The following is a 42,697-nucleotide window of genomic DNA, read 5'->3' as shown; positions in this document are numbered from 1 at the left end:
CAAGCGGTTATTTTAAGAAGTTTTCAAAGTTTCCTGATCAACTTCAACCACTTGCGCTTCGTTCGACTTGGCGTCTCACGTCAGCGGGAGGCGAATTCTACAGCGTTACAACCTGCTGTCAACTGCCTTTTTCACCGCTGTCGATTCAAGCATCTGAACCGAAGTGAACCGAAGCATTCCTCGCTGCTTACTTCGTCCAACTCTTTGATTATCAAGGAGTTTTCCGTTTCGTCTGCGCCGGAAGTGGGGCGAATTATAGACAGATCCAGAGGGGCGTCAACACCTAATTTGAACTTTTACTGAAAAAGCTAAAACTCCAATGAAATCCTGTACTTCCTTCTGTTTATATAGAGACCAGCCAATCAGACCCGCCAGAGCATTAGCTCTTAAACAACACCCGCTTCGCGCAGCTTCATCACATCAGCGTCTAATAAGCCCAGTACGCCGGTGAGAACCTCCCACGTATGCTCTCCCAACAACGGCGGCGCACGCCGATATTCAACAGGCGTCGCTGATAAACGGATAGGGCTGGCGACTTGAGGAACCGTCCCGCCCAACGCATGCGGCAAGTGCACCTGCAAACCGCGGAACTGCACCTGCGGATCTGCGAATACCTGGGCGACATCATTAATAGGCCCACACGGTACGCCAGCCCCCTCCAACGCCATGACCCATTCGGCCGTGGTCTTGAAGACGGTGGCCTGCCGAATCAGCGGGATCAGTTCGGCACGATGCGCCACGCGCTGCTTATTAGTCGCAAATCGCGGATCGACGGCCCACTGCGGTTGCCCGGCCACTTCTGCGAATTTGCGGAACTGGCTGTCGTTCCCAACCGTGAGAATGAAATCGCCGTCGGCAGTGGGAAAATCCTGGTAGGGCACGATGTTCGGATGAGCATTACCCAGTCGCCTTGGGGAGACGCCTGTCGTCAGGTAATTCATCGCCTGATTCGCGAGGCAGGCGACCTGCACATCCAGCAATGCCATATCGATGTGCTGACCAACCCCTCCCTGATCCCGATGCGCCAGAGCAGCAAGAATCGCGGAGGTCGAATACAGCCCTGTCAGAATATCCGTCAGCGCCACGCCGACCTTGACCGGCCCCCCGCCATCTTCACCCTCGGCCCGGCCGGTAAGGCTCATTAGCCCACCGAGCCCTTGGATCATGAAGTCGTAACCTGCCCGCTTGGCGTAGGGCCCCGTCTGACCGAACCCGGTAATCGAGCAATAGATAAGCCTGGGATTTTCCAACTGCAGCGAATCGTAGTCCAGACCGTAAGCCTTCAATCCGCCAACCTTGAAGTTCTCGATGACGATATCGGACTTCGCCGCCAGCTCCCGAACCAGCCTCTGCCCTTCAGGCTGAGTGAAGTCTATGGTGACGGACTGTTTGTTACGGTTGGCAGACAGGTAGTAGGCAGCTTCGGACGTGTTTTCTCCGCGCGGATCCTTCAGAAAGGGCGGTCCCCAGGCGCGCGTGTCGTCGCCATTGCCCGGGCGCTCGACCTTGATCACCTCCGCACCCAGGTCAGCCAGAATCTGTCCTGCCCACGGGCCGGCGAGCACCCTAGACAAGTCCAGCACACGCAAATGCGATAACGCGCCCATTGCAGGCTCCTTAATAGAAGGCCTGGATGCCGGTCTGCGCGCGCCCCAGGATGAGCGCATGGACATCATGAGTACCTTCGTAGGTATTGACCACTTCCAGGTTGACCAGATGCCTGGCGATACCGAACTCATCAGAAATGCCGTTGCCGCCCAGCATGTCACGGGCCATACGCGCGATGTCCAGCGACTTGCCGCAGGAGTTGCGTTTCATGATGGAGGTGATTTCCACTGCTGCAGTGCCCTCGTCCTTCATCCGGCCAAGACGCAGGCAGCCTTGAAGCGCCAACGTGATCTCGGTCTGCATGTCTGCGAGCTTTTTCTGAATCAGCTGATTAGCTGCGAGCGGACGGCCGAACTGTTGGCGGTCCAGCGTGTATTGACGCGCGGTGTGCCAGCAAAACTCGGCAGCCCCCAAGGCGCCCCAGGAGATGCCGTAGCGGGCGGAGTTCAGGCACGTGAAAGGCCCTTTTAGACCACGGACGTCCGGGAAGATGTTCTCTTCCGGCACGAACACGTTGTCCATCACGATCTCGCCGGTGATCGAAGCGCGAAGGCCGACTTTGCCGTGAATCGCTGGAGCAGTCAGGCCTTGCCAGCCTTTTTCCAATACGAAGCCGCGGATGTCCCCAGCGTCATCTTTGCCCCAGACAACGAACACGTCGGCGATCGGGCTATTGGTGATCCACATTTTGCTACCGGTCAGTCGATAGCCGCCTTCGACGGTCCGCGCGCGGGTGATCATCGCGCCCGGATCCGAACCATGATTGGGTTCGGTGAGGCCGAAGCAACCGATCCATTCACCGGAGGCGAGTTTTGGCAGGTACTTCTGTTTTTGCGCTTCAGTGCCAAATTCGTTGATAGGCACCATGACCAGAGAGGACTGCACGCTCATCATCGAGCGGTAGCCGGAATCAACGCGCTCGACCTCGCGAGCGATCAAGCCGTAACACACGTAGTTCAGACCGCTACCGCCGTACTGCTCCGGGATCGTGGCTCCGAGAAGGCCTATCTCACCCATCTCGCGGAAGATCGCTGGATCTGTCTTTTCATGCCGGAAGGCCTCAAGCACACGCGGCGCCAGTTTGTCGCTGGCGAACTGCTCGGCGCTGTCGCGGACCATGCGCTCTTCTTCGGTGAGTTGCTGGTCCAGCAACAGGGGATCGATCCAACTGAAACTTGCCTTGCCGCTCATGATTCTCTCCTCACCCAATGCGCTTCCGGACCTGCCGGAAAAGTAGTGGAGCGAGCCTAGGCCTGAACCCTTCAAAGGAGCAAACGACGATTTCGCATCATCTTGTGCTAATTTCTCACTCCGAAGCACACCAATTAGCAGTCTGTCCGCCCTTCCGTGTGAGGCAAAGGTACATGCGCCGTAAAATCCCTAGCACCGCTGCGTTGGTAAGCTTCGAGGCAGCGGCGCGGCACGAAAGCTTCACCAAGGCGGCCGAAGAGCTTTCGCTGACCCAGAGCGCGATCTGCCGACAGATCGCCAGCCTGGAAGAGTTCTTGAATGTCGGCCTGTTCCGGCGCTCGCGACGGGGCGTAAAGCTCACAGAGGCAGGCCTTTCCTACAGCCGACGCATTGCGACGCAACTCGATGCCGTTGAACGCGACACCCTGTCAGTGATGGGTCATCAGGGCGTCAATGTGATCGAACTCGCGGTGGTACCCACATTCGGCACGCAGTGGCTGCTGCCGCGCCTGAAGGATTTTCAGAAGAAACACCCTGACGTCACTATTAACCTGACCAACCGCACGCGCCCCTTTTTGTTCGCGGACACCGAATTCGACGCGGCGATCTATTTTGGGGATGCTGACTGGTCCGGTACCGAATCCCACAGACTGATGGGCGAAAACCCGATGCCAGTCTGCAGCCCCGTGCTGCTTGGGGGACGCCACAGCATCAGCGCTCAAGAACTGGCTGAGATGCCGCTGCTGCAACAGACCACTCGGCCGTACGCCTGGAGGCAATGGTTCAACTCGCTGGACATGGGCGTGGCCCGCGACATGACAGGCCCCCGTTACGAGCTATTCTCAATGCTAGCGCAGGCCGCCATGCACGACATGGGTGTGGCGCTCATCCCGCCGTTTCTTATTCAGCATGAACTGGCCGAGAAGCGCCTGGTGATTGCCAACCCGCACCATCTCTCGAGCACCAAGGCGTACTACTTGATGATCCCGGAGCGCAAAACGGAATCGGCGTCCCTGAAAGCGTTTCGCGACTGGCTGATTCAACAGGCCGACACTTACTCGCTGCCTTAAACACTCATCTGCGTCTTGAAGATTTCATGTAGTACGCCCACTTCAAAACCTACAGATATCCTGATTTGTCGCATTTACGACACACTTCTTGGCTCAGACCCTAACGCTCCAATAGTCATACGAATAGAGCCCTCCAGCCTGTTTTTAGGTCATTTGATAACTTCGTCATCGGAAGCCCCCTGCGGGCTCAAAATTCATAAAAGATTATTAGCATCAGACACTTGTGCGATTTAGTGCGTCAAACGGTCACAGGGTGACTTGTAGTACATTTTTCGTTCAGTTACAGAAACCCTTGAAGGCCTCTGACATCCCCTGCAAAATGCCGCGCCCGGCTGCTTTAACGGGCGTAGTGATCGCAATTCCAGCCCCCGGGCCCTAGCGCGCTGGCCTCATTAAAGACAATAAGATCACGCAGGAGATTTGACGTGCACATTGGAGTCCCCCTCGAAACCCAGCTTGGTGAAACCCGGGTCGCCGCCACTCCCGAGACCATCAAAAAGCTCATCGCCCAAGGCCACACAGTAACTGTTCAGAACGGCGCGGGCATTGCGGCGAGCGTGACCGACAGTGCCTATGAGGCAGCAGGCGCCTTGGTGGGCAGCGCCGCCGATGCATTCGGTGCCGAACTCATTCTCAAGGTCTCCGCTCCCAGCGACGCTGAACTCCCGCTGATCAAAAGCGGCGCAGTAGTTGTCGGGATGCTCAATCCTTTCAATAACGACATGATCACCAGGCTGGCCGAGCGCGGGATCACCGCCTTTGCCCTCGAAGCGGCGCCACGCACCTCGCGCGCGCAAAGCCTCGACGTGCTGTCTTCCCAAGCCAACATTGCCGGCTATAAGGCTGTCCTGTTGGCAGCGCATCACTACCCACGCTTCATGCCCATGCTGATGACAGCGGCCGGTACGGTGAAAGCAGCCCGGGTGCTGATTCTCGGCGCGGGCGTTGCGGGGCTCCAGGCCATCGCCACTGCCAAACGTCTGGGTGCGGTCATTGAGGCTTCCGACGTACGTCCGGCCGTCAAGGAGCAGATCGAGTCGCTAGGGGCCAAGTTCGTCGACGTGCCGTACGAGACAGACGAAGAGCGCGAGGCTGCCGTGGGCGTCGGCGGTTACGCCCGCCCGATGCCGGCCAGTTGGATGCAGCGTCAGGCAGTGGCCGTGCATGAGCGCGCCAGGCAGGCGGACATCGTGATCACCACGGCGCTGATTCCCGGTCGCAAAGCGCCGGTGCTGTTGAGCGCTGAAACGGTCGCGCAGATGAAACCCGGCTCGGTGGTGATTGATCTGGCTGCAGCGCAGGGCGGCAACTGCCCGCTGACAGTGGCAGACCAAGTGGTAGTCGAGCACGGCGTAACCATCGTCGGCCACACGAATCTGCCTTCCATGGTCGCGGCGGATGCGTCTGCTCTTTATGCACGCAACCTGCTGGACTTCATGAAGCTGCTCTTCAACCAGGAAGGACAGTTCCAGATCAACCTCGAAGACGACATCGTTGCCGCGTGCCTTATGTGCCGCGATGGCCAAGTCATCCGCAAGAACGGCTGAGGATAAAAATAATGGAAGAGTTCATCTCACCCGGGATCTACAACCTGATCATTTTCGTGCTGGCCATTTATGTCGGCTACCACGTGGTCTGGAACGTGACGCCTGCGCTGCATACCCCGTTGATGGCGGTTACTAACGCTATCTCGGCCATCGTCATCGTCGGCGCCATGCTGGCCGCAGCGCTGACAGTAACGCCACTGGGCAAAACCATGGGCACACTGGCCGTCGCGCTGGCCGCCGTTAACGTCTTCGGCGGTTTTCTGGTCACCCGGCGGATGCTGGAGATGTTCAAAAAGAAAGCGCCCAAGGCAAAAGACGAGGTAGCCAAGTAATGAGCATGAACCTCGTCACATTGCTGTACCTGGTCTCGGCCATTTGCTTCATCCAGGCGCTGAAGGGCTTGTCTCACCCGACCACATCGCGTCGAGGCAACCTGTTCGGCATGCTCGGTATGGGGCTGGCTGTTCTCACCACGATCGGACTCGTGTTCAAACTGGCCGCGTTGTCCACCGACGGTGCCAGCGCAGGCATCGGCTACATCCTTATCGGTCTGCTGGTCGGTGGCACTGCCGGTTCGATCATGGCCAAGCGCGTCGAGATGACCAAGATGCCGGAGCTGGTTGCCTTCATGCACAGCATGATTGGTCTGGCAGCCGTGTTTATCGCTATCGCTGCCGTGGTCGAGCCACAGTCGCTGGGCATCGTTCACCACCTGGGCGATCCGATTCCTGCGGGCAACCGCCTGGAGCTGTTCCTTGGCGCGGCGATCGGGGCGATCACGTTTTCCGGTTCGGTCATCGCCTTTGGCAAGTTGTCGGGCAAGTACAAGTTCCGCTTGTTTCAGGGCGCGCCGGTGCAGTTTGCCGGTCAGCACAAACTCAATCTGATTCTGGGCTTGGCAACACTGCTGTTCGGCATCACGTTCATGCTGACGGGCAGCCTGTTCGCGTTCAGCATCATGCTGATCCTCGCGTTCGTGATCGGCGTGCTGCTGATCATTCCGATTGGTGGCGCAGACATGCCCGTCGTGGTGTCGATGCTCAACAGTTACTCAGGCTGGGCAGCAGCGGGTATTGGCTTCTCGCTGAACAACTCGATGCTGATCATCGCCGGCTCGCTGGTTGGCTCCTCCGGCGCGATTCTGTCGTACATCATGTGCAAGGCGATGAACCGCTCGTTCTTCAACGTGATCGGTGGCGGCTTTGGTGGCGCAGCAGATGCCGGTGCAGCGAGCGGCACCAAGGAAGCCCGCCCGGTCAAATCGGGATCGGCTGACGACGCGACCTTCCTGCTGACCAACGCTGATACCGTGATCATCGTGCCGGGCTACGGGCTGGCAGTCGCTCGAGCCCAACACGCGCTTAAAGAGTTGACCGAAAAGCTGACCCACGCGGGCGTCACGGTGAAGTACGCGATCCATCCGGTGGCCGGCCGGATGCCGGGGCACATGAACGTACTGCTGGCGGAGGCCGAGGTGCCTTACGATCAGGTGTTCGAGATGGAGGACATCAACTCCGAATTCGGTCAGGCGGATGTCGTCCTGGTGCTTGGCGCCAACGATGTGGTCAATCCGGCGGCCAAGAACGATCCAAAGTCGCCGATTGCCGGCATGCCGATCCTTGAGGCGTACAAGGCCAAGACCATCATCGTCAACAAGCGCTCCATGGCCAGCGGCTATGCAGGCCTGGATAACGAACTGTTCTATCTGGACAAAACCATGATGGTTTTTGGTGACGCCAAAAAGGTTATCGAGGACATGGTCAAAGCGATCGAATAACCGCTGCAAACCGCAATAAAACAACCCTCGGCGCAGGTAGTGGTCGAGGGTTTTTTACAGCCTGGGTAAAAGTGTTTCTCGCGCAGAGGTGCTAATTAGAGCCTTTATTGCGACCTTGGTAGCGGGACGAACAAGCTTCAACTCTCTAGACTTCGCTCACGCATCTTTGTCATGAGATCAAACAACATGCACCGTGAACGAATCCGTCTGCCGTCGCTGATGAGCAAGATAATGAGCGCGGCCGACGCCGCTTCCTTGATCAAGGACGGCATGACCGTCGGCATGAGCGGCTTCACCCGCGCCGGCGAAGCCAAGGCCGTGCCCCAGGCGCTGGCTGAACGCGCCAAGACAGTTCCGCTGAAGATCAGCCTGATGACGGGCGCCAGCCTGGGCAACGATTTGGACAAGCAACTCACCGAAGCCGGCGTGCTCTCCCGGCGCATGCCGTTTCAGGTCGACAGCACCCTGCGCAAGGCCATCAACGACGGCACCGTGATGTTCATCGACCAGCATCTGTCGGACACCGTCGAGCAGTTGCGCAATCGCCAAATCAAGGCCGTGGATATCGCCGTGATTGAATGTGTGGCGATCACCGAGGAAGGGCACCTGGTGCTCAGCACGTCCGTTGGCAACTCGGCGAGCTTCGCCATCCTTGCCGAACACGTGATCATCGAGATCAACCTCGCCCAGCCTCTGGAGCTCGAGGGACTGCATGACATCTATATACCCACTTACCGACCAACACGCCTGCCGATCCCGGTGCTGAAGACGGACACCCGAATCGGCAGCCAGGCCGTGAAGATCGATCCGGCCAAGATCGTGGGGATCGTGATCAGCAATCAACCGGACTCGCCGTCGACGGTATTGCCGGCAGACACCGACACTCAGGCTATCGCGGGCCACTTGGTCGAGTTTTTCAAGAACGAAGTGCGGGTGAACCGCCTGACCAATCAGCTGATGCCGCTGCAGGCCGGGGTAGGCACGATCGCCAATGCCGTCATGACAGGGCTGATCGATTCGCCCTTTCATGGCATGACCATGTATTCGGAAGTGCTGCAGGACTCAACGTTCGACCTGTTCGAGGCGGGCAAGCTGGATTTTGCTTCGGGCTGCTCCATGACGCTGTCGGAGCGTAAGCATGCTGCGGTCTATGAAAACCTCGAGCAGTACAGATCCAGACTGTTATTGCGTCCTCAGGAAATCTCGAACCATCCAGAGGTTGTCCGCCGCTTGGGCATTATTGGTATCAACACCGCCCTGGAGTTCGATCTGTACGGCAACGTCAACTCCACACACGTGGGTGGCACGCGGATGATGAACGGGATCGGGGGTTCGGGGGATTTCGCGCGTAACGCCCATCTCGCCATTTTCGTGACCAAGTCCATCGCCAAAGCCGGGGCGATCTCAAGTGTGGTGCCTATGGTCAGCCATGTAGACCACACCGAGCACGACGTGGACATTCTGGTGACAGAGATCGGACTGGCAGACCTGCGCGGCCTGGCGCCCCGCGAACGCGCCCGGGTCATCATCGACAACTGTGTGCACCCGGCCTATCGCGAGGCGCTGAATGACTACTTCCGCCGCGCCTGCGCAATTGGCGGTCACACTCCGCACGTTCTGCGCGACGCACTCAGTTGGCACCTGAACCTGGAAGAAACCGGCCGCATGTTGGCGATCTGAACACACAGTTTCAACGTGGCGGCGACCTTTCGTCGTCACAGTTCGCGAACTGAACGCAAATCCGGCAAAAACTGTACTGCTGTACGGGTGATTTGGCTGATGTAAAACCGCAAATCATCCGTGCGAGTATCCAAAAAGCACACTTCTGGTGCAGACCCGTACAGTTGCCCCACTTCCGAACAAAACAGTGGTCTTTAACAGTTAACTGGAGCAGCACAATACAAATGAACTGTGTCTAGAGAGAGAAGGGCAATGAGAGGAATATTGTCACCAATCAAGTCACTCTCTAATCCCGCCACAAGCGGAAGGAAGAAGCATCATGGAACGCACCGTCAGTTCCGAACTGTTCTACGAAGACACCGCAAAAACCGCACAAGCCTCGTTGCCGCTGCGCATGTTCGCCAACCTGATGCTCTGGCAGCGTCGCCTGTCCAGCCGTCATCAGCTGGCTCGTCTGGATGCACGCTTGCTGGCTGACGCCGGTATCAGCGAATCCCAGCGTTACGAAGAGCTGAGCAAGCCGTTCTGGCGCTAATCTAGCGTCTGCTGGTCGCAGGCTACGTGCCTCTCACCAGCATCCTGAATTGTTCAAACAAAACCCGTCAGCAGGTTACTGCTGACGGGTTTTGTCGCTTCAGGCCGGGAGAAATAGCAAGGCAACCCCAACCAGTACAGTTTCCACAACCTTTTCAACACACCCATACAGCCTAATAGTTACGGGCGATTTAGGCAGGTATTGGCTGTATCGCGGCAACTGGCATAAGGCCGGGATGGTTCGCGCGCCCGCTTATAAGCTAATCTTGCGCCACCTTGAGCACGCACTCGCGAGACAGCTATCGCTGAGCTTCCGATTTAAGCGTCAGTGGTTTTCGAATCCCGTTATTTTGGAGTGCCTACATGATGTCCCGCGTTCGTCTGTTAAGTGCCGCTTTCCTGATCGTTGCCGCCACTGGAGCCCAGGCTTCCAGTTTCGTGGTCACCACCGACACCATTGTCCGTGCGCTCGATGCTTCGTCCAATGCCACGTCAAAAATTTCCTCCTCCTTTCATGACGACAAGATCGTCCTGGCCGCCCGCGACGACGCTGCAAGCTTCGTTGCCAGCGAAGGCGAGATCCGTGGCGTGAAGCTTCAGGGCGCCTTGCAACACATCCGCGAGGTTGCACCGGGCCTGCGAGCGTCGGATCCGCAACTGGCGCAGGCGATTCTTGCCATCTGATTCAGTACAGCGACAGATTTATCCAGCCCACGCCCGGGCCTTTGCACTAGCTCTGGCCCGGGTGTTGCGCTAGCCTTGCAACCCATACCGCAGACCCCGAACAGCCCTGAATAGCCATGCATCCGTTGTCTCGCCCAGTGCTTGCCGTCATCGCCATCTTGAGTATTTCCACTCAGGTTCAGGCGTTCGATGTCACCACACAAAGCCTGGTCAAAACCGGATACGCCACCAGCCAGGTGACGACAGGGCCGTTCGATAGCAAGTTGATAATTGCCGCCCAGGATGATGCTGCAGTGTTTGTCGCCAGTGACGGCCAACTGCGAGGAGCACGACTGGAATCGGCGCTGGCGTACCTGCGTCAATCCCATCCAAAACTTCATGCAAGCGACCTTGAACTGGCGCAGGCAATCCTCGTCCAATAGTCACTTTTTTGTAACTTCCGTATTTTGGAGACGTTCCATGCGTACCCCGTTGATCGCTGCCGCCCTCGGCCTGCTCTTGCTGACTGACATGGCACAGGCGCAAACCCTGAAGGCCACCAGTAACATCGTCGTTCGCGCCCTCGGCCGCAGCATCGATTTCACCTCCGACACCACCTCATCCGTGCGCAACTGGAAACTCGTGCTTGAAGCCCGTGACGACGCCGCCAGCTACGTCGCCAGCAACGGTGATATCCATGGCGCACTGCTCGACGCAGCCTTCATGACATTGCGCGATCGTTTGCCTGAAGCGCGCAACGCCAGCGATCAGGACCTCGCCGAGGCCATCCTCGCACTGTGAAACACCTCGCTGTCTGGCTGCTGACGTCGGCGCTCTCGCTGATCTGCACGAGCGCCTTCGCCGACCTCAGCCTGTCGCTGCATACCGACGGGCTCAGTCCTGCTCAACAAAAGGCCAGCCAGACATTGCTCGACGAAGCCATGGCGCACCTGCCGCCACTGTTTGTCAGCAAGCTTGATAGAAAGGTCGAAGTGCATTGGACCGACGACATGCCGTCCAATGCCTACGGCCGTGCAGACGGCCCTTACCGTCTGGACCTGAATCAGCACCTGCTCGCAGGCCTGACCGACGGCAGCGCTGCAACGACCCGAACCAACCGTCCTCATGGCACCGTGCGCGAAGAAATGCTCGCCACGGTGCTGCATGAGCTGACCCACATTTATGATCACGCGCAGCTCTGGTCCGCTGAAGACCGCAAGCTGATTGTCGCGTGTACCCGGCAGGGCAAGAGCGTGGGCAAAGTCGGCCTGCGTGACAGTTGCCGGGGACAGACCGACCGACGCTTCACGTTGAGTGATGATCCGCGCCTTCTGGATCTGGCGGGATGGCCGCAATACGTCGGCCGCCGCGGTGACAGGGAAGAGCGCAATGGCCAGGTCGCGCGCAGCCCCGACATCTACGAAATCAGCAGCCCGCTGGAATTCGTTGCGGTGAACATGGAGTATTTCCTCCTCGATCCCGCCTACGCCTGTCGCCGTCCGGCGCTGTACGACTATTACAAGGCTCGTTTCGACTGGGCGCCCGCGACGAAGGATCAGTGTCCGACGTCCTATCCTTACCTCAACGCCGGAAACGACTTCGCCCGACAGCCGTTGGGCAAGCTCGACCCCGAGCGGGTGTACGAAGTCGATTACCTGCTGGCCGAGGCCAACCAGAATCTGGCGAGCCGTTGGGGCCATAGCATGTTGCGGCTGGTGATCTGCAAGCCCGGTCGCCCGCGTGGCCCCGACTGCCGACTCGACCTTGATCAGCATTTGGTGCTGTCGTATCGCGCTTTTGTCAACGACCTGCAACTTTCCAGCTGGAGCGGCCTGACCGGCAAGTATCCGTCGCGCCTGTTTGTCCTGCCGCTGGGTCAGGTGATCGATGAGTACACCAAGACCGAACTGCGCGGCCTGGCCTCGGTCCCGCTGAAACTGTCCCGTGAAGAGATCAACGGTCTGGTTCAGCACGCTGCGGAGATGCACTGGGCCTATGACGGGGATTACTGGTTCCTGTCCAATAACTGCGCGGTGGAAAACCTGAAGTTGCTGCGCAGTGGCACTAACGATCCGCGGCTTGTCGGGCTGGACAGCATCATGCCCAACGGACTTCTGGAAGTGCTGAAGGGCAGGGGGCTGGCGGACACCAGCGTGCTGGACGATCCCAAGAAAGCGCTGCGCATGGGCTACCGCTTCGACTCGTACCGCGACCGTTATCAGGCGATGTTCGATGTGCTGCGCAAGACCACCAGCGTCAAGCAAACCACAGTGGAAGACTGGCTGGCTCTGACACCGCAAGAGCGACGCCCTTACTTTGCGCAGGCCGATTTGCGCACCAGCGCTGCAATGTTGCTGTTGGAGCAGGCCGGGCTGCGTCGTCAATTATTGCTGGCGCAGGATGAGGTCAAGCAGCGATACCTCAGTGCCGTGGAGCAGAAGGACAACGGCGTGTCCAAAGCGACCGGCACGCTGCAGGACATTCTGGCCAACAGCGGATTTTTGAGTCGCCCCGCAGAATTGCTCGGCAGCGGCGGCTACGGTCTGCCGCAGGAAGGCGAGTGGGAGCGTCTGGAAAACGAGAGCAGCCAGCGGCAGAAACAGCTGCAACGGCTCAGCGGCGATCTAGACACAGAGGTGAGGGCGCTGCTTGATCCCGACCGCGCCGCCGAGATTGCAGCGACCGAAGACAACCTCAAGCAGGTCGGCGAGCACCTGCGGGCATTGCACAAGGCAGCGGGCGGGCTGGAGCTGCCTTGATCGTTGCGCAGCGGCACGGCCCGCAATGATTCAGGCAGTTTCCCCGGGCTCACCCGGCAAATGCTCGTCCAGGTGCAGCCAGGGCAGGCGGCTGTCGGTCCAGATGTGTCGATCGGCAGGCGTCAGCTCCGGATGATCAAGAGTCGCGATGGTCACGTCCATGGTCTCCGGACTGTTGCGGCTGAACAGTGCGATCTGCGCCCCACAGTTATTGCAGAAATACCTCACACACGTCGCACCTGAATCATAAGTAGTGGGACTGCCCGCCAGCCATTTGAAGGCTTCGACCGGCACGCTGGTCCACGTCATCACGATGCCGCCTGACGTGCGCCGACAAATCGAACAGTGGCAGTGGGCAACGTCATCCACGGGGCCATCGAGTTGGTAACGCAGATTGCCGCAATGGCATCCACCGGTATGCAATTCACTCATGAGCATTCTCCAGGTTATGTAGGGGTCTGACCGCATCCGAGGTCGATAACTCAAATTCCCGATCGTCAACTCGCGAAGTGCAGCGAAAGCTGGCTGAAAGCTTCCCCGTTTAGCATCACCTCACCGCCGGCGACAGACCGGTCGGCCAGGACGAACGCGCTTGACGTTCTCCGGCCCATCTACAACAACAATTAGGTGATTCCCGATGCTTGCATGTGCCCTGCAGTACCCCCTCCGTAATCCCCGACTCCACGCGCCGCTCGTTTTGAGCTGATCGATTCGTCTCGTCTGTTCCCCGCCGCGTAACGCTGGAGTATTGCTATGTTGACCTTCCTCGGCTTCGCCATGGTCGTCGCCTTCATGTACCTGATCATGAGCAAGCGCCTGTCAGCGCTGATTGCCTTGATCATCGTTCCTATCGTATTTGCCCTGTTCGGAGGCTTCGCCTCGGAAATCGGCCCAATGATGCTTGCGGGCATCACCAAGCTTGCGCCAACGGGCGTGATGCTGATGTTCGCCATCCTTTATTTCGCACTGATGATCGACTCCGGGCTGTTCGACCCGGCCGTGCGCAAGATCCTCAAGCTGGTGAAGGGCGACCCGGTAAAAGTGTCGGTCGGTACGGCGGTGCTGGCGCTGGTTGTCTCGCTGGACGGTGACGGCGCCACGACGTACATGATCTGCGTGGCCGCCATGTTGCCGCTGTACAGCCGTCTGGGCATGAGCCCGCGCATCATGGCCGGCTTGATCATTCTGGCCGGCGGCGTGATGAACATGACGCCATGGGGCGGCCCGACCGCGCGTGCGGCGAGCGCCCTGCATGTCGATCCATCCGACATCTTCGTGCCCATGATCCCGGCAATGCTGGCGGGCGTCGTGGCAATCCTGGTGATCGCCTACTTCTACGGCAAACGCGAGCGTGCGCGCCTGGGTGAACTGCACCTGCCCGGTGACGAAGTCGACCACAGCGACATCAGCGTTTCGCAGTTTCCCGAAGCCCGTCGTCCCAAGCTGATCTGGTTCAACGCTGCTCTGACGCTGGTATTGATGGTCGCGCTGATCATGGGCTTGCTGCCACTGCCGGTGCTGTTCATGATCGCATTCAGTATCGCCATGATCGTCAACTACCCGTGCCTGCAAGCGCAGAAAGACCGCGTAGCGGCCCACGCCGGCAGCGTGCTGGCGGTGGTCGGACTGATTTTTGCTGCGGGGATCTTTACCGGTATCCTGTCCGGCACCGGAATGGTCGACGCGATGTCGAAGAGCCTGCTGGCAGTGATCCCGGACGCGATGGGCCCTTACCTGGCCGTGATCACTGCCGTTGTCAGCATGCCGTTCACCTTCTTCATGTCCAATGATGCGTTCTACTACGGCGTGCTGCCGGTCCTCGCCGAAGCTGCTTCGCATTATGGCATCAGCCCGGTGGAAATGGCACGTGCCTCGATCGTCGGCCAGCCCGTCCACCTGTTGAGTCCGCTGGTGCCGTCGACGTATCTGCTGGTGGCGCTGGCGGGCATCGAGTTCGGTGATCACCAACGCTTTACCCTCAAATGGGCCGTGCTGGTGTGCGTGTGCATTCTGATCGCTGCGCTGCTGATGGGGATTTTCCCGTTCTCCAGCAGTCTATAACGCAACTCAACGCTCCCTCTGGCGCCGCCGCGCCAGCGGGAATACGAACGCTTAAAGGAATACGTAATGGAATGGCTGACCAACCCTGAGATCTGGGTTGCTTTCTTCACGCTGACTGCCCTGGAAATCGTGCTGGGCATCGACAACATCATCATGATCTCGATCCTGGTCAGCCGCATGCCCAAGGCGATGCAGCCGCGCACCCGTATCTTCGGTCTGGCGCTGGCGATGGTGACGCGGATTCTGCTGCTGCTGTCGATCACCTGGGTCATACGCCTCACCGACGACCTGTTCGTGGTATGGGGGCAGGGCATTTCCGGACGCGACCTGATCCTGTTCTTCGGTGGTCTGTTTCTGTTGTGGAAGAGCTCGCAGGAGATCTATCACGGCATGGAAGGCGAGGAAGAGTCGCTGGACGAGCCGAAAGGCAAGGGCGGCATGTTCCTGTACACCATCCTTCAGATTGCAATCATCGACATCGTATTCTCGCTGGATTCGGTCATCACCGCTGTCGGCATGGTTTCCCATGTACCGGTGATGGTCGCGGCGATCATCGTGGCGGTATTGATCATGATGCTGTGCGCGGGCGTCATCAGCGACTTCATCGAGAAGCACCCATCGCTGAAGATGCTGGCGCTGTCGTTCCTGATCGTCGTGGGTACCGTGCTGATTGCCGAGTCGTTCGATGTGCATGTGCCCAAGGGCTACGTCTACTTCGCCATGGCGTTCTCGCTGGCGGTTGAAGCGATCAACATCAAGATGCGCACGTCAATGGCGAAGAAGCGCAAGATGCAGGACCCGGTGAAACTTCACAAAGACGTGCCGGGTCAATAACGTCCGCCGCACAGACATCAAAGCAACGGGGCTGTGAATGCCCCGTTTTTTATTGGCAAGGCGTGAAGGTGCTGCGTCCAAACACCTGATTTATGACAGATTTGTTTCAAGAAATAATCCGCTGTGCCATGCTGGCATTAAGGCCACAGGCCGACTAAAGCTTAGTTGAGCGCGCTGTCGATGCACCTCAAGCGCTTACGCTCGCTACACGCTGGACCTTTTAACTTTGCCCGATGGGCAACCTACAGGGGGCTCTCCATATGCTGACCCTGCTCGATTTGCTTTCCGCCGTCGCGCTATTGATCTGGGGCACACACATCGTTCGGACCGGCATTCTGCGCGTCTATGGCTCGCAGCTGCGCCGGGTCATTGGCCAGAACATGTCCAAACGCCCGCTGGCCTTTGTCGCGGGGATTTTGGTCACCGCCGTGGTGCAAAGCAGTAACGCCACGGCGATGCTGGTGACGTCCTTTGTTGGCCAGGGCTTGATGGGCCTGACGCCAGCGCTGGCCATTATGCTCGGTGCCGACGTCGGTACTGCGGTGATGTCGCGAATCCTGACATTCGACCTGTCGTGGCTGTCGCCACTGCTCATTTTTCTGGGCGTGGTCTTCTTTCTGTCGCGCAAACAAACCCGTGTGGGCCAACTGGGCCGTGTCGGCATCGGGCTGGGCCTGATCATTCTCGCCTTGCAGTTGATCGTCACTGCCGCCGCGCCGATTACCCAGGCCGCCGGGGTGAAAGTGCTTTTCGCGTCACTGACGGGCGACCTTCTGCTGGACGCACTGGTCGGGGCCATGTTCGCGCTGATCTCGTATTCAAGCCTTGCGGCGGTGCTGCTGACCGCGACGCTTGCAGGCGCGGAGATCATCAGCCTGCCGGTGGCAATCGGCCTGGTGATCGGCGCCAACATCGGCAGCGGCCTGTTGGCATTTCTCAGCACCAGCATGCAAAACGTGGCCGGCCGGCAAGTGGCGCTGGGCAGCCTGTTGTACAAGCTGATCGGCCTGTTGCTGATCACTCCGGTGTTGACCCCGCTGGTGGCCTGGATGGACACGCTGAACGTCAGCCCGTCGAGCCTGGTCATCAGCTTCCACGTGATTTACAACTCGCTGCGTTGCCTGATCATGCTGCCGACGGTGGGACCGATGGGGCGCCTGTGCGCGTCGATTCTGCCGCAGCAGGCCGAGATCAACGGTCAGACCAAGCCTCGCCATCTGGACCTGACCGCACTCGCCACGCCGAGCCTGGCTCTGGCCAATGCCGTGCGCGAAACCCTGCGCATGGGCGATCTGATCGACAGCATGCTCAATGCCATGCAAGAGGTGCTGCGTGGCAACCAGACGGCGGTCACTCAGGAAGTGCGTCGGCTCAACGATGATGTCGAGGTGCTCTACAACGCCATCAAGTTGTACCTGGCGCAGATGCCACGCGATGACCTCAGCGATCAGGACAATCGCCGCTGGGCCGAGATTATCGAGTTGGCGATCAACCTGGAGCTGGCCAGCGGGCTGATCGAGCGCATGCTGCGCAAGGTCCAGCAGCAGAAGACGTCGCAGCGGCGGTCGTTTTCCGACGTCGGCCTGGAAGAACTGTCCGGGCTGCACGAGCAACTGATGGCAAATCTGCGTCTTGGCCTGTCGGTCTTCCTCAGCGGCGACCCTGAAAGCGCGCGCCAGTTGTTGCGCGAGAAACGTCGTTTCAGGGCACAGGAGCGGCGCCTGGCCCACGCCCATGTCAGCAGGCTGCAACGCAAGATCGTGCAGAGCATCGAGACCAGTTCCCTGCACCTGGAGCTGATTTCCGACATGAAACGCTTGAACTCGCTGTTCTGCAGCAGCGCCTACGCGGTCCTTGAAACCACTGACACAGGCGCCTTGTCCAGCGAGGGCAACGCGGATTAATCGTGGTGAACGCAGGGGCCGCTGCGAAGTCTGTTACACATACCGGCCCGCAAGGAAGCCCGTTTTTATGCGTTGCCTGCTGTTCGTTTGTCTGGTTCTGACATCCCTTTCTTCCATGGCCCTTGACCGGTTTCAGGTCGAGGGCTACGTGCTGCCCAACGGTTTGCAGTTGCTGCTCAAGCCTGCGGACAAAGGTCACGTCTCTATTCGTCTCGTTGTGGGTATTGGCTTCGATGACTTCAAATGCGAAGACAAAGAGTTGCCGCACTTGCTTGAGCATCTGCTTTTCAGCGGGATCGACAACAGCGGTGAGGGCGGCCTTGAGCAGCAGATGCAGGCACTGGGCGGCGAGTGGAACGCGTTCACCAGCAACACCGACACCACCTTTGTCATCGAGGCGCCGGCGCAAAACCAGCGCAAGGTGCTCGATCTGCTGCTCAATCTGCTGACCCACACGCAAATCAATCAGGCCAATCTGGACACTGCCAAGCGCATCGTCGCCCGTGAAGACGGTGGCCATTATTCGCATTTGCAACGCTGGCTGGACAAACGCGATCTGGGCCACGGCGCCAGCAGCCAGCTTGCCGTGGAGCTCGGCCTCAAATGCCCGGAGCGGGCCGAGGTTGATCACCTCACGCTGGAGCAAGTCGAGCATATCCACGACAACTGGTACGCCTCCAACAACATGACGCTGATCATCGTGGGCGAACTCGACAAGTTGCTGCCGGCGTATTTGGAGCGCACCTTCGGCCAGCTTAATGCGGTCGATCCAACCGAACATCCGCCGCTTCGCTCGATGACCGAAAAGGCCGAGCCTGAGCGGACGCTGATCCGCGGCGCGTTGGGCGATGGCGCGAAGCTGCATCTGCTGTTCCCCGAGCCGGACATGGGCGAGCAGCACGATGAAACCTGGGATCTGGTGAAGGCTTATCTGGACTGGGCGCTGTACAGCGAACTGCGTCTGGACAAGGGTTATTCCTACGGTCCATGGGCTGATCGCGAAGCGTTCGGGGACACCGGTTTTCTCAGCCTCAACGCCGACCTGAACCGCGAAGACGTCGATTCGGCCACCGCCGCCGTGCGTTCGATGCTCCAGCGGCTGCGCAAGGAAGGCATGGACCCGGCGACCTTTGCGCGGCTGCAGCAGGCATCCATTGCCAGGCAAGCATGGGCGGTTCAGGGCAACAGCGCGCTGGCCGACTACTACTGGGGTGCGTTGAATGATTACGACGATGGTCGTTTCCAGGACCCGGCCAGGCGGACCCGTGGTGTAAGCCTGGATCTGGCCAATCAGGCGATGCGTCAACTGCTGGCGCAACCCGGGTATCTTCGCGTTGAAGAGCCACTGCTCAGCTACGATGAGCTGTACGCTGTCGGATGCCTGCTGACAGCGCTGGTGGCGCTGCTGATTCTTTGGCGGTGGCGGGTTTACAAGAAGCGGCCTTTATAAGCGAGGCGCGTGGCGTTAAAAATTTCGTCGCGGTGGGCGCCGTCCAATTTTGGTTATTTTTATTCACCCAGATCCAGACCCATACCTAAGAGCGACGCGCCACGATGCCGGACATTAACGCAATCATTCACCACTCGCTGGTCCAGCGCGTGCTGGAGTTCATCAAGCGCTACCCCGGGCTGATTGCGTTCTTCGGGTTCTGTTCAGGCATTGGCAGCTTCATTCTGGTGGATCGACAGGCGAAGCTGGCCACATGGATTGCGGTCATTCTGCTGGTGAGCTGGATCTGGCTGATGGTGGAAAACAGCGCCGTCGCCCTGTTCGCGAAGATGTTCAAGCGAGAGATACCGCAGCCGCTGTTGCGCTACGCCACCCAGATGATCCACCAGGAAAGCCTGTTTTTCGTGCTGCCGTTCTTTTTCGTGACGACCACGTGGTACAGCGGACAGCTGGCGTTCACGGGGCTGCTCGGGGCTGCAGGACTGATTTCGATCATCGACCCGCTGTACTACAAATGGCTGGCCCCGCGCCGCTGGGCGTTCATGGCGCTGCATACCCTGACGCTGTTTGCCGCATTGCTCACGGCGCTGCCGATCATCGTTCACCTGACCACCGCCGAGAGCTACAAACTGGCGCTGGGCATTGCGATGCTGCTGTCGTTCCCGAGCCTGGCGTCGGGTTATCCGATCAACAGCTGGAAACGCGGCGTTGGCCTGGTGGCGATGACGCTGGCGATCGGAGGGGTAGGCTGGATGGCACGATTCTGGGTACCGCCGGCGACGCTCTGGCTGACCGAGGCGGCGATCAGCACGCGCTTCGATAACCAGAATCGGACCCCCGGCGAGAGTATTCAGGAAATCGGCGTCAACCAGCTGCGCAGTGCCGGTCTCTACGCCTACACATCGATCAACGCCCCGCGCGGCCTGAACGAGCGGATTTATCACGTGTGGCGCCACAACGGCGAGGAAGTGGAGCGTATTGCTCTAGACATCAAGGGCGGCCGTGAGGAAGGTTATCGGGCCTGGACGCACAAGCAGAATTTCCCGCCGGACGTGCTCGGCAAATGGCAGGTGAGGGTGCTCACTGAGGACGGGCAGATGATCGGTGTGCTGCGCTTTGACGTCACTGAGCGCGACCAGCCGGCCGTCACTCGCAACAAGATCAAGCCCGCAGGCCTGAAGCCAGGCACCGACGCTGCGGCTCCGGATGACTCGGACGCGAAAAAACCCGCGGACAGCGCGCCAGCCGAGAGCCCGTCTGCCCCGGCCAACACCAACTAAGCTCGTCGCTATGACCCCACTGACCACGCAGGCTTCCTCCGCGCCCAAGGATCCAGGGCGCGTGTTGATGGACACTTCGAGCAATCCGGCTCAGTTGCGGATCGCCGGAGACTGGACGCTCGCGCATTACCGCGAACTCAAGCGCCAGACCGACGCATTAAGCGCCGGATTCGGCCCAACCACCCTCGTGGACATGGATGAGCTCGGCGCGCTAGACACCGCTGGCGCGTCGTTGCTGGTAGAGCTGCTCGGCGTGCAGCGCCTGCGTTTGCTGGCCGTGCAAGCGCCCAATCTGCCGGAGTCCAGCCGCGCGCTTATGCAGACCATCCAGAGCGCACTGGCTGACTACTGCCAGCCCGTCCGAGAGCCAGAGGCGGCCGTGGGCATGCAGCTGCTGGCGCGAATTGGCGCGGCGGTGGAGGTGATCTGGAAGGACACGCTGCAACTGCTCGGCTTTATCGGGCTCATCCTGCAGACCTTCGCTTCTACGCTGTTTCGCCCTCGGCGCTGGCGCACCACATCCGTTATCGCCCACATCGAGCAAATCGGTCTGGACGCAGCGCCCATTGTGGCGCTGCTGACGTTCATGGTTGGCGCCGTGGTGGCCTTTCTCGGTGCCACAGTGCTAAAGGCTTTTGGCGCGACGATTTTCACCGTTGACCTGATCGGCTTCTCATTCCTGCGGGAATTCGCCGTGTTGCTGACCGCCATCCTGCTCGCCGGTCGTACGGCCAGCGCCTTCACCGCGCAGATCGGCTCGATGAAAGCCAACGAAGAGCTGGATGCGCTGCAAACCCTGGGGCTGAGTCCTACAGAGCTGCTGGTGCTGCCCCGCGTGCTCGCGCTGCTGATCTCACTGCCCATGCTGACCTTCCTCGCGATGATCTGCGGCATTGTCGGTGGCGGCGTGGTCTGCGCGCTGTCGCTAGGCATCTCGCCGGCGATGTTTCTGTCGTTGATGCAGGCCGACATCGGCGTGCAGCACTTTCTCGTGGGTATCGCCAAAGCGCCGATATTTGCGTTCTTCATCGCCGCCATTGGGTGCCTGGAAGGCTTCAAGGTCGAGGGCAGCGCCGAATCGGTCGGGGCTCACACGACATCGAGCGTGGTGCAGTCCATTTTCGTGGTCATCGTGCTGGACGCCTTGGTCGCGATGTTCTGCATGGAGATTGGCTGGTGACCCGCCGCTGCGTACAACCCGTCGAGACGGTGATTGAGGTTCGCGGCCTGAGCAATCGCTTCGGCCCGCAAGTGGTGCACGAGAACCTCGATCTGGATCTGTATCGCGGAGAGATCCTTGGCGTGGTGGGCGGCTCCGGCGCCGGCAAGTCGGTGTTACTGCGCAGCATTGTCGGGCTGCAAAGGCCTGCCGCAGGAAGCGTCCGTGTGCTGGGTCAGGATTTGCTGAATCTGCCCGACAACGCGCGCTCACAGGTTGAACGACGTTTCGGTGTCCTGTTCCAGAAAGGCGCGCTGTTCTCTTCGCTGACCATTACGGAGAACGTCGCGCTGCCGCTCATCGAACACGCCGGGCTGAGCCGGGAGGAAGCCGAGCATCTGGCCGGGATCAAAATGGCGCTGGCCGGACTGCCGCTGTCAGCGGCTCATAAATACCCCGCGTCGCTCTCCGGGGGCATGATCAAGCGCGCGGCGCTGGCGCGAGCACTGGCGCTGGATCCGGACATTCTGTTTCTGGACGAACCCACTGCCGGGCTCGATCCGATCGGCGCCGGCGCGTTTGACCAGTTGATCCTGACGCTGCGCGACGCCTTGGGACTGAGCGTGTTCATGGTCACCCACGACCTCGACACGCTTTATACAATCACCGACCGCGTCGCCGTGCTGGCGCAGAAGCGTGTACTGGTCGCGGACAGCATCGACAGGGTGTCTGCGACCAAAGACCCGTGGATTCACGAATACTTCCATGGCCCGCGCGGCCGCTCGGCCTATTCAGCGGCCACTTACCCACACGAGGTCTCATGATGGAAACCCGCGCCCATCACGTTCTGATCGGTCTGTTCACGGTCATCGTGGTCGCCGCCGCACTGCTGTTCGGTCTGTGGCTGGCGAAATCCAGCGTCGACTCGGCCTTCAAGGACTATCAGGTTGTCTTCAACGAGGCGGTGACCGGTTTGTCTCGCGGCAGTCCGGTGCAGTACAGCGGTATCAAGGTCGGTGACGTCGTGCAGTTGCGCCTCGATCCCCAGGACCCGCGCCGGGTGCTGGCACAGATCCGTGTTGCCGGGGAAACCCCGATCAAGCGTGACACCTACGCAAAACTGGCACTGGCCGGCATCACCGGTACATCGCTCATCCAGCTCAGCGGTGGCACACCGCAAAGCGAGGCGTTGAAGGGCGAGGGCGGCAACCTGCCAGTGATCATCGCCTCGCCGTCGCCCATCTCCCGCCTGTTGAACGACAGCGACGACTTGCTCAGCGGCACCAACACATTGCTGCATAACGCCAACGCGATGTTTTCTTCGAATAACGTGGAGACGCTGTCGCGCACGTTGCAGCATCTGGAGCAAACCACTGGAGCGATCTCCGATCAGCGCGACGACATTCGTCAGGCCTTGAAGCAGATGACGCTGCTGAGCAAGCAGGCCGGCGCGACCCTGGAGCAAACCTCTACGCTGATGCGCAACGCCAACCAGCTGCTGACCAGCGATGGCAGGCAAACCATCGCCAGCGCACAAGAGGCGATGAAGTCCCTCGAACAGAGCAGCAAAACCATCAATGTGTTGCTCAAGAACAACCAGAATTCGGTGAACGAGGGGCTGCAAGGGCTGGGCGAACTGGGCCCTGCAATCCGCGAGCTGCGTGAGACCCTCAGCTCATTGAAAACCATCTCGCGCAGCCTGAATGCCAACCCGAGCGGCTACTTGCTGGGCAACGAGAAGAATAAGGAGTTCGAGCCATGAGGCGTGTCGGTCAATCCATTACTCGGCAGTTGTTGGTGGCAATGCTGCTGTCGCTCGGCGCCTGCTCGATCCTCCCCGAGCAAGCGCCTTCAGACGTCTACCGGTTGCCAACGGCATTGCCTGCCAGCAAAGGGACCTCCCCCTTGCCGTGGTCCTTGCGGGTGGTACGGCCCAAGTCCAGCGAGACACTGGACAGCCCGCGCATCGCCGTCATCCCCCAGGGCAATGTCATCAGCAGCTACAAGGGCGCGCGCTGGAGTGATCCGGCGCCGGTCTTGTTGCGCAACCGACTGACCGAGGCTTTCTACCGCGATGGGCGAGTGCTGTCGATCAGCACTGACGACAGCAATCTCCAGGCTGATTATGAATTGGGCGCGGAGTTGCAGGCGTTCCAGAGCGAGTATCGGGGAACCGCCATTGAAGTGGTGATCCGCCTTGATGCGCGGCTGGTCGACGATCGCCAGCGGATTGTGGCGAGTCGGCGCTTTGAAGTGCATCAGCCGGTGGCCGACAAGCAGGTGCCGGCGGTGGTCTCGGCGTTCGGCCAGGCCAGCGATACCCTGGCCGCCCAAGTGTTGCAGTGGACCGTTGAGCAGGGCGAGAGGCGTTACACCGCCGAGCCGAAGAACCAATAGCAGACGGCAATCGCAGCGACCACACCGGCGAATTCGGCCAGCAGCGCGCAGCCCACTGCGTGTCGCGCGCGCTGGATGCCCACCGCGCCGAAATACACCGCCAGCACATAGAACGTGGTTTCCGTGCTGCCTTGAATGGTCGCCGCGACGAGGGCCGGGAAGCTATCGACACCTTGGGTTTTCATGGTCTCGATCAGCATCGCCCGTGCCGCACTGCCGGAGAACGGCTTGACCAGAGCAGTTGGCAGCGCATCGACGAATCGGGTGTCCATGCCCATCCATTGAATCCCGTGACGAATCCCCTCAAGAATCAGATCCAGCGCGCCCGATGCGCGCAGCACGCCGACGGCACAGAGCATGGCGACCAAATAAGGCAGCAGGTTCTTGGCGACGTCGAAGCCGTCTTTCGCGCCCTCCACGAAAGTCTCGTACACCTTGACCTTGCGCAGCGCGCCGATCACCAGGAACAGCATGATGATGCCGAACAGCGTCACATTGCCCAGTACCGATGACAGGCTCGACAGCGCAGCAGCGGACAACCCGGCCAGTACTGCCATGAAGCCGCCCAGCAGCAAGGCGCCGGGAATCAGGTAAGCGAGCACCACCGGGTCCCACAACTTGAGGCGCTGCATGAAGGCCACTGACAGCAGGCCGACCAGCGTCGAGGCGCTGGTGGCGAGCAGGATGGGCAAGAACACCATGGTGGGGTCAGCCGCGCCTTGCTGAGCGCGGTACATGAAGATGGTCACGGGCAGCAGCGTCAGCGAAGAGGCGTTGAGCACCAGAAAGAGGATCTGCGCATTGCTGGCGATGGTCTTGCTGGGATTGAGCTCTTGCAGCGAGCGCATGGCCTTGAGGCCGATGGGCGTGGCGGCGTTGTCCAGACCCAGCGCGTTGGCGGCGAAGTTGAGGGTGATCAGGCCCAGCGCCGGGTGGCCGCGCGGCACTTCGGGCATCAGGCGATGAAACAGCGGCGCCAGGACCTTGCCCAGCCAGTCGACGATCCCGGCCTTTTCGGCGATGTTGAGAAAGCCCAGCCACAGGGTCAGGGTGCCGAACAACAGCACCATGACTTCCACCGACAACTTGGCCATGGCGAAGATGCTCTCGACCATGGCGGCAAAAACGCCGGCATTGCCCCCTACCAGCCATTGCGCCAGCGCAGATATCGCCGCGACCACGAAAAACCCAAGCCATAGGCCGTTCAGCATACAAATCCCCTCGCAAGATGCGGCGATGATAACGGCGGGGGCAGAAACAACAAACCCCGGCCGAGGCCAGGGTTTGATGATTCACGCCAGACAGTGATTACTCGACCGTCGATTGACCCGCCGGCAGAGGGTCCTTGCCACGCCAGTGCGGCAGGGAGTTCCAGTAGCGCTCGCCTTTGGCGTCGTCGTACATGCCTTCCCAGCGCGAGATCACCAACACAGCCAGTGCGTTTCCGATCACGTTCAGCGCGGTGCGCGCCATGTCCATGATGCGGTCGACGCCGGCAATGAACGCCAGGCCTTCCAGCGGAATGCCCACGCTACCCAGGGTTGCCAGGAGCACGACAAACGATACGCCCGGCACACCGGCGATGCCTTTGGAGGTCACCATCAGGGTCAGGACGAGCATCAACTGCTGGCCGATCGACAGATCAATGCCGTACAGCTGCGCGATGAACAGCGCTGCGATGCTTTGGTACAGCGTCGAACCGTCGAGGTTGAACGAGTAGCCGGTGGGCACCACGAAGCTGCTGATGGCTTTGGGCGCGCCGTACGCCTCCATCTTCTCGATCACGCGCGGCAGCACGGTTTCGGAGCTGGCGGTGGAGTAGGCGAGCACCAGTTCGTCTTTGAAGATGCGCATCAGTTTGAGCACCGAGAAGCCAAACAGGCGCGCAATCAGGCCCAGCACCACGAAGGCAAAGAAGGCGATGGCGACGTACACCAGAATCACCAGCTTGGCCAACGGCAGCAGCGAGGCGAAGCCAAAGTTGGCGACGGTCACGGCGATCAGTGCGAATACGCCGATTGGCGCGTAGTTCATGATCATGTGGGTGACCTTGAACATGGTCTCCGAAACGCCCTGGAAGACCTTCACCAGCGGATCACGCACTTCGGCATTCAGGCTCGACAGACCCAGCCCGAAGAACACCGAGAAGAAGATGATCGGCAGCATGTCGCCACGGGCAACCGCCGCGAAAATGTTCGACGGAATGAGGTTGAGGATCGTCGCAACAAAGGCATGGTCATGCTGCACTTCAGCGGTGGTCTTCTGGTACTGCGAGATGTCCACCGTGCCCAGGGTGCTCATGTCGATGCCAGTGCCGGGATGGAAGACGTTGGCCAGCAGCAGACCGACGACAATGGCAATCGTGGTGACGATTTCAAAATAGAGAATGGTCTTCAGACCGATACGGCCGAGCTTCTTGGCGTCGCCAACGCCTGCGATACCGACGACCAGGGATGAGATCACAATCGGGATAACGATCATCTTGATCAGGCGGATAAAGATGTCGCCCGCTGGCTGCAGCACATTGCTGATCCACCAGGCTTTCTCGGTGCTGAAATGGTTCAGAACGGCGCCAATGGCGATGCCGAGTACCAGGCCGATGAGGATCTGCCAGGCGAGGCTCAGTTTTGCCTTCTTCATGTCATTACCTTGTTGTCGATGCCGGGACATCCCCCAACCACACGTTCATCATTGCGCTTGCCAGCAAGCGCGACGCCGCGGTCGCCGTCAGGACTGTCTCGTGAGTGGCCGCAGGCGAGCATCCGAGCTCTGAGCAGGCGAAAAAGGCGCAACTATTCCCACGGTGACCGCCATCGTCTAATGCCGTAAACGAGTACCCCATGCCGAATCGGCATGATGCAAATCAATCACTTACGCTGCTTTGTGCCAGAAGAGGGCGGATTTGCCTGACACAGGAATGCTGAGAGATGGCTAATACGTCGCCTGCAGCGGATTCGCTTACGGTTTTGTGGCGAGGCGAAGGATTGCGCACGGACGGCAGACAGCCGTTCAAAAGGCGGATTTCCGGGCGATATACGGTCGTAGGAAACGTGGAAGAGGCTATGTAGGACGCTTGAGGGCGGGCGACTTTGGAGGGAATAGCGATCGTTTGCGCCTCACAAGTCCACGGTCGATAGAGGCTAAGACCGTATCGGACGATGGACTTGTGTTGCGGCTTGCCTGACCCGGCCCACGCGTGGGAGTACTCCTTGTACACCTAGGACGCTTCAATCACTCCGTTGATCGTAACGCCCCGGCCCCTTGGTCATACGCGCACCGTCTTCGGGCTGCGCGTCTATCAGGAAGGTCTGTCAGGGACAGGTCTCCCGTCATTCGAATCAATACCAGTTCGGATCTTTCTTGAGCTGTTCTTTCAGAAGGCCTTGCATGCCTTCATCCGGCTTGCCCAAAAACCGGTAATCCGCATGGCGCGTGGGTGATTTGTCTGCAGGAAGTCCCGCAGGCACTTCGACCAACATCGCGTACGCATGGGACTTGTTCAGGCTGAACGCCACAATGAGTCGCTTGGTGCGGCAAGTGTCCTGAGTTTCGCAGAGCGGCCCTACCAAGTACTTGTCGCCGTCTTCGGTCACGGCATTCATCTGCTCAGCGGCGCCGGAGAGATTGATCACCCAATCGGGCAGTCGCTCTTCCTTCTTCACTACGCTCGACCACGTTTCGCGGAACTCGGAATCCGAGCTCAAAAGCTCGTTCACCCGAGATTGACCGTCGTTGGCCGCCATAGCTGTAACGCTGGCGCTCCCAAGGAGCGCCAGTATTAGTGCATGGAAATGCTTGAAGCCCATATTCAGCCTCGGCCGCGACGGCCAAAGAAGAACGACACCACGAACATAACCAGGAAGACCACGAACAGGATCTTGGCAATACCGGTAGCAGTACCTGCGATACCACCAAAACCAAGGACGGCTGCAACGATAGCGATGATCAGAAATGTGATTGCCCAACTCAACATGGTGAATCTCCTTACTGTTTATTGATTTTTTGCTACGTCGAGGCGTCGGGATGACCCTCGGGGTAGATCGCGTCTTCGACCCGGAGGATCAGAAAACCCAGCTTTGCTGACGTGGCGCTTCATCAGTAGTAGCGGCCGCGTCATCAACTTGCATGCTCAGGGCCACATCCGAGGCCTTCAACGCACTTGCCTTGGCAAAGGGTACGGTGTAGGCGCGGGAGTAGTGCGCCTGAGTCACTTCATGATTCTGATTCCAGTGATTGAACTGTTGCACAACAATGAGCGTAATCATCAACGCCAGACTGGCAAACAGACCTTGCTGCAAATGCAGAGGGGAGATACGCAGTTTGTTGGCGAGATGTTGAGCGTTCATTCAGCTGACTCCTGGCAATCTTGTCGGCCGTCTGTCCGGGCCTTTGTTATCAGGGATATTGCACGCTGTGTGCCAGCTTTCAGATAACCAATTAATCCTTATAAATCAAAGAGTTAAATTGCCTACTCAGAAGTGTCGTACACGCAAGCTGCACGATTGAACATTTGCCATCGTGCGGAATGCACGAATGTGCCGACACCACGTGCGCGACCGAATTCATTCCGGATGCGAATTATGTTCTGACATCCGTCGTTCGGCCGCCGTGCAAGGCTCTAACCCGCACTGCGCGCTGTCACGCGCAGAGTGTCGGCGTCTACGCCTTTGACCCCGCGGATGTTGCGCGCGATCTCGACCGCCAATTCCTTCTCGGCGTAGTTAGCCACCACACCGTCCAGCGTCACTACACCGTTTTTGGTCTCAACCTTGATGTTCAAACCGTCGAGAGTGCGGCTATATATAAGACTGGATTTCACCTTGCTGGTGATCCATGCGTCGCTGAACTCTTCGCGAACACTGTTGGCCTGCTGCTCGCTTTGCTCCTTGATCGCCTGAGTATCCCGCGCGCTGACGCTGATAAGGTTGTTCACCTCCGTCACGCCGTCCGTGTTGGTGGCCAGGCTTCCGGCCAACAGCTTGGCCTCCGCGTCTTTCGCCTGGCCCTTGAGGGTGACGACCCCCTGGGCGGCGCTGACGTCGATATTCAACGCCTCCGTCACGCTGTTCCACAGCAGCTTGGATTTGATGGTTGCAGTCAGCGTCGCGTCGTCGAAGCGCTGAGCCATGGTGGCTTTGGTGCCCGGATCGGCAGCGACCTGCGGATCGATCTCAAGCTGGTTATCGACCTTGTTGATTCCCTGAATGTCGCCCGCTATCTGCGCCGCCAGATCCTTGTCGACTTGGTTCTCGACCTTTCCCTTGAGGGTCGCAGTGCCTTGTTCCACGTCCACGCTGATCTTGAACGGGCTCAAATGCCGGTTAAGGGCAAAGGCGGTCCAGATCGAACCCTCCTGGCGCGCCTCGGCCAGCTGGGTCTGCAGATCGGCGGCTGCCGCGTGGGCGATGACGGGCGTCAGTCCGAGCAGGCTGGCAGTGGTAATGGCCAGGGCGATCTTCTTCAACGTGGGCATGGGAATCTCCAGACAATTGCAAAAAGGTACCCCTGGACAGACTGGTCTTTCGCCCAGATGTTCGGCGCGGCCTGATTTTGCCTGGACAAGGATCCGTGCTGACCACTGGGGACATGAGCTGTCATGGATCAGCGCATGACGGCTTTTTCAGAAGATCGCTACCATGCAGCGCAAAGAATCAATCAGAATGAACCATGCAACTTGCCCGATGTTTCCGGGACTAACACAGACTATTCATTGAGGAGCGTAGGAAACATGGAAGCAGCCGCTGAGAATCAGGGCCGTATTCTGCTCGTGGATGATGAGTCCGCCATCCTTCGCACCTTCCGTTATTGCCTGGAAGATGAAGGCTACAGCGTAGCCACCGCCAACAGCGCGGCGCAGGCGGAATCGCTGTTGCAGCGTCAGGTATTCGACGTATGTTTCCTCGACCTGCGTCTGGGTGAGGACAACGGGCTGGATGTTCTGGCGCAAATGCGCGTGCAGGCGCCCTGGATGCGCGTGGTGATTGTCACCGCGCACTCGGCCGTCGACACTGCCGTGGATGCGATCCAGGCCGGCGCTGCCGATTATCTGGTCAAGCCCTGCAGTCCGGATCAACTGCGCCTCGCCACCGCCAAGCAGCTCGAAGTCCGCCAGTTGTCCGCGCGACTTGAAGCCCTTGAAGGCGAAGTTCGCAAACCTAAAGACGGCCTGGATTCCCACAGCCCGTCGATGATGGCGATCCTCGAAACCGCCCGCCAGGTCGCCAACACCGACGCCAACATCCTTATTCTCGGTGAATCCGGTACGGGTAAGGGCGAATTGGCCCGGGCGATTCACGGCTGGAGCAAGCGCGCCAAAAAGGCCTGCGTAACCATCAACTGCCCATCCCTCACCGCCGAGCTGATGGAAAGCGAGCTGTTCGGCCATAGCCGCGGCGCCTTCACCGGTGCCAGCGAGAGCACACTCGGTCGGGTGAATCAGGCAGACGGCGGCACATTGTTCCTTGATGAAATCGGCGACTTCCCGCTCACGCTGCAGCCAAAATTGCTGCGTTTCATTCAGGACAAGGAATATGAACGCGTCGGTGACCCGGTGACCCGTCGCGCTGACGTGCGCATTTTGGCGGCGACTAACCTGAACCTCGAAGACATGGTCCGCGAAGGGCGCTTCCGCGAGGATCTGTTGTATCGCCTGAACGTGATTACCCTGAATCTGCCCCCTTTGCGCGAGCGAAGCGAAGACATCCTGACGCTGGCAGACCGCTTCCTGGCGCGCTTCGTCAAGGAATACAGCCGCCCGGCGCGCGGCTTCAGCGAGCAGGCTCGCAGCGCGCTGCTCAACTACCGCTGGCCCGGCAACATCCGCGAGCTGCGCAACGTGATCGAGCGGGCGAGCATTATCTGCCCGCAGGAAAAAGTCGAAATCACCCACCTCGGCATGGCCGAACAGCCAGCCAACAATGCCCCGCGCGTCGGCGCAGCGTTGAGCCTTGATGAGCTGGAGAAAGCCCACATCGGCGCGGTACTGGCCACCAGCGATACGCTGGATCAAGCCGCACGCACACTGGGCATCGACGCATCGACGCTGTACCGAAAACGTAAGCAGTACAACCTGTGACAGGGCGCCGATGATGTTTGCGATGAAGTTGCGCACCCGACTCTTTCTGAGTATTTCGGCCCTCATCACCGTCGCCCTCTTAGGGTTGGTGCTGGGGCTCGTCAGCGTTATGCAGATGGCCAAATCTCAGGAATCGTCGATTCGGCACAACTTCACCACACTCGATATCGGCCTGAAGCTGCGACAGAACCTGGGCGATCAGTTGGTCCTGCTGCTTCAGGAAAGCCCTGATCAGGCGGATATCAAGCGCAATCAGGAACAGTTCCAGAACCTGCTTGATCAGGGCATCGAACATGATCAGCAAACCGGCGTTCCCAGCGGGTTCGAAACCGCCCGGGTGAACTACGCCCGCTTCGTTAAAACCATCGAGCAGTCCAGCGCACATGGTGACGCGATCCGCGACGATGAGGCTGTGACCGAGGCGTTCAACACGTTGCGCAATGGTCTGCTCGACGCCCACCGCCAGGCGCTTGAGAACATCAGCCAGGCAGAAAGCGCCTCAAGATCGCGAGCGCTCTGGGTCTCGGCGTTGCTGGGATTGGTGGGGCTGGCAGTGCTGGTTATCGGCTTCGTCACCGCCCACGGCATCGCCCGGCGTTTCGGCGGCCCCATCGAGCAGTTGGCCAAGGCGGCGGACCGGATTGCTCAAGGGGATTTCGACGTCACGCTGCCCACGTCCTCATCTGACGAAATGAACCTGCTGACCCACCGTTTCGGCATGATGGCCGACGCCCTGCGCCAACATCAGAAAACCAACGTCGATGAGTTGCTCGCCGGTCAGCAGCGTCTGCAGGCGGTGCTGGACAGCATCGACGACGGCTTGCTGATGATCGACCGCCAGGGGCGGCTTGAACACCTGAACCCCGTCGCGCAACGGCAGTTGGGCTGGGAAGAAAGTCGCCTGGGCCAAGGGCTCGGCGAAGCGCTGCAACGTCCGGAACTGGACGAACAGCTTTACCTGGTATTGCGCGGTGGCACGCTGGAACGGGCGCCCGATGACCTATCCATCGAGATCGACGGCGAAGTTCGTCTGCTCACCTATAGCCTCACGCCGGTCAGCCACACCAAAGGGCACATCGTCGGCGCCGTGATGGTGCTGCACGACGTCACCGAACAGCGGGCGTTCGAGCGCGTGCGCAGTGAGTTCGTGCTACGGGCCTCCCACGAGTTGCGCACGCCCGTCACCGGCATGCACATGGCCTTCGGCCTGCTTCAGGAACGCGTGCATTTCCCGCCGGACTCGCGCGAGAAGGACCTGCTCGACACCGTTAACGAAGAAATGCAGCGGCTGATGCAGCTGATCAACGACCTGCTCAACTTCTCGCGCTATCAGAACGGCCTGCAAAAGCTGGCACTCGAGCCCTGTGATATCAGTGAATTGCTCGAGTCGGCGCGTCAGCGCTTCGCCGACACCGCCCATGACCAGGACGTCATGGTGCTATTGGAAACCCAAGAGCCGCTGCCACGGGTACAGGCGGACAAAGCGCAGCTCGACCGGGTGCTCGACAATCTGCTTGATAACGCCCTGCGCCATACCCCGAAATCCGGCCTGATTCGCCTGCAGGCAAGGCGTCATGGCGAGCGCTTGATCATCAGCGTGGAAGACAACGGCGAGGGGATTGCCTACGGCCAGCAGGCCCGGATCTTCGAGCCGTTCGTTCAGGTTGGACGCAAGAAAGGCGGCGCAGGCCTGGGGCTGGCGTTGTGCAAGGAAATCGTTCAGTTGCACGGCGGACGCATGGGCGTTTACTCCCGACCGGGGCAGGGCACGCAGTTTTACATGGCGCTGCCGCTGTAATACGGTCTCGCTGGACTACGCCACGTCATCCGCACGACGCCCGGCGCTGCGCCTGCCCCCGGTGACCAGTTCGGTGAACTTGGTCGCGCTCAGCGGCCGTGCGAACAGCCAGCCCTGGCCGTAAATCACCCCTTCGCTTTTCAGCAGCATCGCCTGGGACTCAAACTCGATGCCTTCGGCGATCACCCGCAGTTGCAGCGCATGGGCCATGCGAATGATGTGCGGCGCCACGCCACTGCTGGCGGCATCGTGACCGAGGGCGTCAATGAACGCCTTGTCGATTTTCAGGCAATCCACCGGCAACGTCTGCAGATAGGCCAGGCTGCAATAGCCGGTGCCGAAATCATCGATCAGCACCTGATGGCCCCGATCACGCAGCGCCTGTAGATGGTTGCGGGCGACCACCACGTCCACCAAACCGCGCTCGGTGACTTCAAACGCGATCTGCCGAGGCGCTACCCGGTGCAACGCCAGCAGCTTCGCCGTCACCCGACCGATGCGTGGGGCCATGACGTCGCACGCCGCCAGATTGACCGATACGTACAGGTGCGGATTGGCGCGTAACAGATGGCCCAGCTGTTCAAGCAACTGCTGAAGCACGAAGTCGGTGATCTGGCGGATCTGCCCGGTGTTTTCCGCCAGCGGGATAAAGAGGTCAGGGCTCGTCAGCGTGCCGTCCGGTCGACGCCAGCGCACCAGGGCCTCAGCGCCCACGCACAGCCGGGTATTGAGGTCGAAAATGGGCTGATACAAAACCTTCAGCTCGCCGCGGCGCAGTGCTCCATGCAGCTCACCGCCCAGCGACTGACGCTTACGCACCAGTTGCAGAACGAGAATGCCGATGAACAACGAAATCAACAGACTGGCCGGGACCAGCAGCCACCACGCACCGGTGATCTTCTGTTGCAAGGCACTGCGCGGCGTTATCAGGACCAGTTGATACTCCGGGCTCTGGGTCGGCATCCGGTAGACGAGTTTGTCCTGAGTGGTCATCAGCGTTTCGGTGGAGGTCGGCGACCATTCCGGTGTGGGCGGCCATGCCTGAGCGGGGCCCAGGACCGGGACTGCTTTGGACCCGCGATCGAGCACCACCACCAGACTGCCGCCCGCCGGCAGGTCGACGACGTCAGTCAAATGGCCGCGGGAGGTGGACACACGAAACTCCCCGCGCCCAAGCATCAATGAAGCCAGGTTGTCGTCAGGCTGGGTGGAGGTGTTGAGCCAGTAGTCGTAGGTAGGGCCGCGAATGTCCGGTGGCCTGGGCTTGCCAATCAGGCTCTGCCGCGTCCAGCTGGAGCAGAACTGGCTTTCGCTGACGTACGCCGCTTCGTAGATAAAACGGTAGCGCGAGTTCACCTGACGCAACTGCCCGATCATCTCAGGGCTGCACCCGCGCAACGATTGCGCTTCAAGCTGATCGAGCCCGGCCCTCAACTGGCCAAACAACTGCTCCAGCCGCACCAGAAAGCGCTCGCCCTGAGCATTCATCTGCGCACGTTCGTCCTGCCGGGCCTGATGCATCGCCAGCCCGAAGCTGCCCGCCAGCAGGATGGCCGCGCTTAACAGCGCGGCCATTAATGCCAGAAGCAAGGGACGATAAAGGAAAGAGCGCAGTCGCGGCGTCGCCGTGAGCATCGACAGTCATCCAGAGGGTGGGATTTCCATAACCACTGAGGTATAGCAACAAGCGCAGCAATAGCCCGGAAAAAAGCGACATTAGCGGAATTTAGTGCTTGAAGTTAAGTACTTGCAGAATAGCCGCACTTTGCAGATCCGGCTCACCGTCAAATTTCTGTGGTCGGTAGTGCATCTGGAACGCAGCCAGCGTGTGACGTGTCGCAATGTCCAGCTCTCCGGTCTGCGGCGTCGGGTAACCCAGCAGCGCCAATTGCTGCTGAAACCACACGATATTTGGCACGACGCCCATCAGCTGCGTCTGACGCTGTGCGACTTGCTGTTCATCCGGCCAGATTCCCAGACCTTCCCGGGCCAGCCGCTTCCAAGGGAACAACGGGCCCGGATCGAGCTTGCGCAGGGGCGCGATGTCACTGTGGCCAATGACGTGGCGCGGTTCGATGTGATTGCGTTTGACGATGTCTTTGAGCAGCACGATCAGCGCTTGAATCTGCGCCTCGCTGTAGGGATACCAAAGCCGCCCGGTGGGCGTGTCGCGGTAGCCCGGATTGACGATCTCGATGCCGATGCTGCTTGAGTTGAGCCAGGTGCGCCCGTCCCATTCGCTTTCGCCGGCATGCCACGCGCGCAGGGATTCGTCGACCAGCTTGTAGGTGGTGGCTGGACCGTCGCCGATCAGGTAATGCGCGCTGACCTCACCGTGGGTCAGCAATGCCAACGACCGATCAAGGGAGGCAGAGGTGTAATGGACCACCACAAACTGCACGCGACTGTCGAAATTGACGGAAGGGTGGCTGGTATCGATTTTCGGACCGCTGCTGCAAGCGCTCAGCAGCAACAACAGAAACAGGGCAGAAATAGACTTCATGGCGGCACGACGTGTAGGCAAATAATGCAACAGTGTAACGTAACGTCGGTGACGCATTCAAAAATGCATCATCCCCACGCAGCCAACCAGACGAACCGTCTCAGCCCTGCTCGATGCGGTTTCGCCCCTCGTCCTTGGCGCGGTACAGCGCCTGGTCAGCACGCTTGAGCACAACATCACTGCGCTCACCCTGGGAGAACGCCGTGATGCCCATGGACACCGTGACCGTCACCCGCTCGCCCTTGAAGTGAAACGGGCACTGTTCGATGCCCTCGCGCAGACGCTCCAGCAGCGCCAACCCCTCATCCATCGGCGTGGTCGGCAGCAGGAGCACGAACTCTTCCCCGCCAAATCGCGCAATGAAGTCCGAAGCCCGCAATCGCTTTCGCAGCTGCCCGGCGATGATCTTCAGCACCTTGTCACCCGCCAGATGCCCGTAGCCGTCGTTGATACGCTTGAAGTGATCCAGGTCGAGGATGCCGAGCAGCAGGCTTGATTGCTTACGCTGCAGCTGGTCGATCTCTTGCTCCAGCCGCTCGTTCCATGCCGCGCGGTTTGGCAGGCCTGTCAACGTATCGATCAGGGCCTTTTGCCGTTGCTCTTCCAGATGAACCCGGAAGCCCAGCGCCTCCTGCTCCATGGTGGCCACGCGACTGGAGAGGGCTTGCAGGCGGGTAGCGACTTCCTGCTCGCGTTGATCGCGTTGCTGCTGATGATGATCCATGGTGCCAATCAGCCCTTCGAGGCGCCTCTCCAGCACCTGCTTCAAGCTGTCGAGATCGGCCGCCTGCTGCACGCTGATTTGCAGGTCATCGACGTGCTCGCGCAGTTGATGGTCCAGTTGCCGTGACGCCGATTGCTGATCGGCATGGTTTTCGCTGGCTGCCAGCAAGCCACTCTGGAACGACTCCAGCCGCTCATTGAGCTGTTTGAGATAGGCCTCGAATTCATGCTGGCCGCTGTCAGTGACGGCGAGCATCAGCACAGCAAGGTCGTCGAGGATCGGCAGCAGTTCGTACCAGTTCAGCCCATGCTCCAGCCGGACGCGCATGGCATCGGCTTGCGCACGATGGTGTTCGGGCAGCGTCAGTTCATCGAGCAGACCCAGCAGCGTTTCTTCGATGTGGGCGGCGACCGAGCTGTAACTTGGCTCGGGCGAGGAGGGCAACGCGTAGGGGCTGTCTTCTTCGGCGGCGGTCTCATCAGGCTCGTCGTCTTCAGCGAGGATATCGATGTCGTCGGCAATGACGATGACTTCAGCAGTCTCGTCAGGGTCCGGAGCGGGCGCTTCAGCCGCAGGCTCGGAAGCTTCTTCGTGTGAAGACTCGGCGGCGGAGGGCTGCGGGACGTCAGCGGCGTGGAGCGGCGCCTCGGGTTCTTCGTCTGGCTGGGCCGGCTCGGGCTCGGGCTCGGACATTACCGGCTGGGCAGCAACTTCCGGGTGGGGCGTCGGGATGGCGCACTCAGGCTCTTGGGCGACAGGCTGGGGAACCGGCGGGACGGTGCTGCGAAGTTCCGCCTCCAGTTCGGTGTTGTCTGGGGCAACCTCCGGCATGGCGGCTGAATGCTGCGGCGCATCGTCAGAAGCCCGCAGCGTCAACTCGGCCGGTTCGTTAACTGGATGGGCCAACGGGGCTGAATCATCACCTTCGCTGCCAGCCTCACGGTGACTGCCGAACAATCGCTGCAGAAAACCCGGACGGGACGCTTCATCCGGGTGTTCGATCTGCGACAGCGCCTGCCCTTGAAGTCCGCTCAACTCGCTTAACAGCAGCGGCAGCTCACGGGCCTGATTGATGCGATCTTCCAGGCCCTTGGCGAATCGCTTGAGCGGCTTGCTGACGTCCTTCGGCAACGGCAATGCCTGCAGTTGCGCGACCAACGACGTCAACGCCGTGCCCATTTGCTCGACGCGCTGCTCGCGACGCTGCTCGGATTCCAGCACCGCTTTTTCCAGGCGCGGAATCAAGGCGGCCAGGCCTGCGTCCATGTCGTCCTTGCGAACGATCTCACGCATTTCCTTCATGCATGCATCAACCGCCTTGTCGGCACCTTCGGCCGCCAGGCTGCTGCGCACGAGGCCTCGACGCAGCAAGTCGAGCCGCGCATTCCAGCGCCGCTCCAGTTTGTCTTGCTGCTCGATGCTCTTGAGGTACTTTTCTTTCCAGCGCTGCGCTTCGTCGGTCATTCCACAGGTCCGCGAGGAGATGTGCTTGTTATCGGCAGCGAGTCACCGATTAATGAGGCCGGCAAGCGAATCTCCACCGCGACGGGCAGATGATCGGAAATGGGCTGGGCCAGCACCTGCACTTTTTCAAGGGTCAGGGTCGGGCTCAGGAGGATGTGGTCCAGGCATCGTTGGGGACGCCAGCTGGGGAAAGTCGCCTCAACCTGGGGTGCAAGCAAGCCGAGATCGCGCAGTGGCGAGGTTTGCAGCAGGTCATTGGCGTGGGTGTTCATGTCGCCCATCAGCACCTGATGCCGATAGCCGCCAATCAGCTCGCGAATGTACGCCAGCTGCCGTGTGCGGGTCCGTGCGCCCAGTGCCAGATGCATCACCACCACGACCAGTGCATCCGGGCCTTCGCCGAAACGAACGAGAATGGCGCCACGCCCGGCCGGGCCCGGTAGCGGATGGTCTTCGATGTCCCACGGACGCAAACGGCTGAGCACGCCATTGCTGTGCTGGGCGAGGCGCCCGAGGTTTCGATTGAGTTGCTGGTGCCAGTACGGAAACGAACCGAGCTGGGCGAGGTGTTCGACCTGATTGATGTAGCCCGAGCGCAGGCTGCCACCATCGGCTTCCTGCAACGCGACCAGATCATAGTCACGCAGCAGATCGCCGATTTTCTGCAGGTTCCCGGCTCGACCGTTGTGGGGCAGCAGATGCTGCCAGCCCCGGGTCAGGTAGTGCCGGTAGCGTTCGGTGCTGTTGCCCACCTGGATGTTGAAGCTGAGCAGGCGAAGCCGACCGTCGGCCGGCAGGCCCGTCTCGTGAAGATGATGCTCGTTGACCTTCGGCGTGTGCCGGGCAACGACCCGTTCAGTAGTTCCCCAGCGCGCCATGGTCAGCCCTTACTTGGCGGTCAGCGTCGCGCGTTCTTTGGCGATCAGCTGATCGGCCACTTGCAGCGCCTGCTCCGGACCACCGGCAGTGCCGAGGTCAAAGCGGTACTTGCCGTTGACGATCATGGTCGGGACGCCCGTGATTTCGTACTTCTTGGCCAGTTCCTTGTACTGGGCGATCTTGCCCTTCACAGCGAACGAGTTGAAGGTTTCGAGGAACTTGGTCTTGTCGACGCCCTGGGTGGCGACGAACTCGGCCATGTCATTCGGGTCGGTCAGACGCTTGCCGCCTTTCTGAATGGCGTCGAACACGGCGGTGTGGACTTTCTTCTCTACGCCCATGGTGTCGAGGGTAATGAATAGCTGGCCATGAGCGTCCCAAGGGCCGCCGAACATGGCGGGGACGCGGATGAAGTGCACGTCAGCGGGAAGTTTTTCAGCCCATGGATTGATGACGGGCTCGAAGGCGTAGCAGTGCGGGCAGCCGTACCAGAACATTTCGACGACTTCGATCTTGCCCGGCTCGGAAACAGGAACAGCGCTTTTCAGCTCGACGTATTGCTTGCCGGCTTCGATGGGCTCTGCTGCTTGAGCGGTCAAACCGAACAGGCTGGTAAAAATCAGAGCGGCGCTGAGAATCAGATTACGCATGCTTAACTCCTGGGCATGGAAGGTCACTTCGGTGGCCGCGGTTCGACCGGCCGAGGTGATATGAGTTCGCAAGTGTAACGCCTGCGGCCACAAAAAAGGGCAGCCGTTCGCTACCCTTTTTGGCCCGTCCGGGCAGGTCTGCCGGCAATTTGTTTTACCAACCGTGTCCGTCAGGATCGCGCGCCAGACGCTCAATGCAGCCCTTGAATGTACGCCGCCAGCGCCTCGATATCCTTATCGTTGAGCTTTGCGGCGATGGTGCGCATGACCAGGGTGTCGCCGTCATTGATGCGGTCACCTTTGCGGAACGCTGTGAGCTGTTTCTTGATGTACTCGGCGTGCTGCCCGCTCAGGTGCGGAAAGCCTGCCGTTGCAATGCCCGCGCCGTTTGGTGAATGGCAGCCGATGCAGGCCGGCATGCCCTGATCGAGCTTGCCGCCGCGAAACAGCGCTTCACCAGGCGCGACGAGATCGGGATCGGCAGTGCCGACGCTGCCTTTCTGACCGGCGTAATAAGCGGCGATGTCGGCCAGGTCCTGATCGGTGAGCGGGTTCAGCTGGCCGGTCATTTCCAGCACAACCCGATTCCCGTCCTTGATGTCGTGCAGTTGCTTGAGCAGATACCGCTCGCCCTGGCTGGCGAGCTTCGGGAAGATGGGCACCAGGCTATTGCCATCGGGTCCGTGACAAGCGCCGCAGACAGCCGTCTTTGCTTGCCCGGCGACCGGGTCGCCCACTGGCGAGTCAGCGGCCTGCGCCAAGCCATTCAGGCTCAGGGTCAACAGCAGACTCGAGAGAAATGCGTTCATGGGTTGATCCGATGCGGTTGAAAGTGTCGCCTGAAGGGCTAACTGTCTGGGGGGCGGCCTGTATTTGTGGGTCTGAGGCTACGCGCCATGGGGGTTTCGCTTCGGCAATGCCCTCGCCGGGGTCGGACAAGGCACACATGAAATCTGCGGCATTATATACTCGCGCCCATTGAACGGAAAACGACACCCCGTTGCCGCGCACGCCGCAACGCCCTCACCGGATATCCCATGCAACTCAAGAACCCAATTCTCGGCCTGTGCCAACAAGCCAAGTTCATGCTCAGCGCTGCCAAAGTCGACCAATGCCCGGATGACGAAGGCTTTGAAGTCGCCTTCGCCGGCCGCTCCAACGCCGGCAAATCCAGCGCGTTGAACACCCTGACCCATGCCAGTCTGGCGCGCACCTCGAAAACCCCGGGGCGTACCCAGTTGCTGAACTTCTTCAGCCTGGATGACGACCGCCGCCTGGTCGACTTGCCGGGCTACGGTTATGCAAAGGTGCCGATTCCGCTGAAGCTGCATTGGCAGCGCCACCTGGAAGCCTATCTGGGCGGCCGTGAAAGTCTGAAGGGGTTAATCCTGATGATGGACATCCGCCACCCGATGACGGACTTCGATCTGCTGATGCTGGATTGGGCCATCGCCAGCGGCATGCCGATGCACATTTTGCTGACCAAAGCCGACAAGCTGACCTTCGGCGCGGCGAAGAACACCCTGCTCAAGGTCCAGTCGGAAATCCATCGGGGTTGGGGTGACGCCATTACCATCCAGCTGTTTTCGGCACCCAAGCGCATGGGCCTGGAAGAGGCTTATACCGTGCTGGCCGACTGGATGGAGCTGGAAGACAAGGCACCGGCGGCCTGAATCGCAGGCAAAAAAAACCCCGGACTTCATGTGGGGAGGGGAAGTTCGGGGTCCAAGTCCAGACCTCTCGGGAGGGATCCGGATATCTGCCAACACTTAACACAACATAGGAGCATGAATGGCTACGTCAGCCATTCGCAAACTCAGACCGGAGTTTGTCCGCCGAAGTTCAAAACCGGCGGAAATTTTATGGATGCCGCAGTTCCGATTCCGAACAGAATCGGAACGACAAGGCCGTATTAATGCGCCTCGTCCCAGTTATTCCCCACACCCACTTCGACCAGCAGCGGAACATCCAGCTCGGCTGCGCCGCTCATGTGCAAGCGGATGTCTTCGCTGATCTGCTCGACCAGATCTTCACGCACTTCCAGCACCAGTTCATCGTGAACCTGCAGGATGACGCGAGCATCCAGACCTGACGCTTCCAGCCAGCCATTCACCGCCACCATCGCTCGCTTGATGATGTCCGCCGCCGTACCTTGCATCGGCGCGTTGATCGCCATGCGTTCGGCGCCTTTGCGCAGCGCCTGGTTCTTCGCGTTGATGTCCGGCAGGTAAAGGCGACGACCGAAGATGGTCTCCACGTACCCTTGTTCCGCCGCCTGAGCACGGGTGCGCTCCATGTAATCCAACACGCCCGGATAGCGCGCGAAATAGCGATCCACGTACGCCTGAGATTGCTTGCGATCGACACCGATCTGCTTGGCCAGCCCGAATGCGCTCATGCCGTAGATCAGACCGAAGTTGATCGCCTTGGCGCTACGGCGCATGTCATTGGTCACGTCCGTCAGTTCGACACCGAACACCTCGCCCGCCGTTGCACGGTGGACGTCCAAGTCATTACGGAAGGCGTGCAGCAAGCCTTCGTCTTTGGCCAGATGCGCCATGATCCGCAGTTCGATCTGCGAGTAGTCCGCCGCCAGCAGTTTGTAGCCCTGGGGGGCAACAAACGCCTGACGAATGCGACGACCCTCGGCGGTCCGGATCGGGATGTTCTGCAGGTTCGGGTCGCTGGAGGACAGACGCCCGGTCACCGCCACCGCCTGATGGTAGGAGGTGTGAATTCGCCCGGTGCGCGGGTTGATCTGCTCCGGCAGGCGGTCGGTGTACGTGCTCTTCAGCTTGCTCATCGAGCGGTACTGCATCAGCACTTTCGGCAGCGGATATTCCTGCTCGGCCAGTTCCGCGAGCACCGCTTCAGCCGTGGACGGCTGGCCGGTGGCGGTCTTGCTGATGATCGGCATGCCGAGCTTTTCGTAGAGAATCACACCGAGCTGCTTGGGCGAGCCGAGATTGAATTCTTCACCGGCGATGGCGAACGCTTCGCGCTCAAGCTCGGTCATTTTGTTGCCCAGCTCGACGCTCTGATTGCCCAGCAGATTGGCATCGACCAGCGCACCTTGACGCTCGATACGCGCCAGCACAGGCATAAGTGGCATCTCGATGTCGTTCAGCACTGGCGCCAGACTCGGCGTTTTGGCCAATCTGTCCTGCAGCACCTCATGCAGGCGCAGCGTCAGGTCAGCCTCTTCAGCCGCATACGTACCCGCCTGCTCCAGCGCGATCTGGTCGAAAGTCAGCTGTTTTGCGCCCTTGCCCGCGATGTCCTGAAAATTGACCGGTGTGTGATCCAGGTACTTGGCGACCAGGCTGTCACGGTCGTGACGCGTCGCAGTGGAGTCGAGCACGTAGGATTCAAGCATCGTGTCGAACTTGACGCCCTGCACGTTGATGCCCTGGCTCTGGTCACCATCAATGGCGCAGTTGGCCAGCAGGTTGATCGCAAACTTGGCGTGCTGGCCGACCTTGATTTTGCTCGCGTCCTCCAGCATGGGCTTGACCGATTTCAGTACCGCGTCGCGATCCAGTTGCTGCTGCACGCCCATATAGGAATGGGTGAGCGGGATGTAACAGGCTTCGTGGGTCTTGATCGCAAACGACAGGCCGACGATTTGCGCGCGTTGGGCATCGGTGCCGTTGCTCTGCACCACAAAAGCGAACAACTGAGCGGCTTTCA

Annotated in this window: 38 protein-coding genes and 1 pseudogene (1 of these 39 only partly in view); 23 read left to right on the top strand and 16 right to left on the bottom strand. The window is 59.9% G+C overall.

Features of this window, described 5'->3' with window-relative positions:
- Positions 1-386 precede the first annotated feature (386 nt).
- Both SLW74_RS19195 and SLW74_RS19190 read right to left on the bottom strand, forming a co-directional pair.
- Positions 387-1,607 (bottom strand): CaiB/BaiF CoA transferase family protein, encoded by a 1,221-nt coding sequence (locus tag SLW74_RS19195; RefSeq protein ID WP_065987886.1) that lies wholly within the window; start codon positions 1,605-1,607, stop codon positions 387-389.
- A gap of 10 nt (positions 1,608-1,617) precedes the next feature.
- Positions 1,618-2,799: an acyl-CoA dehydrogenase gene (locus tag SLW74_RS19190; protein ID WP_192130531.1), complete on the bottom strand. Its 1,182-nt coding sequence runs from the start codon at positions 2,797-2,799 to the stop codon at positions 1,618-1,620.
- A gap of 173 nt (positions 2,800-2,972) precedes the next feature.
- On the opposite strand from SLW74_RS19190, the gene SLW74_RS19185 reads away from it, so the two are divergent.
- The 10 genes from SLW74_RS19185 (at position 2,973) to SLW74_RS19140 (ending at position 12,829) form a co-directional block, all read left to right on the top strand.
- Positions 2,973-3,869, top strand: coding sequence for a LysR family transcriptional regulator (locus tag SLW74_RS19185; RefSeq protein ID WP_410929788.1), 897 nt, complete (start codon positions 2,973-2,975; stop codon positions 3,867-3,869).
- Positions 3,870-4,294: 425 nt separating this feature from the next.
- Positions 4,295-5,416: a Re/Si-specific NAD(P)(+) transhydrogenase subunit alpha gene (locus SLW74_RS19180; protein WP_410929787.1), complete on the top strand. Its 1,122-nt coding sequence runs from the start codon at positions 4,295-4,297 to the stop codon at positions 5,414-5,416.
- An 11-nt stretch (positions 5,417-5,427) separates the two neighbouring features.
- Positions 5,428-5,748, top strand: a complete 321-nt coding sequence (locus SLW74_RS19175) for an NAD(P) transhydrogenase subunit alpha (RefSeq protein WP_065987890.1) — start codon at positions 5,428-5,430, stop codon at positions 5,746-5,748.
- Positions 5,748-7,193 carry an NAD(P)(+) transhydrogenase (Re/Si-specific) subunit beta gene (locus tag SLW74_RS19170; protein ID WP_065987891.1) on the top strand — a complete coding sequence of 482 codons (1,446 nt, stop codon included), beginning with the start codon at positions 5,748-5,750 and terminating at the stop codon, positions 7,191-7,193. The genes SLW74_RS19175 and SLW74_RS19170 overlap by 1 nt, the downstream gene beginning before the upstream one ends.
- Before the next feature lie 186 nt (positions 7,194-7,379).
- Positions 7,380-8,873 carry an acetyl-CoA hydrolase/transferase family protein gene (locus SLW74_RS19165; protein WP_410929786.1) on the top strand — a complete coding sequence of 498 codons (1,494 nt, stop codon included), beginning with the start codon at positions 7,380-7,382 and terminating at the stop codon, positions 8,871-8,873.
- Between the two features lie 319 nt (positions 8,874-9,192).
- Positions 9,193-9,408, top strand: a complete 216-nt coding sequence (locus SLW74_RS19160; protein ID WP_093466716.1) for a DUF1127 domain-containing protein — start codon at positions 9,193-9,195, stop codon at positions 9,406-9,408.
- A 365-nt stretch (positions 9,409-9,773) separates the two neighbouring features.
- Positions 9,774-10,091 carry a DUF2388 domain-containing protein gene (locus SLW74_RS19155; RefSeq protein ID WP_410929794.1) on the top strand — a complete coding sequence of 106 codons (318 nt, stop codon included), beginning with the start codon at positions 9,774-9,776 and terminating at the stop codon, positions 10,089-10,091.
- Between the two features lie 116 nt (positions 10,092-10,207).
- The gene (locus SLW74_RS19150; protein ID WP_410929785.1) at positions 10,208-10,513 is read left to right on the top strand and encodes a DUF2388 domain-containing protein; all 306 of its coding nucleotides are present in this window, start codon (positions 10,208-10,210) and stop codon (positions 10,511-10,513) included.
- A 37-nt stretch (positions 10,514-10,550) separates the two neighbouring features.
- Positions 10,551-10,871 (top strand): DUF2388 domain-containing protein, encoded by a 321-nt coding sequence (locus SLW74_RS19145; protein ID WP_065987895.1) that lies wholly within the window; start codon positions 10,551-10,553, stop codon positions 10,869-10,871.
- A complete protein-coding gene (locus SLW74_RS19140; RefSeq protein ID WP_410929784.1) occupies positions 10,868-12,829 on the top strand; it encodes a DUF4105 domain-containing protein in 1,962 nt (653 codons plus the stop codon). The genes SLW74_RS19145 and SLW74_RS19140 overlap by 4 nt, the downstream gene beginning before the upstream one ends.
- Positions 12,830-12,859: 30 nt before the next feature.
- Here SLW74_RS19140 and SLW74_RS19135 read toward each other — a convergent pair whose 3' ends face one another.
- A complete protein-coding gene (locus SLW74_RS19135; RefSeq protein WP_065987897.1) occupies positions 12,860-13,261 on the bottom strand; it encodes a GFA family protein in 402 nt (133 codons plus the stop codon).
- Positions 13,262-13,582: 321 nt separating this feature from the next.
- Between SLW74_RS19135 and SLW74_RS19130 the strand changes: the two genes are divergently transcribed.
- From SLW74_RS19130 to SLW74_RS19090, 9 genes are all read left to right on the top strand, one after another.
- Positions 13,583-14,890 carry a CitMHS family transporter gene (locus tag SLW74_RS19130; protein ID WP_410929783.1) on the top strand — a complete coding sequence of 436 codons (1,308 nt, stop codon included), beginning with the start codon at positions 13,583-13,585 and terminating at the stop codon, positions 14,888-14,890.
- Positions 14,891-14,956: 66 nt separating this feature from the next.
- A complete protein-coding gene (locus SLW74_RS19125) occupies positions 14,957-15,724 on the top strand; it encodes a TerC family protein (RefSeq protein WP_410929782.1) in 768 nt (255 codons plus the stop codon).
- A 260-nt stretch (positions 15,725-15,984) separates the two neighbouring features.
- A complete protein-coding gene (locus tag SLW74_RS19120; RefSeq protein ID WP_065987902.1) occupies positions 15,985-17,628 on the top strand; it encodes a Na/Pi cotransporter family protein in 1,644 nt (547 codons plus the stop codon).
- Positions 17,629-17,695: 67 nt separating this feature from the next.
- Entirely contained in the window at positions 17,696-19,078 is a 1,383-nt protein-coding gene (locus tag SLW74_RS19115; protein WP_410929781.1) for a M16 family metallopeptidase, read from the top strand.
- Positions 19,079-19,182: 104 nt separating this feature from the next.
- Positions 19,183-20,358, top strand: a complete 1,176-nt coding sequence (locus tag SLW74_RS19110; protein ID WP_410929780.1) for a DUF5924 family protein — start codon at positions 19,183-19,185, stop codon at positions 20,356-20,358.
- Between the two features lie 10 nt (positions 20,359-20,368).
- A complete protein-coding gene (locus SLW74_RS19105) occupies positions 20,369-21,538 on the top strand; it encodes an MlaE family lipid ABC transporter permease subunit (RefSeq protein WP_410929779.1) in 1,170 nt (389 codons plus the stop codon).
- Positions 21,535-22,341, top strand: a complete 807-nt coding sequence (locus tag SLW74_RS19100) for an ABC transporter ATP-binding protein (RefSeq protein WP_065987911.1) — start codon at positions 21,535-21,537, stop codon at positions 22,339-22,341. Before SLW74_RS19105 ends, SLW74_RS19100 begins: the two co-directional genes overlap by 4 nt.
- Positions 22,341-23,279, top strand: a complete 939-nt coding sequence (locus tag SLW74_RS19095; protein WP_410929793.1) for an MlaD family protein — start codon at positions 22,341-22,343, stop codon at positions 23,277-23,279. Before SLW74_RS19100 ends, SLW74_RS19095 begins: the two co-directional genes overlap by 1 nt.
- Positions 23,276-23,914 (top strand): ABC-type transport auxiliary lipoprotein family protein, encoded by a 639-nt coding sequence (locus SLW74_RS19090; RefSeq protein ID WP_410929778.1) that lies wholly within the window; start codon positions 23,276-23,278, stop codon positions 23,912-23,914. Before SLW74_RS19095 ends, SLW74_RS19090 begins: the two co-directional genes overlap by 4 nt.
- Here SLW74_RS19090 and SLW74_RS19085 read toward each other — a convergent pair.
- The 6 genes from SLW74_RS19085 to SLW74_RS19060 form a co-directional block, all read right to left on the bottom strand.
- Positions 23,887-25,125: a nucleoside recognition domain-containing protein gene (locus tag SLW74_RS19085; RefSeq protein ID WP_410929777.1), complete on the bottom strand. Its 1,239-nt coding sequence runs from the start codon at positions 25,123-25,125 to the stop codon at positions 23,887-23,889. The genes SLW74_RS19090 and SLW74_RS19085 overlap by 28 nt on opposite strands.
- A gap of 97 nt (positions 25,126-25,222) precedes the next feature.
- The gene (gene gltP / locus SLW74_RS19080) at positions 25,223-26,554 is read right to left on the bottom strand and encodes a glutamate/aspartate:proton symporter GltP (protein ID WP_065987919.1); all 1,332 of its coding nucleotides are present in this window, start codon (positions 26,552-26,554) and stop codon (positions 25,223-25,225) included.
- A 698-nt stretch (positions 26,555-27,252) separates the two neighbouring features.
- Positions 27,253-27,720, bottom strand: a complete 468-nt coding sequence (locus SLW74_RS19075; protein WP_410929776.1) for an inhibitor of vertebrate lysozyme family protein — start codon at positions 27,718-27,720, stop codon at positions 27,253-27,255.
- Between the two features lie 2 nt (positions 27,721-27,722).
- Positions 27,723-27,887 carry a DUF1328 domain-containing protein gene (locus SLW74_RS19070; RefSeq protein ID WP_002555679.1) on the bottom strand — a complete coding sequence of 55 codons (165 nt, stop codon included), beginning with the start codon at positions 27,885-27,887 and terminating at the stop codon, positions 27,723-27,725.
- 88 nt (positions 27,888-27,975) lie between these two features.
- Complete coding sequence (locus SLW74_RS19065) at positions 27,976-28,260, bottom strand: hypothetical protein (protein ID WP_410929775.1); 285 nt, start codon at positions 28,258-28,260, stop codon at positions 27,976-27,978.
- A gap of 272 nt (positions 28,261-28,532) precedes the next feature.
- Positions 28,533-29,387: a BON domain-containing protein gene (locus SLW74_RS19060; RefSeq protein WP_410929774.1), complete on the bottom strand. Its 855-nt coding sequence runs from the start codon at positions 29,385-29,387 to the stop codon at positions 28,533-28,535.
- Positions 29,388-29,642: 255 nt separating this feature from the next.
- On the opposite strand from SLW74_RS19060, the gene algB reads away from it, so the two are divergent.
- From algB to SLW74_RS19045, 3 genes and pseudogenes are all read left to right on the top strand, one after another.
- Entirely contained in the window at positions 29,643-30,989 is a 1,347-nt protein-coding gene (algB, locus tag SLW74_RS19055; RefSeq protein WP_065987926.1) for a sigma-54-dependent response regulator transcription factor AlgB, read from the top strand.
- Positions 30,990-30,999: 10 nt separating this feature from the next.
- Positions 31,000-32,401, top strand: a pseudogene (locus tag SLW74_RS19050) (KinB sensor domain-containing domain); the annotation flags it as partial.
- A 20-nt stretch (positions 32,402-32,421) separates the two neighbouring features.
- Positions 32,422-32,787, top strand: coding sequence for a sensor histidine kinase (locus tag SLW74_RS19045; protein ID WP_407073261.1), 366 nt, complete (start codon positions 32,422-32,424; stop codon positions 32,785-32,787).
- 15 nt (positions 32,788-32,802) lie between these two features.
- Here SLW74_RS19045 and SLW74_RS19040 read toward each other — a convergent pair whose 3' ends face one another.
- The 6 genes from SLW74_RS19040 to SLW74_RS19015 form a co-directional block, all read right to left on the bottom strand.
- Entirely contained in the window at positions 32,803-34,422 is a 1,620-nt protein-coding gene (locus SLW74_RS19040; protein WP_410929773.1) for an EAL domain-containing protein, read from the bottom strand.
- 91 nt (positions 34,423-34,513) lie between these two features.
- Complete coding sequence (locus SLW74_RS19035; RefSeq protein WP_410929772.1) at positions 34,514-35,290, bottom strand: N-acetylmuramoyl-L-alanine amidase; 777 nt, start codon at positions 35,288-35,290, stop codon at positions 34,514-34,516.
- Positions 35,291-35,390: 100 nt separating this feature from the next.
- Positions 35,391-37,478 (bottom strand): diguanylate cyclase, encoded by a 2,088-nt coding sequence (locus tag SLW74_RS19030; protein ID WP_410929771.1) that lies wholly within the window; start codon positions 37,476-37,478, stop codon positions 35,391-35,393.
- On the bottom strand, positions 37,475-38,356 hold the full coding sequence (locus SLW74_RS19025) for an endonuclease/exonuclease/phosphatase family protein (protein ID WP_065987938.1): 882 nt from the start codon (positions 38,354-38,356) through the stop codon (positions 37,475-37,477). Before SLW74_RS19025 ends, SLW74_RS19030 begins: the two co-directional genes overlap by 4 nt.
- 9 nt (positions 38,357-38,365) lie before the next feature.
- A complete protein-coding gene (locus tag SLW74_RS19020) occupies positions 38,366-39,007 on the bottom strand; it encodes a thiol:disulfide interchange protein DsbA/DsbL (RefSeq protein WP_037017094.1) in 642 nt (213 codons plus the stop codon).
- A gap of 191 nt (positions 39,008-39,198) precedes the next feature.
- Positions 39,199-39,816: a c-type cytochrome gene (locus SLW74_RS19015; RefSeq protein WP_065987939.1), complete on the bottom strand. Its 618-nt coding sequence runs from the start codon at positions 39,814-39,816 to the stop codon at positions 39,199-39,201.
- Positions 39,817-40,044: 228 nt separating this feature from the next.
- On the opposite strand from SLW74_RS19015, the gene yihA reads away from it, so the two are divergent.
- Positions 40,045-40,680: a ribosome biogenesis GTP-binding protein YihA/YsxC gene (gene yihA / locus SLW74_RS19010; RefSeq protein ID WP_065987940.1), complete on the top strand. Its 636-nt coding sequence runs from the start codon at positions 40,045-40,047 to the stop codon at positions 40,678-40,680.
- A 239-nt stretch (positions 40,681-40,919) separates the two neighbouring features.
- Here the strand turns inward: yihA and polA are convergent, their stop codons facing one another.
- On the bottom strand, positions 40,920-42,697 hold the 3' portion of the coding sequence (gene polA, locus SLW74_RS19005) for a DNA polymerase I (protein WP_065987942.1). 988 nt of this gene lie beyond the right edge of the window; 1,778 of the gene's 2,766 nt are visible here — the last part of the coding sequence; its start codon lies beyond the right edge, outside the window; the stop codon is at positions 40,920-40,922.

It is taken from the genome of Pseudomonas sp. W5-36 (genome assembly GCF_046540455.1).
GTDB lineage: Bacteria > Pseudomonadota > Gammaproteobacteria > Pseudomonadales > Pseudomonadaceae > Aquipseudomonas > Aquipseudomonas graminis_B.
This window is presented reverse-complemented; position numbering and strand designations above follow the sequence as displayed.

Coding starts and splice junctions, on each gene's coding strand:
- SLW74_RS19195 (WP_065987886.1), bottom strand. CDS start 1,607: ATGGGCGCGTTATCGCATTTGCGTGTGCTGGACTTGTCTAGGGTGCTC.
- SLW74_RS19190 (WP_192130531.1), bottom strand. CDS start 2,799: ATGAGCGGCAAGGCAAGTTTCAGTTGGATCGATCCCCTGTTGCTGGAC.
- SLW74_RS19185 (WP_410929788.1), top strand. CDS start 2,973: ATGCGCCGTAAAATCCCTAGCACCGCTGCGTTGGTAAGCTTCGAGGCA.
- SLW74_RS19175 (WP_065987890.1), top strand. CDS start 5,428: ATGGAAGAGTTCATCTCACCCGGGATCTACAACCTGATCATTTTCGTG.
- SLW74_RS19170 (WP_065987891.1), top strand. CDS start 5,748: ATGAGCATGAACCTCGTCACATTGCTGTACCTGGTCTCGGCCATTTGC.
- SLW74_RS19165 (WP_410929786.1), top strand. CDS start 7,380: ATGCACCGTGAACGAATCCGTCTGCCGTCGCTGATGAGCAAGATAATG.
- SLW74_RS19160 (WP_093466716.1), top strand. CDS start 9,193: ATGGAACGCACCGTCAGTTCCGAACTGTTCTACGAAGACACCGCAAAA.
- SLW74_RS19155 (WP_410929794.1), top strand. CDS start 9,774: ATGTCCCGCGTTCGTCTGTTAAGTGCCGCTTTCCTGATCGTTGCCGCC.
- SLW74_RS19150 (WP_410929785.1), top strand. CDS start 10,208: ATGCATCCGTTGTCTCGCCCAGTGCTTGCCGTCATCGCCATCTTGAGT.
- SLW74_RS19145 (WP_065987895.1), top strand. CDS start 10,551: ATGCGTACCCCGTTGATCGCTGCCGCCCTCGGCCTGCTCTTGCTGACT.
- SLW74_RS19135 (WP_065987897.1), bottom strand. CDS start 13,261: ATGAGTGAATTGCATACCGGTGGATGCCATTGCGGCAATCTGCGTTAC.
- SLW74_RS19130 (WP_410929783.1), top strand. CDS start 13,583: ATGTTGACCTTCCTCGGCTTCGCCATGGTCGTCGCCTTCATGTACCTG.
- SLW74_RS19125 (WP_410929782.1), top strand. CDS start 14,957: ATGGAATGGCTGACCAACCCTGAGATCTGGGTTGCTTTCTTCACGCTG.
- SLW74_RS19120 (WP_065987902.1), top strand. CDS start 15,985: ATGCTGACCCTGCTCGATTTGCTTTCCGCCGTCGCGCTATTGATCTGG.
- SLW74_RS19115 (WP_410929781.1), top strand. CDS start 17,696: ATGCGTTGCCTGCTGTTCGTTTGTCTGGTTCTGACATCCCTTTCTTCC.
- SLW74_RS19110 (WP_410929780.1), top strand. CDS start 19,183: ATGCCGGACATTAACGCAATCATTCACCACTCGCTGGTCCAGCGCGTG.
- SLW74_RS19105 (WP_410929779.1), top strand. CDS start 20,369: ATGACCCCACTGACCACGCAGGCTTCCTCCGCGCCCAAGGATCCAGGG.
- SLW74_RS19095 (WP_410929793.1), top strand. CDS start 22,341: ATGGAAACCCGCGCCCATCACGTTCTGATCGGTCTGTTCACGGTCATC.
- SLW74_RS19090 (WP_410929778.1), top strand. CDS start 23,276: ATGAGGCGTGTCGGTCAATCCATTACTCGGCAGTTGTTGGTGGCAATG.
- SLW74_RS19085 (WP_410929777.1), bottom strand. CDS start 25,125: ATGCTGAACGGCCTATGGCTTGGGTTTTTCGTGGTCGCGGCGATATCT.
- gltP (WP_065987919.1), bottom strand. CDS start 26,554: ATGAAGAAGGCAAAACTGAGCCTCGCCTGGCAGATCCTCATCGGCCTG.
- SLW74_RS19075 (WP_410929776.1), bottom strand. CDS start 27,720: ATGGGCTTCAAGCATTTCCATGCACTAATACTGGCGCTCCTTGGGAGC.
- SLW74_RS19070 (WP_002555679.1), bottom strand. CDS start 27,887: ATGTTGAGTTGGGCAATCACATTTCTGATCATCGCTATCGTTGCAGCC.
- SLW74_RS19065 (WP_410929775.1), bottom strand. CDS start 28,260: ATGAACGCTCAACATCTCGCCAACAAACTGCGTATCTCCCCTCTGCAT.
- SLW74_RS19060 (WP_410929774.1), bottom strand. CDS start 29,387: ATGCCCACGTTGAAGAAGATCGCCCTGGCCATTACCACTGCCAGCCTG.
- algB (WP_065987926.1), top strand. CDS start 29,643: ATGGAAGCAGCCGCTGAGAATCAGGGCCGTATTCTGCTCGTGGATGAT.
- SLW74_RS19045 (WP_407073261.1), top strand. CDS start 32,422: ATGGTGCTATTGGAAACCCAAGAGCCGCTGCCACGGGTACAGGCGGAC.
- SLW74_RS19040 (WP_410929773.1), bottom strand. CDS start 34,422: ATGCTCACGGCGACGCCGCGACTGCGCTCTTTCCTTTATCGTCCCTTG.
- SLW74_RS19035 (WP_410929772.1), bottom strand. CDS start 35,290: ATGAAGTCTATTTCTGCCCTGTTTCTGTTGTTGCTGCTGAGCGCTTGC.
- SLW74_RS19030 (WP_410929771.1), bottom strand. CDS start 37,478: ATGACCGACGAAGCGCAGCGCTGGAAAGAAAAGTACCTCAAGAGCATC.
- SLW74_RS19025 (WP_065987938.1), bottom strand. CDS start 38,356: ATGGCGCGCTGGGGAACTACTGAACGGGTCGTTGCCCGGCACACGCCG.
- SLW74_RS19020 (WP_037017094.1), bottom strand. CDS start 39,007: ATGCGTAATCTGATTCTCAGCGCCGCTCTGATTTTTACCAGCCTGTTC.
- SLW74_RS19015 (WP_065987939.1), bottom strand. CDS start 39,816: ATGAACGCATTTCTCTCGAGTCTGCTGTTGACCCTGAGCCTGAATGGC.
- yihA (WP_065987940.1), top strand. CDS start 40,045: ATGCAACTCAAGAACCCAATTCTCGGCCTGTGCCAACAAGCCAAGTTC.